This window comes from Pseudarthrobacter phenanthrenivorans (assembly GCF_036455295.1).
Taxonomy (GTDB): Bacteria; Actinomycetota; Actinomycetes; order Actinomycetales; family Micrococcaceae; genus Arthrobacter; species Arthrobacter phenanthrenivorans_C.
This window is the reverse complement of sequence record NZ_JAYXNX010000004.1, coordinates 346,030-395,561: the sequence shown is the minus strand read 5'-3', so window position 1 is coordinate 395,561 and position 49,532 is coordinate 346,030. Positions and strand designations below refer to the sequence as shown.

Sequence of the window (49,532 nt, the reverse complement as noted above, 5' to 3'; positions counted from 1 at the left end):
ACGTTAAATCCGGCAAGTTCGGTCCTCTCGACTGGCAACACGATGTCATCATTCTGCGCCGTCCAAGCAAAAACAGTTCAAGGCCTATCTGCTCATCGCCGCTCAGCGGCAGCCGGCCATGCGGTCATGGCGGATGTGGAATCGGAAGGGTGGACGGAAGCAGGCGAAGACTGGTGGGCTGCGAGCAGTGCTAGACCCTTCTGGCACTTGCCGCTGGAGGACAACAAGGAAGAGCAGACGTCCCCGGGCACATGCCGGGAGGCATATGTTGAGGGTCAGCAAACGCTTCGGTCACTTAAGTTGTCGCCATGGCCAATTCCCCGAGTGGAGAGTCCGTCGTGGCCCGGCTCGCACGCCTTATCGCAGCCTTCGACCCTGATCATGAATCGTTGACCCTTAAGTCCCTGGCGCAGCGGGCCGGGCTTCCGATATCGACAACCCAGCGTCTCGTCGTCGATCTCCTCCAACACGGGTACATGGAAAAGACCGCCGATGGGTTCCTCCGGAACGGAACTCTTGTCCGGCCGCCGGCGGCAGCCATCCCAAACTTGGTTTTACGCTTGTTCTAGCTGCAGGTGTTGATGCGCTGCGCGGAGGTGATTGTTAGCGGTTTTTGTATTCCTCTGCGGCCGCGCGGAGCCGGCGGTGGGTACCTCCATAGGCCTGGGCGGACGTAAGGGACCACTTCGGAAGTTTCGCCACCATGGTGTAGTTGGGGTCGCAGACGTTCGCGGCCGGCGCGAGTCCGAGTTGACTGACGAGTTGGTAGGCGTCGAGGGTGTCCATCCCGGTCAGGTCGGATGCCCAGGAGACGAGGTCTGCCTGGCTGATGCGAAATGCATCTTCGAGCGGGCGTACGGATCCGGTGCTCATGATGTATTCGTCATTTTCCAGACGTGGCCAGGCTGGTGCTGCGCCTTTGACCAGGTCGACCACGATGGTGCTGTTCATTGCCGATTCCAGGCCGGTCCCGCAGATCTCGCCTTCGCCTTGCCGGGCGTGGCCATCACCAAGGGAGAGCAGCGCGCCGGAAACATTGACGGGCAGGTAGAGGGTTGTCCCGGCGCGCACTTCGGGTGTGTCCATGTTCCCGCCGTGGGTTGATGGTGTTACCGCCAGGCGCACTTCACCGCTGGCCGGGGCAACACCGACGGTTCCGTGCATGGGGTCCAGCGGCAACAATAGTTGGTAGTCCGACTGTTTGGCACGAAATGTGGCTGTCCATGCTTCGAGGTCGATGTCGTAGAACCAGACCCGTTCTTCGAGCTCGGGTGCGAGCATCGCTGTTTCGCGGGTCGGGGTTAGCGCGCCGAAGTGGGGAAAGGTGCTGGAGATGGCATGCGGGCGGGCGGGGACGATAGAGATGAAGTGGACGGCGAGGACGTCGCCTACTTCTGCTCCTTCCACATGAATTGGTCCGGAGACCGGGTTGAGCTCCGAGAAGGGTACGACCCGGCTGGGCAGATCTTTGTCGCTGGCGACCCTTCCGCCATAACAGTCTTCGGTGCTGACCTGGATTACATCGCCGGGTTTCACGCTTAGCAGTGGCTCGACGCCACCGAAGAAGTAGGAATATTGGTCAGGGCGTGGTTTCAGGGTGTGGACGGCCATGTCAGTTGACTCCTTTCAACTCGGGCGTGGAGGAAGCTGCTGTTGGGTCTGTCATGCGTCCTGTTTTCCGCAGGAAGAGTGCGACGGCGACACCGACCACAAGCCAGACCACGCCGAGGATTTGGGCGCTGATGTTGGCGTTGATGATTACAGCGACAAGGATCGCGAAGCCAAGCAGCGGCAGGATCAGGTGGAGGAACCAGTGCTTCGATTTCTGCCGGACAATGAACCACCAGACGACTGCCAGGTTCAGCAAGGAGAAGGCCGTCAGCGCACCAAAATTGACCAGGGTGGAGATTTCGGTAAGACCGTTGGGCTGAGCGACGAGGTAGAGGCCAAGTACCAGCGAAATGGATGCTACGACGAAGGTGGCGTTGACCGGGACGCCTCGGGTGGGGTGCACGCGGCTGAGGAACGCCGGCAGCTGGCGGTCGCGAGCCATGGCGAAGAGCAAGCGTGACGTTGCTGCCTGCGCTACCAGTGCGTTGGCGAAGCCCCATGCCACTGCGGTGGCCGCGGCGGTGAGGACGAACAGGAAAGGTCCGCCAGCGTTTTGCGCGGCGTCGTAGAACGCCGTTCCGTTCGGGTCCCCGTCGGACAGGAGGCTGGCCGGATCCCGGACCAGCATGGAGCCGACCCAAGTCTGAACGACGAACAGCACGCCGACCAGCAGCAGCGCGGCGATCATGGACCGGCCCAGCGATTTGGTGGTTCCGGCGTTCTCTTCGGCGAGGGTGGAAATTCCGTCGAAGCCGAGGAATGACAGCACCGCGATGGACACGGCGCCGAAGATCAGGGACCAGTCGAACGTGTGCGGATTGAAGAACGCATCAAAGCTGAATGTTCCCTGGCCGTTGGCGACCGCGGTGAATCCGATGACCAAAAAGACGGCCAGGACCAGGAGTTCCAGGACCAGCATGATCTTGTTGACCTTGGCGGTGAATTCGATGCCGAGGTAGTTGATGATTGTGTTCAAGACTACGAAGGCGACCAGCCACATCCACAGAGGGACTGCCGGGATCATCCCGTTCATCGCGATTGAAGCGGCTAAGTACAGAAGCGCGGGGATCAACACGTAGTCGAGGAGAATCATCCACCCCGCCACAAAACCAAGGATCTTCGTGATGCCGCGGCCGACGTAGGTGTAGACAGACCCCGACATCGGGAAGGCCTGGACCATCTGCGCGTACGAGTTGGCCGTGCACATCATGGCGAGCATACCGACGATGTAAGCCATGGCCACCATCCCGCCGGAGGCCTGGAAGACGCTGCCGAAAATCGCGAAGGGTGCGATCGGCACCATGAAAATCAGCCCGTAAACGAGAAGATCGGAAAACTTGAGTGTGCGTTTGAGCTCCTGGCGGTAGCCGAAGTCTTCAATTCCATCGGCCCGGCTCTCCCCCGCCGTGGGGTTTGCGGTGATCTCGTGCGATCCGCGCGGTTCGATACTCATCGTTGATAGAAATCCAATGCTTGGCCACGAACGGTACCGTCCGCAGAAAAGGAATTATTTCCAAGTGGAAACGATTGGATCATACGCAGGTGTGATCTAGATGACAAGCAAGTCGTTCTCATTCGCGATGGCAAGGCCGGAGGCTGCTTGAAGGCCCGCAAGCACGGCCCCTAGCTGCGCGGTCGACGCATGAGGGCGCTCCTCGGTGGAACCGGCAGTGGGTCCGAGAAGGCCGCTCAGCCACAACTCGCTGAGCAGCACGACGCCGTCGTAGCATCCCTCCGCGTAGGAAGCCGGAAGGGGAGCCGCAGGCCCAAACCGCTTCATGTAGACGGCCAACAGGTTTTGGTGCCTCTCATCTTCCTGCTGGATGAACGACGGCATGGCCGCGTAGAGCAGCCCGGAGGAGTCCCCGCCGGCGGAAAGAAGAGAATTTTCATCAAGCGCCGTGGAAAGGCGTATGAAGCGTTGGTCGGCCCCGGTCTCTGCAGCCACGCGCTGAAATGTGATGCCGTCCCGGCCTACAAGTGACAGCAGGATCGCTTCGGCCCGGCCTGCCCGTGCTTCATCAAGCAACCGCTCTGCGTCAACGGAACCCAACGCCACCAGCCGATCCATGACGACGTTCTGTCCAAGCCCGCGAAGAAGTTGTCGTGCTGTGCGGTGAACCTGCCGAGGCCAGATGTAATCGTTCCCTATCAAAGCCCATCGCTGCACCCGGTGGCGCCCAACGATCCATTCCAAAGGCCGCTGCAGCTGCAGCCGCGGCCCTGAACCAGTGAAAATGGTTCCTGGTCGTCCGGCTTCTCGTTCATGGGGCGGGGTGAAAATGTAGGGCAGCCGGCCCGCGACGACGTCAGAAACCGCTGCCCGGACATCGGAGGTATGCGCCCCGACCAAGCCCCGCACCAGCCCGGCGTTGACCAGTTGGCGCGTGACCAGGGCCGCTTCGGCCGCCCCGCGGCCCGCATCGATAACGACCAGATCGACGGGGACACCAGTCCGCTCAGCCGTCTGCTCGGCCGCGAGCAAGGCGCAGTTCAAAATCGAAGGGCCCGAGATCCCCATCACCCCCGACAAGGGGGCCAGCAGGCCGATGCTGAAATGGTCGGATGTTGGGCCCTGCAGCAAAAGGTCGCCTGGAAGTATTAGGCTGACTGCAGAGGTCACCAGATGATCTTGCCGCATCCGCGCCCAACGGGCGATCAGGGAGGAACCATGACCGCCATCCGAGACGATGACGGAAACGACGCGTCGCTGTCCCGGGTCGTAACGGCACTGGCTGTCTTGGACAAAAACCTCCTGGACGGTTTGTCGCTTGCTCTCAGCGAAGCGGACATCAGCGTCGAGCAATGGCGCATCCTGGACCTGGTATCCCAACTGGGGGCACCGACCATGGGTGAGCTCGCCGTCTCCTCCGGCTTGCCCAACGCGTCCCTCAGCAGGACAGTGAACGCCCTCGAAGATGCAGCCTCGGTATTCCGGCTTCCCAGCCCGGAGGACCGCCGCCGCATAACAGTCCGGGTCTCCGACCACGGCGCCGAACGCCTCGACCGGATGACAAACATCGTAAAAAACTGGGAGACAACAACGGCCGTTCAGCTGGGCCAGGATGCCATCAACGCCCTGACGTCCGCCGTCCAGCTCCTTGGTCAACGCCTCAACCAAGAAGGAAAACGACCTGCACAACCAGCGAGATAGGCCGATGGGCCGGCGGTACGTATGCGGTAGCAATCTCTGCCCATCGACTCTAGCGCGGTCAAGCCTCAGCATCCCAGGGCGCCTCATCGAACGGCGGTAACGCAGCGCGCCGTATCGCGACGTTGATTGTTTAGCTCGGGGCGGCGGGCCCTGGCACTTCAACTTTCAGCTCGATGACCCGCGCCGCGAGCCCGAGGTGCTGCCCTGCCCATGGTTGAAACTAGGATGTTCCAGTGAATTCTTTGGCGCAGGGCGTGCGGGCTACCGACTTGAAGCGCACAAATGAACGGGTCGTTCTCGACGACGTTCGCCTTTACGGACCCACGACCGCGCCGGAAATCGCGAAGAGGACCAGCCTGTCTAAACCAACCGTTGGATCTGCACTTCGAACGCTCCAGGGAGCCGGTTTTGTACGGGAACAGGGCTTCAAGGCGGGTCGGTCCGGTCAGGCTCCCTTGCTGTGGTCCATCGACGAGCATGCAGGGTTTATCCTGTCCATCGACGTCGGGACACAGTGGGTGCGGCTTGGGCTTCGCAGCCTGAACGGAGAACCCAGAGGTACGTTCCGCGCAAGGTCGGATTCGGGCTCCGCCGATGACGTGCTTCTTGCGTTGACGGATGCCCTGACCGGACTACTGGTGCAGGAGTCTCTGTCGAGGGACGCCATCGTGTACGCCGTCATGGGCAGCCCGGGTGTCGTTGACCCGGCTTCGGGCCGCCTCCAGCATGCCTCCAACCTTCCCGGCTGGGACGACAAGGCGACCCTGGCCGCACTGAACGACGTGTTCGGGCCGAACTTCCTCATCATGAAGGACGTGTATCTGGCAGCGCTGGGTGAAGCGGAAGCGAGGCAGACTGATGGGGCCAGGGATTTCGTCCTGCTGTCGGTAGGTCGAGGGGTTGGAGCCGCAGTTGTCCGCGATGGCCAGCCGTTGTCCGGCGCGAATGGGCTGGCGGGTGAGATCGCCTTTCTGCCACTGGGCGTCGACCCGCTCAACCCCGATGCCCCTTCCCTTCGCGGTTCCCTTGAAGAGGCAGCGTCCGCCGATGCCATGCTCTCCTACGGCGAATTTGATGCTGTAGCCGAACTGGTCCGCGCTGCACGCGAGGGGCATCCGAGGGCAGCCGAGGCACTGGCCAGGGAGTCGCGCCTGGTCGCTTACGCGCTCAGTCCGCTCATCCTTATCGTCGATCCCCCGCTGATCGTCCTTACCGGCAGTGTCGGCCTCCATGGCGGTCCGGAATTTGCCGAGTCGGTGCACCATGACCTCGGAGAGCTGCTCCCGGTCCGGGTCCCTCCGGTGGAAGTCAGTGCAGCAGGTGAACTCGCAACGCTTCGTGGAGCTGCGACCAAAGGTCTTGAACTGGCCTGGGACATGCTGATGACAGGTCTATGAGACGACTCTCTCCAGCGTCATGGAATTGATCTTGACCCTGATCGGAAAAGTGTTTTACGATTACGTTCTCTGCACGGCTCCCGCATGCTTTTGCATCTGATGTCGGGATCAGCCCTCTTCCAAAGGATTCACAATGGCGTCCATTCCTGCCCGCGCACCCCAGTTGCGCCGCCGCATCGGCTCGTTTCAGGCCACAGCACTCAACATGTCCCAGATGGTCGGCATCGGCCCATTCATCACCATCCCCGCCATGATCGTTGCCTTCGGCGGCCCACAGGCCGTGGTCGGCTGGATCGCCGGCGCGGTGCTCGCCCTGGCCGATGGCCTCATCTGGGCCGAACTCGGCGCCGCCATGCCCGACTCAGGAGGCACTTACGTTTACCTTCGCGAAGCCTTCAAATACCGGACGGGACGACTCATGCCATTCCTGTTCGTCTGGTCCGCCGTGCTCTTCATCCCCCTGGTCATGTCAACGGGTGTGATCGGATTCGTCCAGTACCTTGGCTACCTGGTTCCGGGAATGGACGACCTGACTGGAACCTTCGTCGGCCTTGGCCTGATTCTGATCATCACCGCCGTCCTGTGGCGCCGCATCGAATCGCTTGGCAAGCTGACCGTCGTATTGTGGGCCATCATGGTCCTCACCGTCCTGACGGTAATCGTCGCGTGCTTCACCCACTTCAACCCCGCGCAGGTGATTGACTACCCCGCCGGCGCCTTCGACATCACCTCGGGCGGCTTCTGGATCGCCTTCGTCGCCGGCCTGACGATTGGCATCTACGACTACCTTGGCTACAACACCTCCTCGTACATGGGCGCCGAAGTCAAGAATGCCGGGAAGACCATCCCCCGCTCCGTCGTGTTCTCAGTAGTGGGCATCATGGCGATCTACCTCTTCATGCAGATCGGTGTCCTGGGCGTGGTCAAGTGGCAGGAAATGCTTGACACGGACTCGATGGCGTACCAGTCGCTCGCCTCCCTCGTCCTCCAGCGCACGTGGGGCCCGGACGTCGCCAACGTCGTTACCGTCCTCATCCTGATCACGGCATTCGCCTCCCTGATGGTGGGTCTCCTGGCCGGCTCGCGGGTCCCCTACGACGCCGCGCGCGACGGAGTGTTCTTCAAGTCCTTCGCCAAGCTGCACCCCACGAAAGAGTTCCCCGTCGCCGGACTGATCGCTATGGGTGTCATGACCGCCGCGGGGTTCCTCATCGGCCGGGCCACCAACATCAGCGCACTCATCCAGCTCCTGACGGCCGTCATGGTCCTCGTGCAGTCCCTCGGACAGGTAGCAGCAGTGGTCGTTCTCCGCCGCCGCAAAGACATGATCCACCCATACAAGATGTGGCTGTACCCCGCGCCGCTGATCATCGCCGGACTTGGCTGGCTGGTCATCTACTTCTACTCCGACGTCAATGCCCCGGACTTGCACCCCATCGAGCTCTCTCTGGCCTGGGTAGCTGCAGGCGCCATCAGCTTCTTCATCTGGGCCAAGCGCGAAAAGACCCGGCCGTTCGGCCCGCTGCCTGTCGACAAGAACGAAGTCGATGAGGAAATCAGCGTTCACGAGGTCAACGCGTGAGCGGTTCAAGACCAGCCCAACTGGCTGTCGGCATCGACGTCGGTGGAACCAAGCTCAAAGTCTGCGCGGCAACGCTGGACGGGCGCATCCTGGCTATTTCCGAAGCACGCGGACCCGCTGGCCGCCACACCACCCAGGTACTTAAGGACGTCCAGGCATGCTTCAAGGATGTGCTGGACACAGCGGCCGCCCTCATCGGCAGTGACGTGATCGCCGGCGCGGTCGGGCTCGTCACGCCCGGCGTCATCGGGGAGGACGGCATTGCCCTCACCCCGAACAACCCCGGTATGGAAACGTCCCTGCCGGCTGACACCATCGCCGCCATGCTCGGTGTCGGGAACGTTGCCTGGGCCAACGACGTCAAGGCCGCCGCCATGGCGGACTACCAGTGGGGCGAACTCCAGGGCGCCCGCTGCGGCCTGTATATCAACCTCGGCACCGGCCTCTCGGCCGGGGCCGTCATCGACGGCAAACCACTGATGGGCGCCAACGGCGCGGCCCTCGAGATCGGTTACCTGCTCCCCGTGTCGGCCTCCCACACTCGCGGACACCGCAGTGGCCGCGCGCCCCTGGAGGACGCCATATCAGGACGGGCCCTGGGTGACCGGGCACTTGCATCCACAGGAGAGCCGGCGACCGCCTCGGAGATCCTCGGCGCCTGGGCCACGAACCCAGACTCCGGGACGGCGTTGTCGGAGCTGGGCGCCGAATTCGTCAATGAGCTCATCCACATGGCCTCCAACCTGGCCATCACCCTGGACCCGGACAGCATCTCGATCGGAGGCGGCGTCACCGCTGCCGCCGAGGTCTTCATGCCGCGGCTCCGGGATGCCCTGGACGAATTCGTACCGTATCCCCCGGCTGTCACGGTTTCCCCCATGGCAGGCGACTTGTCCATGCTCGGGGCCCTGCTCATCGCCTACCAAAGCCTTGAGGCCCCCGTGCCGTCCCTTTGTCTGCCGCTGCCTGCGGCAGTCCCCGAACCGGACGAAACCCTCCGCATGCCCGAACCATCCCACGCAGGAGCATAACCACCGTGGACATCATCGTCACCGAAACGCTGGACGAACTCGGGGCCGCCGCCGCTGACCTGGTTCTCGCGCAAGTGCGGGCCAACCCCGCGACGGTCCTGGGTGTCGCCACAGGGTCTTCGCCGCTGCCCGTCTACGAACACCTTGCCCGCGCAGACGCCGACTTCAGCGCTGTAACATGCTTTGCCCTGGACGAGTACGTGGGCCTTCCCGCAGAGCACGAACAGAGCTACGCCCACTTCGTCCGACACAGGATTTCCGAACCCCTGGGAATCAGGCCCGAAAACACACACGTCCCGCTGGCGAGCCAGGCCGGCGGGCTCGTCGGGCTCCATGGCGGCGACTACGAGGAACTCATCCGGCTCGCAGGCGGGATCGACCTTCAGGTCCTGGGCATCGGGCGGAACGGCCACCTCGCGTTCAACGAGCCGGGCTCATCGTTCGAATCACGAACCCGGGTCGTCCCGCTCACCCTAGACAGCCGAAAGGCGAACGCCCGGTTCTTCTCCTCGCTCGACGATGTCCCAACCCATGCAATAACCCAGGGCCTGGGAACCATTATGGAAGCGCGCCACCTCCTAGTGGTCGTGAGCGGCGGGGCAAAAGCGGCTGCCGTTCGCAGCGCGGTCGACTGCCCGGTCACCGAAGACCTCCCCGCGTCCATCCTCCAAAGGCACCCCAACGTGACGATGATTCTCGACGAAGCTGCGGCAAGCTTGCTCAGCAGGACCCACGCACTGTAGTACGGGACCAGGAGTGTCCGGCGACGCAAGGCCACCTGCCCACCGGGCAATGCGATGCAACCAGGCCAGAAAAGGCACTCCCTGTCTTGCTTTGGAGTAAAAGCTCTCAGGCCGCGCACTTAGGGCAAGCGCAGTTCTGTCGATGCCGCTGTTTGATACCCCAGTTAGCGCACACCCAAACCTGGCGGCAAGGCTGTCTGGCGTGGGAGGACTTGGGTGGTGGGCGGAGTTTTCAGGCGTTCTCCGAACGCATTGCCGGCGGTATCGGTGCCTTTGTAGCCATCGTGAACAAGCGACCCTCATCAAGTGCAGGTTCTGGCAATATTCTGACTCTTGTCAGCTTCTTGGGACCGGTCTCGGTCGCCCTCTGACTGCAAAGATGGGATCTGAGAACGTTATTAGTCCGCCGTCAGGGAAACGGAATTTCGCGCTACTCTGACGTTAGCGACCGCAGGGGCAGCTGCCCCTGCCCTGGGCGGCGCGTCCATGCCGAACCCAACGCCAAATAGTTGATGGACGGAAGCCACTATCGGCCCTCAATCCGCGGTCGTAGATGTATGAAGATCTGGACACCGTCGCGGTGAAGGAACAGGGCGCGGCCGCGGCCCTCATTTTTGATGAGCCATAGGATGCTCCCATCAACGGCTATCGCGTCGACGTGGCCTGAGGCGACGAATCCACCGTTTTGACGGATGGTTACTTCCTCACCGCGGCACAGTTTTGTCCAGTTCGGGACTGGCACCGGTCGTCCGGTGATTTTGTTGGCGGGCTTCTGGTCGGTCGTTACGGTGCGCTCTCTGTGGCTGGTGCATGTACATGTCCAGGCGGACGAGGTTGGCAATCCTGCCCTGATGTTGGTTCAGAGGTAAGGGGACCATCCGCGCAGGATGGTCCCCTACTATTTGTTGCTTTTACCGCTATCTGGTGCTCAGCTCTGCTGGCATTTCCAGGCTTTCCAGGGCAGGTTTTGTGACGTTCTGTAAGCGTTGACGGCGGCCCAACCAGGTGGCGAGCAGTCCGAGAGCGACGTTGACCAGCATGAATCCGATGGCGGCCACTATCTGGGCCTGAAGCAGGGATCGGCTGTAGTAGGTGCCGATGACGGTGGCACTTCGCAGCAGCTCGATGTAGCCGCCGAGCACGTAGGCCAGTGCTGTGCCTTTAAAAAGGATCACCATTTGGCTGACGAGCGCCGGGCTCATGGAACGCAGGGCCTGGGGCATGAGTACCAGCTGCATTGTCCGGAACCCTGAGAAGCCCAGGGCTTCCGCTGCTTCGGTCTGGCCGTAGGGGATGGCCTTGATTCCTGACCTGAGGAGGTCTGCGATGACGGCGCTGCTGAAGAGGGTGAGGGCGATGACGAGGAACCAGAAGTCGGGGAGCTTCAGCCCGTAGGTGGGCAGGACCAGGGAGGTGAAATACAGAAGCAGAAGCAGCGGAACGCTGGCGAACACGTCTGTGAAGATTCTGCACGCGACCCGGAGCGGGGCGCGGCGTGACAATAAGCCAAAGGCGAGTAAGGAGCCGAAGAGCATGGAAAGGGCCATGCCGACTGCTGCTGCCTGAAGGTTGTTCAGCAGGCCTTGTCCGAGAAGGACCCACAGCCCTGGTTGGGTGAAGGGTTTCCACGCCGCTTGGCTGAATTCGCCGTGCACCTCCAGCGTTTTGTATGCCTCATACAGTCCGACGGCGATCACGGCGATGCTGAGGACTTCAAATAACCTGTGGCGTTGCCGGGCCTTCGGCCCGGGTGCGTCAAAGAGTTGTTTTGTGCTCATCGGCTGAAGGCCGCCTTTCGGTCAAGAATGCCCACGAGTCGGCCGACGATGAGGCCGATCAGCAGGTAGCTGATGGCGGCTCCGCTGAAGATCAGGAAGGGCTGGGCCTGGTCAACGGCTGCTTTGTTGGTGGTAAATGTGAGGTCCGCGACGCCCACGAGTGCGGCGACTGAGGTGTTTTTGATCATGGTGATCAGGACGTTGCCCAGCGGTTGGATGACGGTCCCGAAAGCTTGGGGCAGGATGATGTGCTGCATTGCCGGCCGTGGACCGAATCCGAGGGCTCGCAGGGCTTCGAGTTCGCCGGTGGATACCGTGTTGAGTCCTGACCGGAGAGTTTCACTGACGAAGGGTGCGGTGTAGATGACCAGGACGATGGCGGCCGACGCGAACAGCGGGTACTGGATGCCCAGAAGGGGCAGGCCGAAGACGAACAGGACCATCTGGACCGGCAACGGAATGTTCCGGAAGACCGTCACATAGGCAGTTGCTGCGGCGTTGAGGGTGCGGATCGGACTGACCCGCATGGCCGTCAGGACTGTTCCCAGGAGCAGGGCTCCTGCCCAGCCCAGGACGGTGAGCTCAAGGGTGATCAGGACTCCACTGCTGAAGTCTGCGATGTAACCGGAGAAGAACGACATGTCAGGCCTCAGAGGGTGATGTGGGGCGGGGTGACATCAGAAGGCTTGACGGCGCCGATGGTGTTGTCGTAAGCCTTCTTCCACTCACCGTTGTCTTCTATCTTCTTAAGGAAGCTGTCGAGGTAGTCGTGCCAGGCCGTGTCGTCCTTGGCGGATCCAATCGCGTATTCCTCGCTTGCCATGTAGTCACCGACGAGTTTGAAGTCGCCCTTGTTCTGGTCCATCAGGCCCAGGAGGAGTGATTCGTTGGTGACGACGGCGTCAACACGCTTTTGCTTCAGGGCCTGGGCGCATTCGCTGTAGGTGCCGAACAGGGTGAGTTTGGCCTGAGGTGCCAGGGTGGGCAGAAGCTGCGCGGCGCGGGCGCCAGTGGTGGTGCAGACCGGTTTTCCGTTGAGGTCGTCCTTATTGGCAATGGACGAGTCATCGTTGCGGACCATTGTGGAGACACCGCTTTCGAGGTACGGGCCTTCGAAGGCTACGGCCTTTTTCCGTTCATCGGTGACAGCGTAGGAGGCAAGGATTGCGTCGACCTTGCCCTGCTGAAGGAACGCTTCGCGGTTCGCGGTGACGGCCTCGACGTATTCGACGTTGTCTTCGCTGCCGGTGAGGTCCTTGGCCAGGAGCTTGGCCAGTTCGATGTCGAGGCCTTCCATGTTCCCCGTCACCGGGTTCTTGACGCCGAACATGGGCTGGTCGAATTTCACGCCAATGGTGATTTTCCCGCGCTGTTGGATTTTGGCCATGGTGGTGCCGGCGGGAAAACTCTCGACCGGGCTGCTGGCGGTGGGAGTTGTTGCACTTCCGCAGCCTGTGGTGCTCAGGGCGAGGGTGGCTGCGATGGCGAGGGGGGCGATGATCTGGAGCTTTTTCATGATTGTCCTTTTGGTTTGGGCGCGGGCGTCTATGCCGTCGCTTGTTAGTGGGTGGGTTAGTGAACCGAGGAGAGGAAACTGCGCGCGCGTTCGCTGCTTGGTGCGGAGAAGAATGTTTCCGGGTCAGCTGACTCGATGATTGCCCCGTCGGCCATGAAGATGATCCGGTCCGCGCAGGACTTGGCGAAGGACATTTCGTGGGTGACGACGACCATGGTGGTGCCGCGTTCGGCCAGTTGACGCATGGTGGTCAGCACGTCCTGGGTGGATTCGGGGTCCAGGGCCGACGTTGGTTCGTCAAACAGGATCACCTTTGGGTCCATGGCCAGTGCCCTGGCGATGGCGGCGCGCTGTGACTGGCCGCCGGAGAGCTGGGCCGGGTAGGAGCTGGCCTTGGAGCCGATGCCCACCATGTCCAGCAGTTCGTGTGCCCGGCGTTCGGCGTCGGCCTTGTTTTGGCCGAGGATTTTTCTTGGTGCGAGCGTGACGTTGTCCAGGATGGTGCGGTTGGCGAACAGGTTGAATGACTGGAAGACCATTCCGACCTCGGTGCGGAACTTGAACAGTTCCTTGCCTTCGGCCGGCTGGGGTGCTCCGTCGACGAGGATCTCTCCGCTGTCGATGGTTTCAAGGCGGTTGATGGTGCGGCACATTGTCGATTTACCGGAGCCCGAGGGGCCGAGGACGACGACGACCTCTCCCCGTTTGACTTGCAGGTTGATGTTCCGCAGGGCGTGAAGAGGGCCGAAGTGCTTGTCCACGGCGCGGAGTTCAACAACGATGTCGCTGTCCGCGTGCTGGGTTGAGATGTTTTCGGGCATGGGGTATTTCCTGTCGTGGTTGTGGTGCGTGTCCTGAGCGGTGAACCGCTCGATGAAGGGGCCCGTGCTTCAGTGGTTAGTGAAGATTGAGCTCGGTGAGGGTGCTGGCGACCGTGCTTTCCTGTTGTTTGAGGAAAGCCTCGAAGTCGGTCCCTGTGGTGAAGGAATCTTCCCAGCCGTTGTCCGCGAGGGCTTGCTTCCAGGCGGGTGATTCGTGCAGTCGGGTGAGCGCTTCGGTGAGCCTTGTCCGGTCCGAATCGGACAGTCCTGGCGGGGCCATGAGTCCACGCCAGTTCGTGAATGCCAGGTCGATTCCGGATTCGCGCAGAGTTGGTGCGCTGATGCCGGGCTGCCGGTCCTGGCTTGATACGGCAAGGACCCGCAGCTGGCCGGAGGCAATTTGTTCCTCGTACTCGGCGATGCCGGACGTTCCAAAAGCGATCTTGCTGCCCAGCAGGGCCGGCAGCAGCTCGCCCCCTCCGGAATAGGGCTGATAGGTCACGTCGGTGATCCTGATGCCTGCCGCACGGGCGAGTTCCATCGGAAACAGGTGGTCGGGACCACCGATGGCAGACCCTCCCCCCACCGTGACGGATTGTGGGGAGGCCTTCCATGCAGCCACAAGGTCCCCCACTGTCTGGTAAGGAGAGTCTCCCCGGACGAGGATCCCTTCAGGTTCCTCAAGGAGTTTGGCCACGGGGGTCGCATCGGAGACTTTGATCCTGGAACCGTTGGCGTAGCTTGACCCGACCACCCCCAGGCCCATCATCATTACAAGGCCGCGGTTTCCGGTTTCATTCATCAGCCGGGCCAGAGCAACACTGCCGCCTTCACCCGGGACGTTGAAGATTTCCATGTGCCCGGAAATCCCTGCGTCCTCCATGACGTGTGCGGCGACCCGGGCGGTGATGTCATAACCGCCGCCGGGGCTGTTGGGGACCATCATCCGCGTGGGGTTCACCAGTGTCGCTGCCGGAGCTGAGGTTCCACACGCACCAAGCGTCAGGAGCACGGTGAGGGCAATGACGCGGACAGCTTTGTGCAGTGTCATCATGGTCCTCACCTCCTTGTGGTGTGTGCGCTGTTCCTGTGTGACGTGGCTACTATCAAAGCGTGACTCATGCCACCTGGGGCTGTCACTGTTAGCGAATCAATGAAGGTTGTGGTCTTTGTGGTCACGTTCACGCCGGGACGCCGCCTAAGCCTGTCCCGGCAGTTCATGCTGCTGCAGCTTGGGGTGATCACCATCGTCCTGCTGGCCGTCACGATGGTTTCGGTGGCCCAATCGCGGGCGGACTTCGTCGACGTCCACGGCCAAAGGATGCTTGCCATCGCCGAAAACCTGGCCTCCACTCCGGTGGTCCGCGATGACATCTCGGCAGCGCAGGCATCGGTCATCCTCGCCCCTGACGTGGACAAGGCCCGTGCCCTTTCCGGCGCCTCGATCGTCGCAGTCACAGATCCAAAGGGCGTTGTCCTTGCCTCCTCCGAGCCGGAAACTGTCGGGGATGCGGTGGATGTAGCGGCATCACAGGCCGCGCTGGGGCGCTCATGGACCGGTGACCTCACTTTCGGCGGCCGGCAGACCATCGCGGCACGTGTCCCCGTATTGAAAGCTGACGGTACGGTCACCGGGCTGGCCTTGGTAGCGGAAGACTACCCCGCCTTCGGAAGCGCGCTGGCAGCTGCGGCGCCGGACCTGATGTTCTTCCTTGGCATGGGTGCCGCGCTTGGCGTTGCCGGCTCGTGGCTGCTGTCCCGCCTTATCCGGCGGCGCACGAGGGGCTTGGAACCGGAGGAGATTGCCGAACTCGCCGACAACCGTGAGGCGTTGCTCTACAGCATTCGCGAAGGGGTCATTGGCGTCGGGCCTGATGGAAGGATCACCCTTTTGAACCAGCCAGCCACCGAGTTGCTGGGCTTGCAGGGCGATTCGGTTGGCAAACGCGCCCAAGAGCTGCCACTTGAGGACAACATCCGGGAATTGCTGCTTGGAACGACTGACGCAGAGGAAACAATGGCCGTGAGCGGGTCGAGGCTGCTGGTACTGAACCGCAGGACTGTCGGCAGCCGGGGCAGGCCAATCGGAACGGTCACCACCCTGCGTGACCGAACAGAGTTGGCCGAACTGCAAAGCCAACTGGCGGCCAACCAGAGCATCACCGAAACCCTCCGGGCCCAAACGCACGAGTTCTACAACCAACTGCACACCGTTTCAGGCATGCTGCAGCTGGGTGACTTCACAGAAGTGAAAACGTTCATTCGGGCACTGACCAGGCGCCGCGCCGAAATTAACGGTCAGATAGCCCGCCATGTCAGGGACTCCTCTGTTGCCGCGCTGCTCGTGGCAAAGATAAGCCTCGCCGAAGAATCCGGCATCGAACTCCGGCTCGACAACGAATCGCACCTCGAGCCTCTGGAACCATCACTGGCCGCCGACGCCATCACCGTACTGGGGAACTTCATCGACAACGCAGTCGACGCTATCGCGGGCCTGGAGGACGCCACCGTGTTTGTACACATCAGCGACAGGGATTCCATGATCACCATTAGAGTCAGCGACCCTGGGCCTGGAGTCCCGGAAGACCTCGAACAACGGATTTTCACCCGCGGCTTCAGCACCAAACCCGCACCCGCTGCCGGGCGTGGAGTCGGGCTCGCCCTGGTCCGTCTCGTCTGCGCCAAACGAAAAGGAGCAGTGACGGTCCGCAACGAGGCCGGGGCAGTCTTTGAAGCAACCCTCCCCTATTCGGCGGTCCTCCCATGATCAATGTCCTCGTCGTCGAAGACGATTTCAGAGTTGCCGGTATCCACTCCCGGTTTGTCAATCAGACTCCCGGTTTTCAGGTAGTGGGAACGGCGCATAATGGTAAATCCGCAAGAGAAGCAGTGCAAGAACTCAACCCTGACCTGATTCTCCTGGACGTCCACTTGCCAGATGCCAACGGTCTGGACCTCCTCCGGGAATGGCGTGCCTCGCGCATCCCTGTCGGCGTAATCGTCATCACCGCAGCGACAGAAGCGAACAGCGTCCGAGATGCACTGGAAGGAGGAGCCGTCCACTACATCATCAAGCCCTTCGAATACGAAGATCTGACCGCACAGCTCCAACGCTTCAGAAACCAGGCAGAAACACTTAACCAAGCCGCCGCTGCCGGGCAAGAGGACATCAACAAAATCTTTGGGTACTCCGCAGCGCCACTCTCAGACGCTGTCCATAGACTGCCCAAGGGGCTCAGTGCTGAGACTGCAGCACTCGTCGCCGAACTACTCGGGTCCGGCAGCGAGATGTCCGCTTCAGACTGCGCAGACACTCTCGGGATATCCAGAGTCAGCGTCAGGCGCTACCTTGAATACTTCGTCGAGAACGGGCGCGCGAACGTGCGACTGGAGTACGGTAGGGCCGGAAGGCCAGAACGCAAATACCGCCGCCGATGAAGTCCACCCACATAAGGACCAGATCGGCCTCCTTGGCTCCTTGAAGTACACCCCAACCTAACGTCAGTCTGGCGGTCCGAGAGCGTCAGGTTGGAGTCCGATTCCGGCTTCTTGGGCAGCCACTCTTAGAAGCTTAAGATCTCAAGCTGACACTCCGACGCGATCCGGTGCAGGCATGATGCTGACGTCAACACCGTCGTGGCCGCATCGCCAAAGAGGCCCACATCTCAATGTTCCGAATCAGCGACTAACGCGTCCAGCCTCTCGACGGTGTCCTAGTGTGCGTCAACCACAGCCGCCGTTACGGCTGTTGCTGCCTCGGAAAGAGCGGCACACCCCCGAGGCCAACCTCTTTCATCAAGACGGCCCTGCGCTAAGTCGCCGCAAGCAGCCATGCGAGCACCCGACTCTCGGCTGGGCCGGGCACAGAATTGAATCACACGTAAGTGTGGACAGTGTCCACACGCTCTTTGGCCGGACAAAAGCAGGAATGCACGGTCCTTTACGTCACTGAAACCTCGCACTGAAGGTGCCGCATATCAAACGCCCAGCGGTCATGTAGTCCACCGCTCCCCCGGCACATGAATAGGTGCAGGCCACCCGGGCCTACCCGACAAAACCGGAAGCGAGGAACCGCATAATCCCACCACAGCAGGCGGAAGGCCCACCTGCCAGGGACTTGGACCCGCCACCACCCACACACCTGAATAGGCTCCGCGGCAGCCAGGCCACAGCCGGCGACCGAACCCGTCAGACGACGCGACCGCAAGCTTTGTCAACACATCAAAGCAAAATCGCCTCTGACGAGGCGATCTGTTGTGCCCGAGGTGGGACTCGAACTACATTCCAAGCCTTACAAACACTGGAAAGCCACAAAAACATACGGAATCCGGACCGGTCCGACCGATCTAAGACAGACTCCGGAGCTAAAGGTGTTGACACCGTCAACACCTCGTTCGCAGTCGAATAACGGGCTCAAATAGCTCTCGTCGTTCCTTGAACCGTCGTAGCGAGGTCGAGAGCTAATGTACAGGCGACGGCCCCACGGCGGTCTTTACCAGAATGTGCATGGGAAGAAAGTCAGGCACCGGTAATACGGAGCAGTTGCTCAAGGTCTTCGCCAATGGAATCACTTACCAGCACTCCCACTCCAAGCTTCCGAAGCATGTTTATCCACGACTCATCAGGTCTCAGTTCAAGTGCAATCACCGGAAGGTAAGTGTGTCGATCTGTGCAGAGTTGGTGCGCGTAGCGAAGGACCTGACCTAGACCAACCCTGAGCTGAAACTCAATGTTTTCTTCAGTAGCAGACTTCACCTCGACCACGAACTGCCGGCCGTCCTTGTGGGAAAGTGCTATGTCGAACTGCGGCCCTCCCAACGCTGGACTCCAGACTTGCATCCCCCCTGCCTTCGCAGCTTCAGCCACAGCATTTTGGATCGATGCATGACTTCTCACTGCACGCTCTAGTGCCAAGTAGCCCCCGTCCACCAGTTCGTTGCTGAGTTCGATTTGAACTCCTTCGTCTGCGGCGTAGTAGGTGACGAGGACGTCGGAGACATGCGACTCGGGGTCAGTCGCCAGCGACGACTTAGGGACAGCGATACTTTCATCTTCTTGCTCAAGTGAGAGGCCATGGACGATCTGCCAACACCTCACAAGCAGCTCATTCCAGTTGCCCGTCAGTTTTCTAACAGTCGCTGGACTGGGATGGCCCTTATGTGCCTGTTGCCACCGATCGTAGCTCCCGACCGTAGGCGGCTTGCCGACGTCTCGCCAGGACCTCACCACTGCAGCGACCGCGTCGTCGGCGTTAAATGCCTTTTTTGGTCCGGAATGAGCATTTGCGGGTAGTCCTGCCGCCTCCAGCCCTGCCCGCCAGGAGCCGAAGCGAAGCAGCATGACTTGCATGCCCGGGCGAGGCCTTCCGTCCGGCAATATTCCGTGGTTGCGGGTAAACTCTACGTACGCGTCCGCTGTGAGGTTCCCAGATAAAGTCGTCGCGGCATGACGTAGGCTCGCCAAGAGGTCTTCTTCCGAATATTTCTTTGTTACGCGCCTGGGTACGGCACTTAATACGCGAAAGTCAGGTATCTGAGCACCAACGAAGCGCTCTACCCATGCAGCCGGCAACCCAATAACTGTCGCAGTCTCTTCAATGCTGCGCGTCTTCAGGAACTCTTGCCGTATCTGGACTGCCTTGAGCGAAATCTGTCGCTGTTCCCGTAAACGACTGGTGTCGCTCTGAGTCCGGGGCTCGATACCAAGACTTTTGAGCCGTTGCCTAACGCCCTCCCTAGTAATCCCTTCGGCTTCCGCAATTTCTTCAAGCGTGCAGTATTCCTGTAGATATCGACGTAGCCACATAGGTTTTTCGTGCCTCAATTCACTCAAACCCTAGGTCTCCTCTTTCACACATGGGGAAGGCAGTACTGCCTCGTTTGTGAAAGCTACAATGTAGCTCTCGATTGCTGCACTTTACAAAGGCACATCTTTTCGCAGACAGCCAAGCCACGCAAACTCTTGACTGCTTTCGCCAATGCACCTAGTACGACTGTTGGGGCATCCTTCGGCTCCAGCTCCCGGACAGTGACCATACCAGGAATTTGGGCAGGAACTCCTGCAAGGTTGCACGTACCCGTCGGACGCATCGGCATTGATTCGAACGAGACACGACTCAGATAGGAGGCGGCCTTTCCAATCGACTTTATGCCAGATCATAACGGGCCGGTGAAGAATATATCGTGCAACTGGGAAATTAGCGTTGTCGCGATCATTATCCGAGAATTTAGCAACGTTCCCCCCGCTCTCCTGGCCTCGAGGGAAGAAGGCTTGGCTGCGCTGGTCGAGGACGACTGGAGTTCGGTTCGCAAGTCTTACCGACCGATTTAGAGATTTTCATAAATGTTCTCTCAGTTTTTGATCAAGACAATTGCGCGCCCTATGCGCAAGACCTCAATTGGTCCGTTCCAAGACATGTCGGCCGACCTAATTAGGCTGGCTGTATGACCTCTCAACCCCGAGTACTCGATACTGCCTCGCAGTGGCTTCAGTCAGCCCTTTCGGATCCCGACGGCGATGTGGTCCTCACGAGCCCTTACCTCTCCTATATGGTTTGCAGGAGCATCGCTGACGGGGCGATGAAATCGTCCCGCGCATGGGTCTTCTACACGGTGCTTGATCCGCTCGCAGTGGCGAGCGAATTCCTCTCTGTCCAGGGAGTGGTGCTCATGCTCGACGCGGGAGTCGAAATTCGCCACGTGGAACGCCTTCACGCTAAGTGCTTCATCTTGGGGAGCCGAGGGATGCTCGGCTCTGCCAACCTGACAGGTACTGGTCTGGGCAGCTCGTTGAATGCAAACCGTGAGCTTGGTGTCGAGCTGGATCCGGATCAGCTTGAGTCGGCACGGACGATGATTCATGCCTGGCCTTTCCGATCAGTATCAAAAAGCGATCTTGACGACTTGGCAGTGCAAGCCGCGAGTCTCCCGAAGCCCACTCCGGGAATGCCGGACCTAGACCAAGACTCAGCTCTTTTCGACGTCGAGCGTCTCCTTGCCGACGCTCGACGATCCGGACCGATCTCTTTGGGTAAAGGTCGAGGGGCGCTCCGGTGCTGGACCAGTGGCGGCAAAAGTGGAGATTTGCCAGCCCCGGTTCAAAACAGGGCGACAATTGGACCAGAAAACCCACTATCAAGACCGGCGATCTCGTCTTCATCTGCGCGACAGGGACGAAGGACTGTTATGTCGTAGTCGAAGTAGCAGCAGATCCGGAGCTTCTGCCCAAGGACTACGTCGAATGGGCTGCCCACCGGGAGGGCGAGGACTCGGAGCGATGGCCCTGGGTCAACCGCACTAAGCCCCGCCTCGTTCCTTCAAGTCTCATCGATTTCAAGTACGAAGACCTCCGGGGAGGAAAGAAGCTACCTCGTGGAAGCCATTTCCGGCTGAACCCTGAGGAGTTTGCCGCAGGTGTCCGGTACTCGCCCAATTGTCCACGGATTGAGCCAACTCGGCGTGCTCCGTCCCGCCAAGGGCCGCATTGACGTGTCAGGTTCCGACGCTTCCCGTGTCCCGAATAGATCCGCCGGACTACGTCTGAGCATTGCAGAATAGGGTCATGAGTCACGATGCACAACTGCCTAAAGAGTCTGGGACCCCTGGCGGACGTCGGGCTGATCTAGTTCCTACGGATAGCTTGCTTCCCGATCGGTTTGAGGATTTCACGGAGGATCTTCTTGTGGCCACCATGTCCGTAGTTGAGCCTGGTCGGCGTGTGCAGCGTGTCCAAAGATGGGGTCGTCGGGGCGACCCACAACACGGTATCGATTTCGAGGGCACGTGGGCCGACGGTGCCACAGTTGCGTGGCAGTGCAAACGCCTCGACGATCTGACAGCCGCCAATGTTCGCAAGTTCGTGACGGACTGCACGTACGTCGCCGATGAGTACTACATCGTCTACTCCGGTGAAGCGTCATCAGCAGCGCGGCGAGAAGTGAAAAAGCACCAAGGCTGGGACATCATCGACCAACGCGGTCTGACTCAGATGCTAAGAAACCTCCCTCTTTACAGGCAACGTCAGATCCTCGACGCGTTCTGGGGCCAGACGTTCCGCCGCCTTTTCGTCCAGATACCAGGGGTGGACTCCTTCCTCGGTATCGAGGAAGTCTCGAAGCGCAGGCAGACGGATGAAGATCTCCTGAACGACCTGGGACCGAGCGTCGGCCGTGTCCCGGAAATGGCAAAGCTATCCGCAGCGCTCGATCGGGCCGGCGACCGGCCTCCCGTTGTCATCGTCAAGGGGATTGGCGGTGTCGGCAAGACCCGGCTCATGGTCGACTGCCTTACTGCCTTTCAAGACGCCAATCCCGCAGTCCAGGTACTCTGGCTCTCCCCCGGTCATGTCCTGAACAAAGATGCGATCAGTCTGCTGCCTCTGACACCGGCCGTCATCGTTGTAGACGATGCTCACCGTAGTCCAGCCCATCTCGCGATTCTTCTCAACTACGCGGTGGCGAACGCTGGGACGCAGCTCGTACTCAGTGTCAGGGGTCTGGAAGCACAGGCCATTCGCAACGAAGTGATCAGAATGGGTATCCGCCAAGACCAGCTCTGTGAAATCACTGTCGGAAGACTCAGCTTGCCTGAAAGTCGCGAGCTGGTGGCTTCTCTTGCCGATGGGCTCGCCCTCAATCGTTCCCTCTTGGAAGCACTTGCTCGACAAGCACGCGATACACCGTTCATGGCTGTCCTGACGCTGAACATGATCAGACGCGGGCAGCTGACTGGGCACTTGGCCCTCTCCAACGATCTTCGGGAACAGGTCATGGCCCGCTATGGGCACATTTTGACCGAAGGCGTTGATGCTGTCGGGCCCGAACCCCTCCAACGAGTGCTCGCGACATTGTCAGCGCTTGGAACGATCAACCCTGACGACCAAGAGGTACGGTCCCGGATCCTGAGCCTGACGAACACCTCATTGCCGGATTACCTTCGCCTCCGCCAACAGCTTCGCAACCGCGGCATCGTCATCGAACAGAACGGCAGGGTGCGCGTCATGCCCGAGCTGTTCTCTGATCAGGTTCTGGAGCAAGTTTCCTCGATCTACGGAACCGACACGGGTTTCGTTCAAGAGCTCTGGAACGGGCTCGGGGACGTGGCCAGCGAGGACCTATTCACGTCGATTGGAAGCCTCCAATGGCGCCTTACCCATCGCGGCGGCCCACAGGTTATGCATCCCGTGTGGGCGAGCATCAAGGGAACTATTGGTCATGGAGGCTACGGAGACCTCTATGCACTGGCTGGGCACCTTGGATCGCTCCCGGTCACCCAACCGGCGAAGACGTTAGAGCTCCTCGGCATGATGCTCCACCGGTTGGATGAACTCGACGGCCTTGAACCAGGTCAACGACCTGCCAAGGTCACCGGCGACGCTGCGATTGCGGCCTTGTTCGGAACAGGTGAAATCGATCGGACGGCAGTGGAACGAAGGCTGGCCATCCCCTACGGCGTCTGTGCAGCCAGCGATCCTGAAGGACTCGAAACAGCGCTGGACGCTCTCTGGAAACTCGGCCGCCGAGACTCGCGCCCCGTCGATTCCTCGCTGGACCACCCCGTGAGAATCATCGTGGATCAGCTCTGCCAGGTGAACCGGCTTCCTGATCCGTCCTACGCCGAACGCATCATCGCGAAAGCCGGGAAGTGGCTGGCGACCCTGGAACCCCGTGACGCCATTACACCACTGGCGGTACTCGGACCGTTCGTTGCCAAAGAAGGAACGACCACCGAGATGCAGAACCCTCATGCCATTTCGCTTGGCCAATTCCAAGTCAACCCATCATGGGCCCGACCGCACCGAGACGCTGTACGGGCCCTGTGCGTGAAACATGCCAACGACGAGAACCTGCCACTTACCGCGGAAATCATCAACCTCCTCGAAGGTGCCCTCCGGCCACCCCAAGGTTATTTCGGAGAAAACGTTCCCGATGAACAGCGCAATGCCTGGGCAGGTGACGATCTCCAGACCATCGCAGCCCTGCGAACCATCGCCGAAACCACCACGAAGTCCTCCATTCGGAGAACAGTGAGCCGCGCCGTCGAATACCCAGCCGGCCACTCCGCCTCGCCGGAAGTGATGCACGCCGCCCTCTCACTCCTCCACCAGCTCGACCAGCGGGAAGACGACGACCTCAGCGATCACCTGCTAGGCGGCGGACGCTTGCTCAACATTGACCCTCAGCGCGAGAAAGACGCGCCGACGCTTGCCTGGTGTGTTGAGAAAGTTGCTGCCCACTCGAATGAATCGGTAGAGGGTGAAGCCGAGTTCAGGGACAGAATGGAAGCAAACGAGCACCGCTCCCGCCAGAGGCTGAGCCAACTTGCCGAGTTGCTCTGGGGTCCCGATACCACTGTGCAAGCAAGCGTAGACCGTCTTGATGCGGAACTACGGGAAGCCCTGCAAACGGCAAAAAGCACACCCGATTACCAGCTCATCATCCTCCTACAGCTCACCGTCCAAGAGCACCCTGAACGCGTGCCAAGCATCGTTGCGGCCATCATCGGTCTCTCCGACGTCCCACTCGATGCCGGCCTGCCAATCCTCCTGGAATCCCTCCAGTCCTTGAACAATGCCCAGGTGGACCAGATCGTGGCCGGGACCGCGACCCAACGTGAAGGCGTCCGATGGGCAATAGGACGGTCCGCCGGGCGCTTTGCCTGGGCGAATCTCGGGGCCCCTTACGCTGAGGCGGTCACCTATGGAGTAGAGGACCCGTCGAAGCGTGTTCGCCAAGCATTCATGACAGCATTGCCCTTCGCCCAGGATCCAATCACCGTTGTCAAAACCCTGGTCGCCGGGAAGGCCACAGACAACACCATCTTTGAAACCCTCCGAATGCCCATGTACGAGGGCAAGGACTGGTACCGGAACCTCAACCATGCCCAGGCGGCTGCGGTACTCGACCTTCTCGCGACCGTTCAGGTCGGAACTTGGGAAGCCGAGCAACCGATCACGGACATCGCAAGAGCACATCCGCGGCTGGTTCTCGACCGATTGACCGGGATTCGATCCCTCCGCCGCCTTCTCCAGTACTACGGGCATGACAGCCTACGTGCCGCTTATGCTGAGCAGTCCAAAGAGGTAGCGGCCTGGATATTAGACGGATGTGAAAGCGACGACCCCGGACAAGTCGCGGCGGTGCTAACCCTACTAGCAGCAGAAAGGCTGGCTCAAGACGTCACAGATGAGCTGTGCGCCTCCGTGGGCAACCTTGGCGAGCAACAACTCAAAAACCTCCTCGGAATTTTGGCTTCTCTGAACGCATGGGCTGCCCATCACATCGAGCTCGCGCGTCAGCTCGTCCAGCATGCCCGCACTCTGGGAGAAGACCTACGGAAGGACACCATGGACCGGATCTCACAGCATCTCGCTCCGCATTTCTGGAGGGGAAACGACGCGGGGTCGCCCGAGCTCCAATCGGCACTAGCTGCTCTCGAACGCGCCTTGGACTCCGAAACGAACGACGAGCTCCGCCGCGCCGAGGAAGAAGCCCGGCAGGTTCTTCTAGAGAGAATCAACGAGCCGGTACCCTACTACTGGGACGAGTCCTGATCTCCGGAACTGAGCTTTCGTTGACGGCAAGACTCGTCGCGTGGTCCCGGCAGTGAAGAGTTTCTGAATCACCCGTTGATGGGATGAACGCGAGAGGGCCGCACTCGTTCAGCACGGCACGACAACAGACGACGCCACGGGGTTCCGAGCCTTTATCTATCTTTAGGGCTTCAGATTCGAGGATAGAACTTTGCGCGCTAGCAAGATTCGTTTTGCCAATCGCAAGCAGTTCTATGCGCCTTCTTGCACAGGCTGGACGTGTACGTACATTAGATTTCTTTTCATGAATGCTGAGTTCTGGGTTGCCCTTTCGGCGGTCGTCATATCGATAGTCGCCTTAATCCGCGGCGAAATTCTCCAGCGCCGTAGAGCGTCTGAAGACACCCGTCGACGAGCGGTAGACAGCGTCGTGGAGGCGCTAGGTACCGTGGTGGCCGTCATCGAGCATGCTGATGTCAAGATGCCTCGAAGCTCTGAAATTAGCACTGTAATGGAGAACTTCGAGCGTGAGTGTTTACGTTGGGAGTCCATGCTCCCCACCGGTGCAAGGCACGTCCGAGTTAGCGTGCGGCAAGCGATGGCTCATTGTTTCGGCCCTCCTGCGTGCGGAGCCATCGACCCTGCAGCTGCAGAAAAGCCCGCTCACAGTTTTGACAGATATTGGTGGGACGTCGGCACCTCCTATCTTGACCATGCAAGGAATTGCCTGGGCAGTTGGCTCGTAGATGACCGGCGCAACCGCCAGATGCGACTTCTTCCGTACTATCTCTGGCGGCGCGATGAAGATGACGCTACTAGCGTCGGATACTCCGAAAAACCTCCAAAGGGCATCTGAAGACGGAGACGATCGCACCAGTGCTTGGGCGACCGGGTCTCCTCCACCGGCTACCCGCCGCCGGTCCCGTGTGCCAGCAGACCTGCTCGGGGCAGACCTGGACTGTGAACCGATGGTTCTACGCCATCAGTGGACGCATGACTCGTCGCTAGAGCGGCGCGTTACGATGCTGAGAAAGGCACGAGGTCCGTAGTAGCTACCTGACGTGCCGATGACATTCTGCATCAAAAAGTCCTGAGGACCGTGATAGCGAGAGATACTTCCATCACACACTGAGAGCCGTAGGTCTATCAGGGGACAATAGCGGTCTTCCAAAAATGGACAGGCAATTGGTGTAAGGACATAGGGTTGTATCTTCGGTCGGATTAGCGATATACCTTGAACCCGAACCTGACCACGTTTTTCATGCATCCTCCGACCCATAGCCTATGCTTAGAAGTCATTGTGCGGCTTGAAGTGGTGGTTCAGCCTTATGCCCTACCCGATTCCACTCGAGACGAGTAGCCCCGCCGGTTCGATCCACCTCGACGGTGATCAAAGATTGGTGCTTCATAGCTGGCGCAAGCTCCAAGCTGAGATAGTCGAAAAGTTCACGCTGGTGAACCGCCACGACGATCTGCCGGTTATGGCGGTATGCCAATTCGCGGACAACCGTTGCGAAATTGGCAATATGAATGTCATCCATGGACTGTACCGGGTCATCAAAGATCAACCAGGGGACCTTTGTCGGCGCGGAAAGATGTAGAGCGGTAAACAGCGAAATTGCGGCAGTGTTGCTGTTGCCGAAGCTCAACATTTCTCCCGGCGCGCCGCCCACCTCCCCGCTATCAAGAGCAGTTTCCAGGCGAACATCCACATAGCGCGAAGAGCTCTCCTCCTTTCGGAACCGCGGAATAAACGGCTCGGAGGGGGCAAATCGTTTGAAAAGATCTCCCCAGAGTCCGTTCAGCCTCTCGTCGAACACTCGACTAATGACGTCGGAACGAAGTCGTTCTGCCTTCTTCTTGAGCTCGTTAGCAGCAACTTTACGCGCCGAAGCCTCCTTCAACTTTGTTTCTGTTTTGCTAATCTCTTGATCGATGTCACCAATTCGGCGCTCAACCTCGCGCAACCGTTGATTCTCATCGATTACCTGCTGCGCCAGCGCGTGACTTCGAGCCCGGCGTGTATTCCGAAAATGCGCCGCTTGAACTCTTTCATCGAGGACAAAAGTGAGATGCTGGATCTGCTCGTTGATTGAGCTGCCAACTACTTTCTCACCGAGTTGCTCACAAATGCTGGCCATTGCGCGTGCCGCTGCTTGTTCAGACGCGCGGAGCGCTGCCACATCCGCAAGTTTAGCCTGAGACGATTGAACCAAGCGAAGGAGTGCCCGACCTGATTCGACGGTCTCTTCCAGGTCGTTGAGTCGCCGAAGCTGGAGCGCGTAATCGGTCTCCGAACCGCTTTCCGGTTCTTCTGAATCGGCCAGAGCAAGTTCGAGGCCAGCTAACTCATTACGCAATTCACGTTCCTGACCTTCAGCAACGAAAAGCGCGGTGGCCGCTGAAGACAGCTGCGCCACTTTCGCCGAGATATGTGCGCTGAGCGCAGTAGCACCTCCAGCGAATGCTTGATCGCAAACCGGACAAGAGTCGTGAAGTGCGAGCGGCAACACTGCCGTGAGTGCGTCAATGGCAATCCTCACATCCGACGGAACGTCGAAGGAGGCGGATCGATCTGCTGCGGCCTGGAGCTGCCGGGAGATCTCCGAAATGCGCTTTTGTAGCACGCCGCGGCGATTCTTTCGCTTCGCCCGCGCTGTTTCCGACACCTGCTGTTGGGACCGCGCCTCAACGACACGGTCCCGAACGTCGTCAAACGACTCAAAAATCCGGGCGACGGTCACAGCAGGGAGCGCAAAGAGTTCCAGCCGAATTTCGTTTACAACGGTCAAAACTCTTCTTGCAGTGCCATTTTCCCAAGCGGAATAATCATTCAGGGCCTGAGAAGCCAGTGCGTCGACTGTATGACTACCATCATCAAACTTCTCGCTATTGGCCAACCGGCTGTCGATCACTCCTGCCAAGCGCACGCGGGCGGACTCCAGAGCCGAGAGCTCATCGGCTGTTTCGTCGAGTGCCTCTACTCGAAGCGCATGAGCTGCAAGCTCTAAAATGTCACCAGGTGTACGGAGGTCGAGCAACTCTCGTAGCTGGGACTCGGCAACCGCGAGCTTCTGCTGTATCTCAGCAAGTTGAGTGCGAAGATTATCCCGCTCAGCAGTGTCAATGGCGAATAGTCTCTCCGCCATTCCCCAACCTTCAGTGGCATTTCTGGTTCGATTCACGTGACCGGCTGAACGCAGTCCCTCAATCAACCAATCCAGTTCCTCCAGCCCCACAAGTGACTTCACGAACCTAACGAGAGCGGAGTCGCCCTGCTTACTCGAGGCAGTGTATGTCTCGATAAAGCGACCCAGTTGCGTCTGGGCCAGAAAGGAACGCTCGGAGAAATATGATCGTTCATTGTCATCCAGTGCTGGAGCGCCGCGAAGAGAGTTCCGATCAAACTCAAAGCTCCCGATGCGCAAACTTCCGCCGGGATCTGCAACGCGAAGTTCCACTGCGCCCAGAGGATAGCTGCGGTTAATTATCAGGCTTTGATCGAGATGGGCGCCTTTGCTCAAGAAGCGCACGTTACCGGTCGCCCCCAATTCGAGGGCACTAAGTAGGCTGGTTTTGCCCGCTCCGTTGGCCCCGTGAACGAGAACGACATCGGCGTCGAGCGGTACCTCCCATGTACCTGCCAGACTGCGGAAGTTTTCGACACGGAGCGAGTGAAGCTGTGGGACGCGCATCAGCGGGTTTCTCCCTTCAGAGCAAATGCCTGTTCAATCCATGAAAAATAGCGAGCTTCTACTGATTGAGGTCCATCCTTTGCCGCAGCGAGGAGAGCGCGGAGCTCGGGTGCCCGATGGCCGCCCGAGATCGCCTCGTGCAAGAGTTCGACCCCGTCAAAGATGCGCTCCTCTATCGACGGGAGGACCAGCCGGCGAAGTGGGGCAAGCGATCTCACAACCGGCAGGTGACCGTCAACATATAGAACGCGTGCGAGCGATTGAAGGTCCGACTCCCATCTGCGCAACTCGGGGCCGAACGGCTCTGAGGGGCCTACCAGGATCGTCGTGATGGTTCGCAGTGATCCCGCGGCATCCAGAGCACGAACTAAGCGCTGAACTTCCCAGTAGATTTTCGATTCATCAGCCCGAGAGCTTGGCCGCGGGTACACAACAGCTAAGTCAAGCGTGCCCTCAGGTCCCGTCCAAACTTCGTCAATTTCAAGGTCGATTTCACCGATAGTCAATCCACCAATTAGCCGTGAGTACCCGTTGGTTTCAAGAACGCTCCGGACATTCGACAAAATAACCCGGCTCCGGCTGCTCATAGCCCCACCACACTCTTAAAACGGTTCGCCACATCTTCGGCCGTCGCAGTCTGGGTGACAAGGTCACTCCAAGAGATTTCTGTACGGCCCTGGGGGCGGCGTCGGCTGCCGATCCGGCTCGAGCTTGACCGTCGTAGCTCTCTTGGCCTGTCTCGCATGTAAAGCAAGGCCCGGCCCTCTTCAGCATGTACCCAGTCGGTCGACTTCAGCACTTCGTCTGCTTCTACGGCACCGCGAACGATTCGCACACCGACCGATGCCTCGCCGCCCCCTGATAGCGTGATCCTCCCCTCACCGGAGGGCCGGTCCACCTGGAGCTCCCAGTGGTTTACCGCCTGGCCCCAGCCGACAAAGCCGATAGCACAAGCCAGGAGATCAGTGGCGAGAAGGAGGGCTGTGGGATCTGTCGCTACTTGGGAAAGGTGCCCACGGACGGCAACCGCGTAAGTGCCAGGAAAGCCACGATTGCCGTAATAGTCGCGCACTAGGCGAGAGTAGGGGCCCGTCAGGAATTTGAGCAGTCGTTCCTCGCTGTAGCCAAACCTCCGAGGTATCTCCTCCGCGAGGTGTTCGATCCCGTTACGGAGCTGCTCAGCAAAAGCGGCTGAGGAGATCTCCGCGCGCTCCAACATCGACTGCATCTTGAGGTTCATCGCACGCCAAGTGAGGGCGGCAATCAGCGGTCGCGCGTAGTGACCGAACGCAGACCGGTCAACAATTTCTTCGCGGCACTGTTCAAAGCTGCCGTTATAGCAGTTCTCGAGCACATCTAGTTGATCTGCGCCGAGGGCTGGTTGAGCAAACACGTAGGCGGGACGTTCAGGATCCCAAGTCCAAGGATGCGCCTCGGCCGCCTTCGTGAAGACGTCGAGAAGGTCCTGATCCTGTACCGACAGGCCAAGAATGAGGGATCGCTCTCGCTCAGTCCGTTCAGCTAGCCATGCCCGCATGTGTCTGAACTCTTCACGGCTGCTGAATCGGCTGATTTGCGCTCGAGTAGCGACGATCTTGGCTTCATACTCATCGGGGCGTTCCCTGGCAAGCACCGCACAGCCGTGAAACTTGGCTAGTTGAGCAAACCCATTCTCCTCGCGTCTATCGTCGGCGGCCACATAGACGTCCAGCCAGTCGGGTGTCGCGGTTAATTCACGAACGGCCGCTTCCACCAACCCGTCCCAGTTGCCGGACGCAAGATGCTTCACCATACCCTCCGCGATGAGGATGGCGAGGTAGTAATGAATCGGACCTGGACGCAGATCCGGATTCCCGTACGTCCGCACGAGTTGGGCCACTTCGAGCAGCAAATACGCTCCTGGTTTCTGGCCAACTCGAGTACCTACGACATCGCTGTACGATCGCCGGAGAGTCTCCGTTGATAGCGGCTCCCACTCATCAGGGTTGGCGACATAACGGGCAACTTCACCGGGCATATGCTCGCGCAAGATCTTCATGAGCGCCTCGCGGTGCTCTTCGCCGTCTGCCGTCAATTTGGCACGATCGCGGAGCTCCAACAGCATGTCACGCATGATCTGAGCAAGGTCCGGAACCTGGTCTCGAGAAATTCCGGAACCGAGCCAAACGAAACGCCTACCGGTTACGACGTCATGAACAAGCCTCTCATCGACGGTCGTAAGCCGCTCCAGCGCACCCTTCAGCATCCAAACCCAACGTCCCGCACACGCATTCAGCGCCTCCCCCAAGAATGACAGTCGTTCCAAAAGAGTAGCAATCTTCGACATTCATCTTCATCAGGTAAGAGCTAGGGAACGCACGACCGGCTGGTACGTAGGAACGGCGCTGGGAAATCCACCAACCCTGGCCCGTCCACTTATGCCCGAGCGGGTGGCGACCGGTGTGGCTGATCCTGGACAGCATTCGGCTACGAAAGTCAAGCTTTGTCAACAGTAGATAGTCAAAATCGCCTCTGACGAGGGAAAACGTAGTGCCCGAGGTGGGACTCGAACTGTCTTCCTGCCCTGGCAAACGCTGGGAAGCCGCGGAATCATGCGGAATTCGAAGCAGTCCGAGGGCGGTACGAGGCACTCCGATACGAGAAGTGTGGACATTGTCCACACTTCCTTTTGGTTCATTTCAATGGCGCTCGAACGGTAGCGGCCAGTTTGCAGGCAACGCCCATGCCATGGTGGTTATCGGGAGGGGGACCGGGCACGCGGCCTCGGTCAGGCTGGCGCAGGTGATCCGTCTTGAACCGAAGTCGTGCTTGATTCAGCCGCATGGTCTCTAGCAAGCGCCTTCCGGCGGCGGTAGACCTGGATGCCGATCGCCACTGGGATGGTTGTGACGGCGACTGCCCGCATCCACGGCTTGTCCAGGATGTGCCCGGTCACGGCATCCAACGAGACCCTCCCGGGGCCACCGATAGCGAAGGACGTAGCCGCGAGCCCGAGGACTGCCGGGTATTCCAGGCCGCCGTCCATGGCGAAGAAGCCGTTCGGTGCGTGCACACTGGCTGCAACTCCCATGGTGGTGGCTGCCGCCGCGCCGGCTGCAGGTGTGGCAAAGCCCAGGGCAAGAGCCAGTCCGGCGCCTGCTTCGCCGAGGCCAGCCAGCATGGCGCTGGTCTTCGCTGGCCGGAAACCCATGGCATCCATGCCTTTGCTGGTTTCCTCGATGCCACCGCCGCCGAACCACCCGAAGAGTTTCTGCGATCCGTGCGCGACGAGTACACCGCCAAGTGCGGCGCGGAACAGCGTGCGGGCCGCGGTGGTGGCAGCCGGCGTTGCGTTGTCATGGCTCATGGTGATGATCCTTCCGGTCGAGTATGCGCTGTCGGGCTTTGGCGCCATTCTAGGACGCTGGGGGATAAGGAATGCCTGGGCCTGGACAGAGAAGGGGTTAAGCGGTTTCGTCCACTCGTTGTCAAAAGCTGCTTCCCGTAGTGTCACTTGTGAAAGCCCGTCGGTCCCCCACCGGCGGGCTTTCCTCGCCGCCACCCCGCCACAGGCTCACCACCTCGGCAGTGCCGGCACCGGGCCCTCCGCCTCGATCTGCGCCGCATCGCCGCGCGCCAGCCACTGGAGCAGGCCCTCGCGATCGGACTCAACGCGCAGTGCGCCGTTACCGATAATCCACTGGTCGCGTTCCTCAGTGACCAGGGTCATGCCCGGCACGTTCTTGGCGCCGAGCGAACGCACGACGGCCTCGAGGGCGTCCAGCAGGGAGTCCGGGTCGGCTTCCTCGATGGTCCAGGCGGTGTCCAGGTCCTGATGGTGCACCACCACCTCCGCGATCCGGAGCGCCACGATCGACGTTGCCTGAAGTGGCCTGCCGTTAACCTGGACTTCCGGAGCAATGAGTGTGCCGGCCAGCCGCTCCGCCTGCTCGGCGAAGTGTTTGGCCGAGGCCCGCAACTCCCCCAACAACTCCTCCCGGGGCATCGCTGCCAGCGCGGAGATGGCATTGGCGCGGGCTTCAGCCGAATCGTACAGCCGGCGTTCCTCTCCGTCGGCGGCCCAGTCGATGAGCTGGACCAGCGCCCGTCCGCTGGCGGCGACGTGGGCGATCACGTGCGCCCTCGACCATCCTTCACACTGCGACGGGGCCACCATTTCATCGTCCGAAAGGGACGCGGCGGTGGCAAGGAACATCTCCGTTTCCCTGCCCAGGCGGGACAGGTCCGAATGCAGGCGTGCGGGATTGATCATTCCGCCAGCGTAACTGCGGGACCGCCCCGGGAACCACTGTTCCGGCGCTGTTCTTCCATACCGGGATTGTCTCGATTGATAAAGGGGAAATACGGCCCGCCCGCGCAAAGTCGCCCAGCCAGTGCCATTCATAGCTATTGATCCCGGTAAGAAGCCCCACTCGTAACGGACAGATGATCAATAACCCCCGAGCGGAACCCTCGGCATTTCCCTCATATGTCCCGCGTCACACAACTGTCAGGCTGAAAAGAACCCGGAAACGGCTGCTGGCCCAGAGTTGCGCCAGCGCACGCAATCACCCTGAGAGGAGCCGGACATGACACAACCGCACGCGGTTATCGCTGAAAATCCACAAAAGGAGGCCCGCACCGCCAACTGGGTGGCCTTCATCATTTGCACGGCCCTGCTGTTTGACGGCTACGACCTCGTCATCTACGGCACTGTCCTGCCGGGACTCCTGGCCGACCCTGGCCAGATCGGACAGTTCGATGTGGCCACCGCCGGACTCCTGGGCTCCTGGGCCCTTATCGGCGTGCTGGTGGGATCACTGGCCTGCGGCGCAGTGGGCGACTTCTTCGGACGCCGCCGGCTGATGCTCCTGGGCATCACCTGGTTCTCAGTGGGCATGTTCGTCACCGCACTGACCACCACCGTCCCGGCCTTCGGTGCCATGCGGTTCGTGACGGGCCTTGGCCTGGGCATAGTCATCGCCAGCGCCGGCGCCACCATGGCCGAATTTGCCCCCGCCGGACGCCGGCAGTTCTACAACGCCGTCGTTTACTCCGGCGTCCCGGCAGGCGGCGTGGTTGCCTCCATCATGGGAATCCTGTTCTACGACAGCCTCGGCTGGCGGGGCCTTTTCGTCATCGGGGCCCTGCCCTTGGTCATCCTGCTCCCCATCGCCATGCGCAAACTCCCCGAATCCCCCCGGTGGCTGCTGTCCCGCGGCCGGGAAGCGGAGGCACTGGCCACCGCGAAGCTTACTGGTGTGCCGCTGCTTGAAGAGCGCGTCATCCTCGACACCGGAGCAGCCCCGCAGAAGTCCGGGTTCGCCGCGGTCTTCTCCAGGCAGTTCGCGCTGGCTTCGGTCCTGCTGGGGCTCATGTCTTTCTGCGGCCTCCTCCTCACCTACGGCCTCAACACGTGGCTCCCCAAGATCATGGAGGGCTACGGCTACGGCCGGACCTACTCCCTGTTTTTCCCGCTGGCGCTGAACCTCGGTGCGGTGGCGGGCGGGTTGGTCGCCTCCCGGATGGCGGACAAGAGCGGCCCGCAGCGGGTCATCGCCACAACCTTCGTGCTTGCTACCGTCTCGTTGATCCTCATGACCTTTAATTTCCCTCTGCCGATGCTTTTCACGTTCATTGCCGTGGCCGGCGTTGGAACGCTGGGCACCCAAGTGCTGATTTATGGGTTCCAATCCAACTACTTCACCACCAACGCCCGCGCGGCCGGCGTAGCTTGGTGCGCCAGCGTGGGCCGGCTGGGCGGCGTCCTCGGCCCCATCATCGGCGGCTGGCTCGCGGCGGCCGGTATCGGAGGGTCCACCGCCTTCTACCTTTACGGCGGCGTTGCCCTCCTTGGCGCACTGGTCACGGTCCTGGTCCCACGCCAGGGCAAGCTGGAGCGGGCCGAGCACAAGGTCGAGGCGATCGCTGGCCAACGCGCCGAATCCGGCCTGGCCGCAGAGCACCTCCAGTAGCGAACGGCCAGCCCGCCGTGGGCATCATTGAGTCAAAAGAATGCATTAGTAGGCTCTTTTAGGGCTATCCTGTGACTCAATGATGTCGAGCCTGCCCAGTGGCATGGCATATGGGAGGGCAACACAGTGGACATCCGGCAGCTGAACTACTTCATCGCTGTTGCGGAAGAGCGGCACTTTGGCCGGGCGGCCAAGCGCCTCCATATGGCGCAGCCGCCCCTTTCCCAGCAGATCCGCCAGCTTGAAGAGCAGCTTGGGGTGCAACTGCTCAACCGCACCACCCGCCGGGTGGACCTCACGGCCGCCGGGCAGCTCCTGCTTGACCGGGGACGGCAGATCGTCAACGACATAGGGACGCTGGAGGCGGACGTGTACCAAGTGGGCAAAGGCGCCACCGGTGTCCTTCGGGTGGGATTTTCCGGGTCTGCAACCTACGGCGTCATGCCCCAGATCGCGCGCCTTGCCAAGCAGCTCCTTCCCGGCCTGTCCTTGGCATTGAACGGCGAGATGCTCACCCCGTCCATGGAAGCCGGCCTCCGGGACGGAACTTTGGACGCAGCACTGCTGCGTCCCCCGGTCTCATCCCAGGAAATCGACTACCGGGTCGTCGCCCAGGAGCCGCTCGTCGTTGCGGTTCCATCATTCAGCGCGCTGGCGGAGGACCAGTCCGTGGCGACGCATGAACTTCAGGATCAGGACTTCATTGCATATGCGCCCGAGTCCGTGCTCTATCGCATCACCTCCGACCTGTGTCGACAGGCCGGCTTTCAGCCGCGCATCACCCAAGTTGTTGGCGAGACGTCCACGATGCTGGCATTCGTTGCCGCCGGCGGCGGCGTGGCGGTCATGCCGTCCCGGGTCCGGGCCTTCCAACTTGACGGCGTTGCTTACCGGGACATCGAAAATAGCCCTTCCGTGGAGCTCGCTGTCGCCTGGCTGCGCGGAAACCACTCCACCCTGCTGCAGAACTTCCTGGACGTCGTCGCAGCCGCTACAGGCGCACAACCACTGCCCGCCCCCGCTTCCCACTGATGAAAGGCTTCCCAGTCATGAAAATCGCGGCCATTGAGGCGATTCCCTACTCGATTCCTTACCGCCACCCCCTGCATTTCGCCTCCGGATCCGTCCACGAGGCGGACCACGTACTGGTTCGCCTTCGCACCGACGACGGCGTGGTGGGCCTCGCGGACACTCCGCCGCGCCCGTACACCTATGGCGAGACGCAAAAGTCCATCGTCGCGGTGGTGCAGGACGTATTCGCGCCCCAGCTGATCGGCGTCGACATTTTCGACCGGGAGAAGGTCCAGGAGATCCTCTACCGCACCATCCACAACCAGACCGCCAAAGGCGCCGTGGATATCGCCCTGTGGGACGTCATCGGCAAGACGCTGGGGCAGCCGGTGACCAAGCTGCTGGGCGGCTACACCGACTCGCTGAGGGTCTCACACATGCTCGGATTCAAGCCCGCACAGGAACTGCTCGACCTGGCGCTGGAGTTCCGCGACACCTACGGCATCAACACGTTCAAGCTCAAGACCGGCCGGCGCCCCCTGAGCCTGGACATCGAGGCGGCCCGCGTGCTGCGCGAGGGACTCGGCGGGGATGCCGAACTGTACATGGACGCCAACCGGGGCTGGTCCGCCAATGAGGCCGCCGAGGTGCTGCGCCGCACCGCGGACCTGGGCCTGCAGTTCCTCGAGGAACCGGACGACGCCCGCGAAGTCCTGGGCCGCCGTCGGCTCGTTGCCACCTCCCCCATCCCGATCGCTGCCGATGAATCCGCCCCCAACCTCGGGGAAGCAGCCCGGGAAATCCTTAACGGCGGAGCGAACCTGCTGGCGGTCAAGACGGCCCGCTCCGGCTTTACGGAGGCGGCCAAGATCGTGGGGATGGCCGAGGGTATGGGCATCGACGTGTACATCGGCAACCAGATCGACACCCAGGTGGGCACGGTGGCTTCGGTGGTGTTCGGCGCCGCGTTCGCCCACACGGCCAAGCGCGCCGCCGAACTGTCCAACTACCTGGACATGGCGGACGACCTGCTGGCCGAACCCCTGCAGATTATCGAAGGGCGCATTCGCGTCCCCGAGGGCCCCGGCGTGGGCACGGGGGTCAACGAGGAAAAGCTCGAACGCTACCGCAGCGACCGCTAAGCCACCCTTCCACGAAAGGAACATCAGTGAAATACCTCGTACACATGGACGTCAACCTGCCCGCCGACCTACCCGCAGCCGAGGCAGCTGCGATCAAGGCCAAGGAGAAGGCCTATTCACAGGAGCTGCAGCGCTCGGGGAAATGGCCGGAAATCTGGCGCGTGGTGGGTGAATACGCCAACTACTCGATCTTCGACGTGGATTCCAACGACGAGCTCCATGACATCCTGCAGAACCTTCCACTGTTTCCGTACATGGAAATCTCCGTGGTGCCGCTGGCCAAGCACCCCTCCGACGTTAAATAGGAACCAACCGCCGCGTTCGGGTCAGTCACTGGCCCGGAACGCGGCGGCGAGTTCGCTTCGGGACCGGATGCCCATCTTCCGATAGAGGCGCGTGAGGTGGTACTGCACCGTCTTCTCGGCGAGGAACAGAGCGCGGGCCGCCTCCTTGTTGGTCGAACCTCCGGCCACGAGTTCGGCCACCGCCTGCTCCTGCGGCGTGAGCTGGACGTGGTGCTCCCGGGCGGCGGTGAGTACCGAATCGGCCGGGTCAGGAAAATTCCCGACGTCGAGACCGGTCGCCTTGAGTTCCCTGTCGCAGCGCTCCACATAGGTGGCCGCGCCCAGGGAGTCGTAGAGGTCCCGCGCCGCGCGGAGCACCGAGGACGCCAGCCGCCGCTTGCCGGCCCGGCGCATGCTCTGCCCGAAGGCAAAACTGATGCGGGCCCGCAGGTACGGCCGGTTAAGCCCCCGGAGGTGGCCCAGGGCGGTCTCGAAATGTTCCCTGCCGGCGTCGGGATCCCCCTGGGCCGTCAACAGCCGGCCCCGCGCCCAGGCCATCCGTGCCATGTCGGAGGGGACTTCGCGTTCACGCCGCAACCCCTCGAAGGACGTCAGGAAAGCATCCGCGGCGTCGAGCTGATCGGTCATCACCAGCGCGTTGACATACGTGTCCTGCCAAGGCCAAAAGGACACCCGGTCCTCGGTCCACGGATCCAGCTCGGTCAGCGGCTGCAGCACGGCGAGGGCGCTTTCATAGTCAGCCCGTGCCTCATGGAACCTTGCCCTCGCCAGGCTGGCAGGCACCTGCATCGCCCGGTAGGTTCCCGGCTGGACTGCGGCCTGGGATACGTAATAGCGGGCGCGGTCCCAGTCGCCGCGCATGGACCACAGCTCCGCGGCGGTCCAATACAGCAAGGGCCTGATCAGGGGCATCCGGGAGGTTTCCAGGCGGACACTTGCCCGGGCGATGGTGGCCGCCGCGGCATCCCAGTTCCCCAGCACCAGATGGGTGCGGGCCAGCCACGCCTCGGCCCACAACGAGATCCGCAGGGACCCGCCGCGGTACTCCGTGGGGACTGCGGACTCGAAGTTGACCAGGGCCGCTTCCACGTTGTCCATCCGCAGCGCCAGCCAGCCGGCTCCCATCTGGACCCGCTGCTTTTGCGCGTTTTCGGCGGCATGGCCAAACGCCCGCTGGTAGGAGGCCTCCGCCTCCCCCAGAAGGCCCCGGGCGTAAAGGCCCAGGCCGTAGATGGCCTCCGATTCGACGTGCGCCGGCGTTCCGGATTCCGTCAGGGCCATGGCCCGCTCCGCCCAGCCGGTGATCGTCGGCCCGTCCCAGGATGCAACCCCGTGCAGGACGAAACGCTGCGCCACCTGTGCAGCGGCCTGAGGATCACGCTCCAGGTTGCTGGTGCGCCACGCCATATCCAACTGGTTTTGGGCGCTGTCGTTCTGGCCGGACACCGTGGACAGGTAACCCAGCACGGAGGAGCGCAGGGGCGAGGGCGGCAGGGCGTCAACAGCCGCTGACCACGTCTGCGCCTCGGCTACATTCCCGGCTCCCACCAGTGCGTCCACGGCCCGCAGGAGCCTGTCGTTGCGGGTCCGGATATCCAGCGAAAGCCGCGAAGCGGAGAACAGCGCCGTCGCCACGTCCTGCCACGCCCCCACGGAGGCCTGGCGGCTGGCGAAATCCTCGAGCTCTTGGGCCAGCGACTGGTCCGCGGCCGGAGTTGCAGAAACCCGGTGGGCCAGTTTCCCGCCTTCCGGTTCCACGGCTCCGGCGGCCAAACGGTGCAGCTCGATGCGGCGGCTGGGAACAATTTGCTCGTAGATCGCCTCGGCGGTGCCCGCTTCAACGAACACGACGGCGGAGCGCGCCTGGTCAACGGACAGCGCCAAGAGACCGGCGCGGTGGCCTTCGTCCAGGGCCTGAAGGACGTCCGCGACCCCGCTCACTGCAGCCACTTCTGTCAGTCCGGCGCCGCCCCGCAGCACGGATGTGGCCTCCGCGACGGCAACGAGTCCGGGCGACGCGGCGTCCAGGACGCTGCGCACCCTTGCCCGCACCCTGGACGTGGGTGGCAGCGACGGGAACCACGTCAGCCAAGTCTCCGCGGGCAGCTCGCGCAGCAGCTCGACGACGGGCCGCGGCAAGCCGCCTGTATGCCGGACCAGCCCGTGGGCCGCCGTGACGCTGAGGTCAATGCCATGGAAACGCCGGGCTACGTCCTGGACTTGCTCTGCGGTGAGCGGTTCCATGGGGATCCGAACCACCTGGTGACCAGTCAGGAAGTCCAGGACCCCGGCGGGGATGCGCGGCGCATCGGCGGGATTGAGCGTCAGCAGGAAGAGAATCCGCTTGCCCTGCAGCCGACGCACCACGAACGTGAGGATACGCAGGCTTTCCACGTCCAGTTTGTGGACGTCGTCGACGGCGACCACAACGGTTCCGTGCGACTGCAACCCTTCAAGGTGCGTACTGAGCGTGGATGCGTAATTGACCACTTGGTCAGCGCCCAGGGCGGCAACGGGCGTGGCCGGAGGCGGCGGACCGCCGTCGTATGCCTTGGCCGAACGCAGCGGCGAGGTGAGCATGAGCTGGGAGTAGCCGGCGAGCGCAAACTGCGCTTCCCACTCATCGCCCATGGCCGAAAGTATGCGGACGCCGCGGGCGCCCGTCCGGCAATGCTCCAGGAAGGACTCCAGCACAGCGGTCTTTCCAGACCCCGGAGGGCCCGTAAGGACCACGGTGGCAACGTTGCCTTTGCGGACCGTGCGGAGGGTTTCCAGGAGCCCCTCGAACACCGCGTCCCGGCCCACCAGCGGCGAATCCGCACCAATATCGCCCAGGATGGACCCCGCAGTCATGGCCGCAAGTCTACCGGAGCGGGCCGTCTGCCCCTTCCGGCGCGGGTCCAAGGGTTACCCCAGGTCCCCGCCGGCCACCGGGAGGATGCTGCCGGTCAGGTAGGACGCTTCGTCGGAGGCCAGGAAGACGATGGGCGCTGCCTGCTCGTCCAGGGTTCCGTAGCGTTTCATGAAGGACGACTCGACGGTCTGGTCCACGATCACCTGGTACCAGGCCTTCTCGGTTGCGGATTCTGCTTCCGGCCCTCGCCTGACCTTCCGCGGTGGCGCTTCGGTGCCGCCCGGCGCGGTGGCGACCACGCGGATGCCGCGGCCTGCCACCTCCATGGCCAGGGCCTGGGTCAGGGCGTTTACGCCGCCCTTTGCGGCGGCGTACGGGACGCGGTGCATGCCGCGGGTGGCCACCGAGGAAACGTTGACGATGGTCCCCGATTCCTGCTCCAGCATCGCCGGCAATACCGCGCGGCAGCTCCAGAGGGTGGGGAAGAGCGAGCGGCGGATTTCCTTCTCGATCTTGTCCTCGTCGTACTCCTCATAGGGGCGTGCCCAGATGGTGCCGCCCACGTTGTTGACCAGCACGTCCACGCGTCCGTGGGCGGCGAGCGCCGCCTTGACTGCGTGGGTGGCGCCGGCAAAGGTCTCGAGGTCCGCGGTGACTGACGTGGCGGACCCGCCGGAGCCCGAGGCCTTGGCGGCCTCTTCGATGTCGCGGGCAACGTCGTGAACCAGCTCTGCCCGGTCCACCAGAACCACGGCGCCGCCTTCGGCAGCGATGCGTTCAGCCACCTTTCGGCCGATTCCCTGTGCGGCTCCGGTGACGACGGCGGCCTTGCCGCCGAACCTGCCGGGTGTGACGAATTGGCCCGCATACGGTGCCGCCATCAGAGGGCAGCCTTGGCGTCGATGGCGCTGGCCATGGTGTCCTTGGCGTCGTGTGCGTGCGAGGTGATGACGGCACGGAGGCTGTCCTTATCGCCGCGTTCGAAGGCGTCCACGATGGCCAGGTGGTCCTGTGTTACGCGCTCGAAGATCGGCGTTCCGGTTTCAAATGCCGCGGCCATCTGGGCGTGCACGTCCAAGCGGCGGTATGACTCCAGGAGCATGGGGTTGTCGCAGATCATGAACAGGTACTCGTGGAATTCCTCGTTGGTGCGCGCGAACTCTTCGGGGTCGGTGATTTTCCCGTCCTGCACGGACCCGGTGGTTGCCTCGGCGAGCCGGCGGAACTGTCGCAGCTGCTCGTCGCTGAGGCGGCCCAACAGCAGCCCGCTGACGGCGAGTTCCAGGCCCATGCGGGCATCGAGCTGGGCGTAGCTGTCCTCCTTGCGGAAGTCCAGCCTGCCTGTCTCCAGCGAGGACACTGCTTCGGCGCGGCTCATTGTGTCGCCGTCGGCCTGGATCTTCTCGGCTGCCGCCGGGGCGCCCGTTTCGGCGTCGCCTCCGGTGGTCTCCTTCGGCGCGAACCGTTCGAAGTAGAAGTTGGCGGGCTGGATGCCTTCGGTGTCCAGCCACTTGGAGACGGCGTTGACCATAGGGGGCGGCCCGCAGAGGTAGATGTCCACGTCGCCTTCGTTGAGGTGCGCGGGTTCGATGATCTGGGTGACGTAGCCGGTGTGTGGGGCGGAGGTGCCGGGCTCGGAGGCAATGTAGTCCCAGGTGAAGCCGGGCAGTTTCGCTTCGTAGGCGCGCAGCCAGTCAAGGCCCACGATGTCCGCCTCGCGGGTGAGCCCGTAGATCAGGTGGACCGGTGTGGACGGCGGGTTTTCGGAGAGCTTTTCAAGGATTGACAGGAGCGGGGCGAGGCCGGTGCCGCCGGCCAGGAGCAGCAGGGGCCGCTTTGGTTCGCGGAGGAAGAACGATCCATACGGGCCGGTGAATTCGATGGCGTCCCCTACGGCGGCGCGGTCGCGCAGGTACTCGGACATGGCACCCTGCGGAGTTACGCGCACCATGAAGGAGGCGTCCGGGACCTCGGGGCCGCTACTGAAGGAGTAGGAGCGCTCGGCGTCGGTTCCGGGAACCTTGAGGTTTACATATTGGCCCGGGAGGAAGGCCAGCGCGTCCCGGTTGTCCACCTCGAGGGTGAAGGACACCGTGGTGTCGGTATGCCGGTTGAGCTCTTTGATAGTGGAGGTGAAAGTGGCCGCGGCCGTCTTCGCTGACTCAGACGTGGCCGGGATCTGGATGGCCAGGTCGGATTCCGGGACGGCCTGGCAGGTCAGCAGGTAGCCCTTTTCGAGCTCCTCTTCGGTCATGGCGTCGTCGATGTAGTCTCCCGGATCGAAGGAGCCGGAGTCGCAGAATGCCTTGCAGGTGCCGCAGGCACCGTCCCGGCAGTCAGACGGGATGTTGATACGTGCCTTGTAGGCGGCATCCATGACGGTCTCGTAGTCGCCGACCTTGATGACCTTGGTGACGCCGTCTTCGAAGCTGAGGGCTACTTTGTGGCCCATGGGGTCCTCCTGGTTGGGTGGGCGCGTCGTCGCGGCCCGTATTGGTCGTGTCGTGCCCGCCGGCACGGGGGTGGAACCTGCCGTGCGGCGCCCGGGAACTCCCGGGCACCGGTTCGGCAGATCAGATCATGTAGACGTCCACCACGTGGTGGATGTAGTCGTTCTTCAGGACGACTTTCTTCTTCAGGATCACCGGCTCGGGGCTGGAAAGGTCGATCGTGTAGAAGCTTGTGCCGAAGTATGTGTCCGTCGTGTTGTAGCGGAAGTACAGGGTGAACCAGTTGAAGCGCACGTCCACCTTGCCGCCGTCGTTCGCCAGCACCTCGATGTCCGTGATGTTGTGGCCCGTGCGCGGCTCCGGGAGGGAGGTGGCCGACGACCGGTCGGTCTTGATCCGGAACACCCGGTCCTCGATGCCGCCGCGGTTGTCGTAGTAGATCAGGGAGATCTCGTTCTGGGGGTCCTGCGTCAGCTGGTCGTCGACGTCCCAGGCGGGCATCCAGAATTCGGAGTCCGGGTGGTAGCACTCAAGCCACTCGTCGAACTGGCGGTCGTCCAGCAGACGGGCCTCCCGGTAGAGGAACGCCCGGACGGTTTCGAGGGTTGCGATCTCCTCAGCGGTCTTCAGGACCGGGGCGGTGTGGGTCAGGTTGGTCATGGGTTCTGCGCTCTCTGTGGTTTGGGCGGGCTCTGTCAGGCGGAGGCGGGGATGGATTCCAGAGCGGATCGCTCCTCTTCCTCCGACAGTGCGCGGTCCATGACTTCCTTCCAGTACCCGTGCTGGATGGGGTAAAGCCCTTCGTCTTCGGTGCGGACGCCGGAAGCGATCACCCTGGTCATGCCCAGGGCCTGCGCCTGCTCGTCCGGCCCGGCGATCTCGTGGGTGGAACCCCGCGTCATGTCGTTCCAGGGGGCGCTGGTGGCCCAGTAGGTCTTGTTGCAGGAGCGGAATTCTTCCAGGTCGTCCGGCGTTGCCATGCCGGTGGCGTTGAAGAAGTCCTCGTACTGGCGGATGCGCTTGGAGCGGTTCTCCTGGGACTCGCCCTTCGGTGCGATGCAGTAGATGGTTACCTCGGTCTGATCCGCGGAAATCGGCCGGAAGTGGCGGATCTGCGAAGAGAATTGGTCCATGATGTAGACGTTCGGGTACAGGCAAAGGTTGCGCGAGATGTTGATCATGAAATTCGCCATCTCCTCGCCGTACTTCTGCACCAGTTCATCGCGCCGGTCCCAGAGCGGACGGTCCTCGGGATTGGTCCATTCCTGCCACAGGAGCAGGTGTCCGTGGTCGTAGGAGTAGAAGCCGCCCTTGACCTTGCCCCACTTGCCGGCGTCCATGGCCTTGGTTTTGTTGGCGGAGTCACCTGCGCTGCGGCGGGCGGTGGTGGCTGCGTAGTTCCAGTGCACGGCAGTGACGTGGTAGCCGTCCGCGCCGTTCTCCGCCTGGACCTTCCAGTTGCCGTCATACGTGTAGGTCGAGGAGCCGCGCAGCACCTCCAGGCCTTCGGGCGACTGGTCGACGATCGAGTCGATCACCTTGGTGGCGTCGCCCAGGTGCTCCTCGAGCGGGAGCACGTCCGCCTTCAGCGAGCCGAACAGGAAGCCGCGGTACGACTCGAACCGGGCCACCTTGGTGAGGTCGTGCGAGCCTTCCTTATTGAAGTTCTCGGGGTAGCCGGCGTTCCGGGAATCCTTGACTTTCAGCAGCTCGCCGGAGTTTTTGAACGTCCAGCCGTGGAACGGGCAGGTGAAAGTGGTGCGGTTGTCCGTTTTGCGGCGGCACAGCATGGCGCCGCGGTGCGAACAGGCGTTGACGATGCAGTTCAGCTTCTCGTCTTTGTCCCTGGTGATCATCACCGGCGTGCGGCCGATGTATGTGGTGAAGTAGTCACCCACGTTGGGGATCTGCGACTCGTGGGCGAGGTACACCCAGTTGCCTTCGAAGATGTGCTTCATCTCGAGTTCGAAGATCTCCTGGTCCGTGAAGATCTCCCGCTTGGCCCTGATGATGCCGTTCTCACGGTCATCGATCACGGCGTCGGCAAGGACCTCGCGGGCATGGGTCAGATTCTCGGTCAAGGCGTGCTCCTTCATTGGAGGGTGCTGGACGGCTGGGCGGGAGGTCCGGGCCGGCATCAATGCCAGGGATGGACTCTGAAGCCAATTCTTCCCACCCGTGACAGGACTCACATCAGGCAAACACCTAGGGTCGACCAAGGGTGTATTTATGTATCGATAATGACCAAAACCGTGCATTATCGATATTTGTAGCGTCCTTATTCCCGTGCCTACGATGAGACCGACATCACGCAACGCCGCGTGGCAGCGGGTTACCTGCGCTGCAAGGCAACGCGGTGGATGCAGGAGAAGCTTCCTGCCCCTATTCAAAGACGAAGGTGGAGACCGCCATGACTGAGATCCAAACGGATACCCGGAACGAAAACGAGGGCACCGCCGTGGAGGCCGGCTCAAAGGCCACCGAACGCTTCGCAGCCTCGGGGAAACTCGCACAGCTGGAAGTACCCAAGGAAAGGGTTAGCCTGCTGGCAGGAGCCCTCATCAAAGCGGCCAACGACCTCGTTGTTGAGCACCAGGTCACCTACCAGGAATACAACGCGCTGAAAGCGTGGCTGATCAAGGTCGGCACCGACGGCGAGTGGCCACTGTTCCTCGACGTCTGGCTTGAACACACCGTTGAGGACGTGAACTCCCAGGACCGTCCCGGCACCGTGGGCACTATTGAAGGACCGTACTACGTACCCGGCTCCCCCGAGCTCCAGACACCGGCCACAGTGGAGATGCGCGACGACGAGCAGGGCACCCCGCTGCGGTTCACCGGCCGCTTCACTGACACGGAGGGCAACGCCATCCAAAATGCCCAGGTGGAGATCTGGCATGCGGACAGCGCCGGCTTCTACTCGCAGTACGCCCCGGGCCTGCCGGAATGGCTCTTCCGCGCCACGGTGAAAGCAGATGACGACGGACGTTTCGAGATCAATACAATGCGGCCTGCCCCCTACCAGATACCCACCGACGGGGCCTGCGGGCAACTCATCAGCGCTGCTGGCTGGCACGCATGGCGCCCCGCGCATATCCACATCAAGGTTTCTGCACCGGGATACCAGCCCGTAACCCAGCAGCTTTACTTCCCTGGCGATCCCCACAACGCAGACGACATCGCATCGGCAGTCAAGCCCGAACTGATGCTCGATCCGCGGCCGCGCACGGACGGCGCAACCGGTGAAGAAGTAGTTTATGACTACGTCCTTGCCAAGCAGGGCCAGACGAAGTAAAAGATCCCGGTTCAGCACCCGCACCTGTCCATGGACCAGGTACATCTGAGGCGCTCCAGGGCCATCGGCTCCGGAGCGCCTTCGGTCTTGCCGGACATCCATCCCGCTTTCCAGGAGCCTGAATGTCGCAATCCCGCCACGACCCATCCTCCGTATCCCGGTCCGGGGGCATGCTCGACGCCAAGCCCGAACCCCTCCTGGAACGCCCGGGGGTCCGCCCCGCGGGAGTCCACAGTTTCTTCCATGACGTCGGACCTACCTACGTAGCCAACGGCGTCATAGGCCTTATTTTCGCTGCCTCCGGGCCTATTGCTGTCACGCTTGCTGTCGGAACGGCCGGAGGGCTGGGTGAAGCCCAACTGGCATCCTGGGTGTTCGGCATTCTATTTTCCGGCGGGGCAGCAACCCTGGTCATGTCGCTGCTGTATCGTCAGCCCCTCGGCTTCGCCTGGTCCATTCCCGGCACGGTCCTGCTGGGTCCTTCCCTTCAACACCTGTCCTTTCCGGAAGTCGTGGGAGCTTTCTTCACCTCGGGTCTGCTGATCCTGGCACTGGGCATCAGCGGCGTGGTCCGCCGGATCATGGCCCGGGTGCCAATGCAGATCGTCATGGCGATGGTGGCCGCGGTGTTCCTGAAGTTCGGCACCGACATTGTTGCCTCAACGCAATCCAATCTGGCCATAGCCGGCCCGATGGTGGCGGTGTTCCTGCTGCTCACTGCCGTACCGGCCCTGGGACGCTTCCTTCCTCCGGTACTCGGTACCCTCGTGGCAGGTTGTGTGGCTGTGGCCGTGAGCGGCCAGTTCGTCCTCGGCAAGGCAGGACCCTTGCTGGCTGCACCGGTGTTCACCGTTCCAGACTTCACGTGGGCAGCCCAACTCGAACTGGTCCTTCCGCTGGCACTTACAGTCTTGTTCGTCCAGAACGGGCAAGGTATCGCCGTCCTCCGCGCCGCCGGACACCGCCCACCCGTCAACGTCTTCGCAGTTGCTTCCGGAGCCTTTTCGGTGCTCAACGCTGCCTTCGGCGCAGTCTCAGCGTGCGTCACCGGACCTACAAATGCCCTGTTGACCTCCTCCGGAACCAAAAAGCGCCAGTACTCGGCCGCCGTCGTGTACGGCATGCTGGCCCTTGCCTTCGCCGTACTGGCACCCCTGCTCACCAGGCTGATGCTCGCCACCCCTAAGGAATTCGTCCTGGTCCTTGGCGGAATCGCGATGCTGCGGGCACTCCAGCAGGCGTTCGTGACCGCCTTTTCCACTACCTTCACCCTGGGCGCGCTGGTCACCTTCGTGGTGACGATCTCAGGTTTGAACCTTTTCAACATCCACGCGGCCTTCTGGGGCCTGGTCATCGGCTACGCGGTGTCCAGGCTGCTTGAGCACAGGGACCACCTCGATCTCTAGCGTTCGGTCAGCCCGCAGCGTCCTGCCCACAGCCCCCCACACACACGGGCAACGTCACGGCCGCCGCGGGTTGCAGGCTGCCTGCAGCAGCCTTTCCAGCCCTGAAGCGTCCACTGGGCGGGGGTTCGACGGCGGCAGGTGCGGCATGATCAGAGACACGGCTTCGGGTATCTGGTCCTCGGAAAATCCGAGACTGGCGAGGCTCCGTGGCGCGTCAATCGCCTCGTACAGGCGGTCCAGGCCATCGAGGGCCCCTGGCTGCCCAGGGCGGCTGCAATGCGGGTTTCGGCCCCGGATGCTGCCGCCAGATTGAATGCTGTGACATGGGGAAGAATTACGGCGTGCGTTTGCGCGTGTGGGAGGTTGAAACGGCCACCCAGTACGTGACAGATCTTGTGATGCATCCCGGCGCCCGCAGACGCGAAGGCCGCTGCCGCCAAATAAGCACCACTCAACATCTGTTCCCGGCCCCCTACGCCGGAGGGGTCATCCTTCACCATCGGCAACCCCCCGGCAAGCAGCCGGATGGCTTCCGTAGCCAATGCCGCGTTGACCGGGTGGGCGCGGGGCGCCCACAGTGAGTCGATGCAGTGCGCGAGGGCATTCAATCCTGAGGCCACGGACAGTGCCGCCGGCAGCGAAAGGGTGAGGTCGACGTCGTAGATCACCGACTCCGGCAGGACACGGTCGTCTACGCCTGTCACCTTTTGTGTCTTGCCCGCGGGGCCCTCCGTGACGCCCCAGACATTGGTGGCTTCCGAGCCGGCATAGCCCGTTGGCACCGCGACAATGGGAAGTCCCGTGGTCAGCGCGATGGACTTTGCCAGGCCGATGGCCGAACCCCCACCAATGGCCACGAGAAGGTCCGCCTTATGCGATGCCGCGGCCTGGCGCGCTGCCTCGGCCGCCGCGGCCGGGACGTGTTCGATGACCTCGTGGTAGCGCGAGGCAACTTGCACGCCCTCAATAATGGCTTCCGTGGTGGCACTCTGCCGGCGGCTGGAGATCACCATCGCCCTGCGGGATTGGAGCCTGCCTGCTTCGGCAGAAACGTCCGCAGCCGCGTTGCCACTCCCGAAGAACACGCGCTGCCGGGGAGCCGCGTACTCGAATCTTAGGGTCATTGTCCCTCCAGGGAGCGTTGTAGCGGGGTGGATCGGATGTTTCACAGGTTAGCGCGCAGGATTGATCACGAAGTCGGCGGCGGAAACGAAGGTCCCCGCCGATGCAGCCAAATCCCTGCATCGGCGGGGCAAGCGGCATTAGAGACGCCTGACTCCGATCGTGTGGTCGGTGGTGAATTCGGCAATTGCCCAGTCGCCGTTGAACCGCCCGAGCCCGGAGTTGCCCTCCCCGCCGAACGGCACGTGCGATTCGTCATGGACCGGCATCTCGTTGATGTGAGTCATACCAGCCTTGACGCCACGGGCGAAACGCACGCCGCGTTCAATGTCCTGGGTGAAGACGGAACTTGAAAGCCCGAATTCCGTGGCGTTCGCGAGTTCCAGGGCGTGGGCTTCATCGTCGGCCTTGATGATTCCCACTAACGGTCCAAATATCTCCTCGCGGGCAATCTCCATGTCGGGCAAGACGTCGGCGAACACGTGGGGCGGCACCACTCTGCCTGTGATTTCGCCGTCGAGGACGGTGCGTGCACCCTCAGCCTTGGCTGTCGCGATCTTTGTCTTCAGTCCTTCAAGTTGGTTGTCGTTGACCACGGGACCTACCAGCGTCTGCGCGGAAGTCGGGTCGCCGAAGGGGACGCTTGAGGCCGCGGCGGTGAAACGCGTTACGAATTCGTCGTAGAGCGGGGCCTCAACAATAATGCGGTTGACGGCCATGCAGATCTGGCCCTGATGCAGGAATTTGCCCAGCACGGCAGCCTCAACCGCAGCGTCCAGGTTTGCGTCTGCCAGGACCACGAGCGGCGCGTTACCGCCGAGTTCCAGGGCTACGTGCTTAAGGTGTTTTCCACCGGCGGCAAGCTTGCCGACGTTCTGTCCGATCGGCGTCGACCCCGTGAACGAAATCAGCCCGGGTGCAGGATGCGTGACGAAGTCATCGCCGATCTCCGATCCGGCCCCCACCACCACGTTGAGCACTCCAGGCGGCAGGTCGGCTTCCTCGAATACCCGTGCGAGGATCAACCCTCCTGTGATGGGTGTGTCACTGGCCGGTTTGATGACGACGGCGTTCCCCAGGGCAAGTGCCGGAGCCACCGAACGCTCGGACAGGTGGAGCGGGAAATTCCACGGGCT

At 61.7% G+C, this 49,532-nt stretch carries 36 protein-coding genes and 1 pseudogene (1 of these 37 running past the window's edge); 17 read left to right on the top strand and 20 right to left on the bottom strand.

Features of this window, described 5'->3' with window-relative positions:
* Nucleotides 1–308: 308 nt before the first annotated feature.
* Nucleotides 309–569 (top strand): helix-turn-helix domain-containing protein, encoded by a 261-nt coding sequence (locus VXJ37_RS21145; RefSeq protein WP_369605605.1) that lies wholly within the window; start codon nt 309–311, stop codon nt 567–569.
* 34 nt (nt 570–603) lie between these two features.
* Here the strand turns inward: VXJ37_RS21145 and VXJ37_RS07800 are convergent, their stop codons facing one another.
* From VXJ37_RS07800 to VXJ37_RS07790, 3 genes are all read right to left on the bottom strand, one after another.
* Nucleotides 604–1,611: an acetamidase/formamidase family protein gene (locus tag VXJ37_RS07800; protein ID WP_331322480.1), complete on the bottom strand. Its 1,008-nt coding sequence runs from the start codon at nt 1,609–1,611 to the stop codon at nt 604–606.
* Nucleotide 1,612: 1 nt separating this feature from the next.
* Nucleotides 1,613–3,064, bottom strand: coding sequence for an APC family permease (locus tag VXJ37_RS07795; RefSeq protein ID WP_331322479.1), 1,452 nt, complete (start codon nt 3,062–3,064; stop codon nt 1,613–1,615).
* 96 nt (nt 3,065–3,160) lie between these two features.
* Nucleotides 3,161–4,417 carry an ABC transporter substrate-binding protein gene (locus VXJ37_RS07790; protein WP_331322478.1) on the bottom strand — a complete coding sequence of 419 codons (1,257 nt, stop codon included), beginning with the start codon at nt 4,415–4,417 and terminating at the stop codon, nt 3,161–3,163.
* Here VXJ37_RS07790 and VXJ37_RS07785 point away from each other — a divergent pair.
* From VXJ37_RS07785 to VXJ37_RS07765, 6 genes and pseudogenes are all read left to right on the top strand, one after another.
* On the top strand, nt 4,376–4,765 hold the full coding sequence (locus tag VXJ37_RS07785; protein ID WP_331322477.1) for a MarR family transcriptional regulator: 390 nt from the start codon (nt 4,376–4,378) through the stop codon (nt 4,763–4,765). The two genes, VXJ37_RS07790 and VXJ37_RS07785, sit on opposite strands and share 42 nt — an antisense overlap.
* 233 nt (nt 4,766–4,998) lie before the next feature.
* Nucleotides 4,999–5,175 (top strand): annotated as a pseudogene (locus VXJ37_RS21140) (hypothetical protein); the annotation flags it as partial.
* Nucleotides 5,176–5,220: 45 nt separating this feature from the next.
* Entirely contained in the window at nt 5,221–6,162 is a 942-nt protein-coding gene (locus tag VXJ37_RS07780) for an ROK family protein (protein WP_331322476.1), read from the top strand.
* 133 nt (nt 6,163–6,295) lie between these two features.
* The gene (locus VXJ37_RS07775) at nt 6,296–7,744 is read left to right on the top strand and encodes an APC family permease (RefSeq protein ID WP_331322475.1); all 1,449 of its coding nucleotides are present in this window, start codon (nt 6,296–6,298) and stop codon (nt 7,742–7,744) included.
* Nucleotides 7,741–8,775, top strand: coding sequence for an ROK family protein (locus VXJ37_RS07770; RefSeq protein ID WP_331322474.1), 1,035 nt, complete (start codon nt 7,741–7,743; stop codon nt 8,773–8,775). Before VXJ37_RS07775 ends, VXJ37_RS07770 begins: the two co-directional genes overlap by 4 nt.
* 5 nt (nt 8,776–8,780) lie before the next feature.
* Nucleotides 8,781–9,518: a glucosamine-6-phosphate deaminase gene (locus VXJ37_RS07765; protein WP_331322473.1), complete on the top strand. Its 738-nt coding sequence runs from the start codon at nt 8,781–8,783 to the stop codon at nt 9,516–9,518.
* Between the two features lie 917 nt (nt 9,519–10,435).
* Here VXJ37_RS07765 and VXJ37_RS07760 read toward each other — a convergent pair.
* The 5 genes from VXJ37_RS07760 to VXJ37_RS07740 form a co-directional block, all read right to left on the bottom strand.
* Nucleotides 10,436–11,296, bottom strand: a complete 861-nt coding sequence (locus VXJ37_RS07760) for an amino acid ABC transporter permease (RefSeq protein WP_331322472.1) — start codon at nt 11,294–11,296, stop codon at nt 10,436–10,438.
* Nucleotides 11,293–11,937, bottom strand: a complete 645-nt coding sequence (locus VXJ37_RS07755) for an amino acid ABC transporter permease (RefSeq protein WP_331322471.1) — start codon at nt 11,935–11,937, stop codon at nt 11,293–11,295. The genes VXJ37_RS07760 and VXJ37_RS07755 overlap by 4 nt, the downstream gene beginning before the upstream one ends.
* Nucleotides 11,938–11,945: 8 nt before the next feature.
* Complete coding sequence (locus tag VXJ37_RS07750; RefSeq protein ID WP_331322470.1) at nt 11,946–12,812, bottom strand: glutamate ABC transporter substrate-binding protein; 867 nt, start codon at nt 12,810–12,812, stop codon at nt 11,946–11,948.
* A 56-nt stretch (nt 12,813–12,868) separates the two neighbouring features.
* Entirely contained in the window at nt 12,869–13,633 is a 765-nt protein-coding gene (locus VXJ37_RS07745) for an amino acid ABC transporter ATP-binding protein (protein ID WP_331322469.1), read from the bottom strand.
* A 76-nt stretch (nt 13,634–13,709) separates the two neighbouring features.
* Nucleotides 13,710–14,684 carry a Bug family tripartite tricarboxylate transporter substrate binding protein gene (locus VXJ37_RS07740; protein ID WP_440589782.1) on the bottom strand — a complete coding sequence of 325 codons (975 nt, stop codon included), beginning with the start codon at nt 14,682–14,684 and terminating at the stop codon, nt 13,710–13,712.
* Between the two features lie 69 nt (nt 14,685–14,753).
* Between VXJ37_RS07740 and VXJ37_RS07735 the strand changes: the two genes are divergently transcribed.
* Entirely contained in the window at nt 14,754–16,400 is a 1,647-nt protein-coding gene (locus tag VXJ37_RS07735; protein ID WP_331322467.1) for a sensor histidine kinase, read from the top strand.
* On the top strand, nt 16,397–17,071 hold the full coding sequence (locus VXJ37_RS07730) for a response regulator (RefSeq protein WP_331322466.1): 675 nt from the start codon (nt 16,397–16,399) through the stop codon (nt 17,069–17,071). The genes VXJ37_RS07735 and VXJ37_RS07730 overlap by 4 nt, the downstream gene beginning before the upstream one ends.
* Nucleotides 17,072–18,151: 1,080 nt before the next feature.
* On the opposite strand, the gene VXJ37_RS07725 is transcribed toward VXJ37_RS07730, so the two are convergent.
* Nucleotides 18,152–19,465: a hypothetical protein gene (locus tag VXJ37_RS07725; protein WP_331322465.1), complete on the bottom strand. Its 1,314-nt coding sequence runs from the start codon at nt 19,463–19,465 to the stop codon at nt 18,152–18,154.
* A 1,848-nt stretch (nt 19,466–21,313) separates the two neighbouring features.
* Between VXJ37_RS07725 and VXJ37_RS07720 the strand changes: the two genes are divergently transcribed.
* Both VXJ37_RS07720 and VXJ37_RS07715 read left to right on the top strand, forming a co-directional pair.
* Nucleotides 21,314–25,183 (top strand): hypothetical protein, encoded by a 3,870-nt coding sequence (locus VXJ37_RS07720; protein WP_331322464.1) that lies wholly within the window; start codon nt 21,314–21,316, stop codon nt 25,181–25,183.
* Nucleotides 25,184–25,466: 283 nt separating this feature from the next.
* On the top strand, nt 25,467–26,018 hold the full coding sequence (locus VXJ37_RS07715; protein WP_331322463.1) for a hypothetical protein: 552 nt from the start codon (nt 25,467–25,469) through the stop codon (nt 26,016–26,018).
* Between the two features lie 439 nt (nt 26,019–26,457).
* Here the strand turns inward: VXJ37_RS07715 and VXJ37_RS07710 are convergent, their stop codons facing one another.
* The 4 genes from VXJ37_RS07710 to VXJ37_RS07695 all read right to left on the bottom strand — a co-directional run bounded on the left by VXJ37_RS07710 (nt 26,458) and on the right by VXJ37_RS07695 (nt 33,109).
* On the bottom strand, nt 26,458–28,857 hold the full coding sequence (locus tag VXJ37_RS07710) for an AAA family ATPase (protein ID WP_331322462.1): 2,400 nt from the start codon (nt 28,855–28,857) through the stop codon (nt 26,458–26,460).
* Nucleotides 28,858–29,440: 583 nt separating this feature from the next.
* Nucleotides 29,441–31,183 carry an SIR2 family protein gene (locus VXJ37_RS07705; protein WP_331322461.1) on the bottom strand — a complete coding sequence of 581 codons (1,743 nt, stop codon included), beginning with the start codon at nt 31,181–31,183 and terminating at the stop codon, nt 29,441–29,443.
* Between the two features lie 441 nt (nt 31,184–31,624).
* Nucleotides 31,625–32,203 (bottom strand): DoxX family protein, encoded by a 579-nt coding sequence (locus VXJ37_RS07700; RefSeq protein ID WP_331322460.1) that lies wholly within the window; start codon nt 32,201–32,203, stop codon nt 31,625–31,627.
* Nucleotides 32,204–32,410: 207 nt separating this feature from the next.
* On the bottom strand, nt 32,411–33,109 hold the full coding sequence (locus VXJ37_RS07695; RefSeq protein ID WP_331322459.1) for a maleylpyruvate isomerase family mycothiol-dependent enzyme: 699 nt from the start codon (nt 33,107–33,109) through the stop codon (nt 32,411–32,413).
* Nucleotides 33,110–33,425: 316 nt separating this feature from the next.
* Here VXJ37_RS07695 and VXJ37_RS07690 point away from each other — a divergent pair, with 316 nt between their 5' ends.
* The 4 genes from VXJ37_RS07690 to catC all read left to right on the top strand — a co-directional run bounded on the left by VXJ37_RS07690 (nt 33,426) and on the right by catC (nt 37,269).
* On the top strand, nt 33,426–34,811 hold the full coding sequence (locus tag VXJ37_RS07690) for an MFS transporter (protein WP_331322458.1): 1,386 nt from the start codon (nt 33,426–33,428) through the stop codon (nt 34,809–34,811).
* Nucleotides 34,812–34,937: 126 nt separating this feature from the next.
* Nucleotides 34,938–35,843, top strand: a complete 906-nt coding sequence (locus VXJ37_RS07685) for a LysR substrate-binding domain-containing protein (RefSeq protein WP_331322457.1) — start codon at nt 34,938–34,940, stop codon at nt 35,841–35,843.
* A 17-nt stretch (nt 35,844–35,860) separates the two neighbouring features.
* On the top strand, nt 35,861–36,964 hold the full coding sequence (locus tag VXJ37_RS07680) for a mandelate racemase/muconate lactonizing enzyme family protein (protein ID WP_331322456.1): 1,104 nt from the start codon (nt 35,861–35,863) through the stop codon (nt 36,962–36,964).
* A 26-nt stretch (nt 36,965–36,990) separates the two neighbouring features.
* Nucleotides 36,991–37,269, top strand: a complete 279-nt coding sequence (catC, locus tag VXJ37_RS07675) for a muconolactone Delta-isomerase (protein WP_331322455.1) — start codon at nt 36,991–36,993, stop codon at nt 37,267–37,269.
* 21 nt (nt 37,270–37,290) lie between these two features.
* Here the strand turns inward: catC and VXJ37_RS07670 are convergent, their stop codons facing one another.
* The 5 genes from VXJ37_RS07670 to benA all read right to left on the bottom strand — a co-directional run bounded on the left by VXJ37_RS07670 (nt 37,291) and on the right by benA (nt 44,654).
* Nucleotides 37,291–40,122, bottom strand: coding sequence for an AAA family ATPase (locus VXJ37_RS07670; protein WP_331322454.1), 2,832 nt, complete (start codon nt 40,120–40,122; stop codon nt 37,291–37,293).
* 54 nt (nt 40,123–40,176) lie between these two features.
* Complete coding sequence (locus tag VXJ37_RS07665; protein WP_331322453.1) at nt 40,177–41,004, bottom strand: 1,6-dihydroxycyclohexa-2,4-diene-1-carboxylate dehydrogenase; 828 nt, start codon at nt 41,002–41,004, stop codon at nt 40,177–40,179.
* A complete protein-coding gene (benC, locus tag VXJ37_RS07660) occupies nt 41,004–42,575 on the bottom strand; it encodes a benzoate 1,2-dioxygenase electron transfer component BenC (protein WP_331322452.1) in 1,572 nt (523 codons plus the stop codon). Before benC ends, VXJ37_RS07665 begins: the two co-directional genes overlap by 1 nt.
* A gap of 121 nt (nt 42,576–42,696) precedes the next feature.
* The gene (benB, locus tag VXJ37_RS07655) at nt 42,697–43,233 is read right to left on the bottom strand and encodes a benzoate 1,2-dioxygenase small subunit (RefSeq protein WP_331322451.1); all 537 of its coding nucleotides are present in this window, start codon (nt 43,231–43,233) and stop codon (nt 42,697–42,699) included.
* Nucleotides 43,234–43,268: 35 nt separating this feature from the next.
* Nucleotides 43,269–44,654, bottom strand: coding sequence for a benzoate 1,2-dioxygenase large subunit (benA, locus tag VXJ37_RS07650; RefSeq protein WP_331322450.1), 1,386 nt, complete (start codon nt 44,652–44,654; stop codon nt 43,269–43,271).
* Nucleotides 44,655–44,983: 329 nt separating this feature from the next.
* Between benA and catA the strand changes: the two genes are divergently transcribed.
* Both catA and VXJ37_RS07640 read left to right on the top strand, forming a co-directional pair.
* The gene (gene catA, locus VXJ37_RS07645; RefSeq protein ID WP_331322449.1) at nt 44,984–45,868 is read left to right on the top strand and encodes a catechol 1,2-dioxygenase; all 885 of its coding nucleotides are present in this window, start codon (nt 44,984–44,986) and stop codon (nt 45,866–45,868) included.
* 122 nt (nt 45,869–45,990) lie between these two features.
* Entirely contained in the window at nt 45,991–47,274 is a 1,284-nt protein-coding gene (locus tag VXJ37_RS07640) for a benzoate/H(+) symporter BenE family transporter (protein ID WP_331322448.1), read from the top strand.
* 149 nt (nt 47,275–47,423) lie between these two features.
* On the opposite strand, the gene VXJ37_RS07635 is transcribed toward VXJ37_RS07640, so the two are convergent.
* Nucleotides 47,424–48,398: an iron-containing alcohol dehydrogenase gene (locus VXJ37_RS07635; protein WP_331322447.1), complete on the bottom strand. Its 975-nt coding sequence runs from the start codon at nt 48,396–48,398 to the stop codon at nt 47,424–47,426.
* A gap of 138 nt (nt 48,399–48,536) precedes the next feature.
* Nucleotides 48,537–49,532: the 3' portion of an aldehyde dehydrogenase family protein gene (locus VXJ37_RS07630; RefSeq protein ID WP_331322446.1), read on the bottom strand. It continues 480 nt past the right edge of the window; the window shows 996 of its 1,476 coding nt (coding positions 481–1,476); its start codon lies beyond the right edge, outside the window — the gene reads right to left on this strand; the stop codon is at nt 48,537–48,539.

Coding starts and splice junctions, on each gene's coding strand:
- VXJ37_RS07800 (WP_331322480.1), bottom strand. CDS start 1,611: ATGGCCGTCCACACCCTGAAACCACGCCCTGACCAATATTCCTACTTC.
- VXJ37_RS07760 (WP_331322472.1), bottom strand. CDS start 11,296: ATGAGCACAAAACAACTCTTTGACGCACCCGGGCCGAAGGCCCGGCAA.
- VXJ37_RS07715 (WP_331322463.1), top strand. CDS start 25,467: ATGAATGCTGAGTTCTGGGTTGCCCTTTCGGCGGTCGTCATATCGATA.
- VXJ37_RS07730 (WP_331322466.1), top strand. CDS start 16,397: ATGATCAATGTCCTCGTCGTCGAAGACGATTTCAGAGTTGCCGGTATC.
- benC (WP_331322452.1), bottom strand. CDS start 42,575: ATGGGCCACAAAGTAGCCCTCAGCTTCGAAGACGGCGTCACCAAGGTC.
- VXJ37_RS07640 (WP_331322448.1), top strand. CDS start 45,991: ATGTCGCAATCCCGCCACGACCCATCCTCCGTATCCCGGTCCGGGGGC.
- VXJ37_RS07795 (WP_331322479.1), bottom strand. CDS start 3,064: ATGAGTATCGAACCGCGCGGATCGCACGAGATCACCGCAAACCCCACG.
- VXJ37_RS07680 (WP_331322456.1), top strand. CDS start 35,861: ATGAAAATCGCGGCCATTGAGGCGATTCCCTACTCGATTCCTTACCGC.
- VXJ37_RS07745 (WP_331322469.1), bottom strand. CDS start 13,633: ATGCCCGAAAACATCTCAACCCAGCACGCGGACAGCGACATCGTTGTT.
- VXJ37_RS07700 (WP_331322460.1), bottom strand. CDS start 32,203: ATGAGCCATGACAACGCAACGCCGGCTGCCACCACCGCGGCCCGCACG.
- VXJ37_RS07740 (WP_440589782.1), bottom strand. CDS start 14,684: ATGACACTGCACAAAGCTGTCCGCGTCATTGCCCTCACCGTGCTCCTG.
- VXJ37_RS21145 (WP_369605605.1), top strand. CDS start 309: ATGGCCAATTCCCCGAGTGGAGAGTCCGTCGTGGCCCGGCTCGCACGC.
- VXJ37_RS07635 (WP_331322447.1), bottom strand. CDS start 48,398: ATGACCCTAAGATTCGAGTACGCGGCTCCCCGGCAGCGCGTGTTCTTC.
- VXJ37_RS07690 (WP_331322458.1), top strand. CDS start 33,426: ATGACACAACCGCACGCGGTTATCGCTGAAAATCCACAAAAGGAGGCC.
- VXJ37_RS07750 (WP_331322470.1), bottom strand. CDS start 12,812: ATGAAAAAGCTCCAGATCATCGCCCCCCTCGCCATCGCAGCCACCCTC.
- benB (WP_331322451.1), bottom strand. CDS start 43,233: ATGACCAACCTGACCCACACCGCCCCGGTCCTGAAGACCGCTGAGGAG.
- VXJ37_RS07755 (WP_331322471.1), bottom strand. CDS start 11,937: ATGTCGTTCTTCTCCGGTTACATCGCAGACTTCAGCAGTGGAGTCCTG.
- VXJ37_RS07710 (WP_331322462.1), bottom strand. CDS start 28,857: ATGCGCGTCCCACAGCTTCACTCGCTCCGTGTCGAAAACTTCCGCAGT.
- VXJ37_RS07735 (WP_331322467.1), top strand. CDS start 14,754: ATGCCACCTGGGGCTGTCACTGTTAGCGAATCAATGAAGGTTGTGGTC.
- VXJ37_RS07705 (WP_331322461.1), bottom strand. CDS start 31,183: ATGTCGAAGATTGCTACTCTTTTGGAACGACTGTCATTCTTGGGGGAG.
- VXJ37_RS07775 (WP_331322475.1), top strand. CDS start 6,296: ATGGCGTCCATTCCTGCCCGCGCACCCCAGTTGCGCCGCCGCATCGGC.
- VXJ37_RS07665 (WP_331322453.1), bottom strand. CDS start 41,004: ATGGCGGCACCGTATGCGGGCCAATTCGTCACACCCGGCAGGTTCGGC.
- VXJ37_RS07695 (WP_331322459.1), bottom strand. CDS start 33,109: ATGATCAATCCCGCACGCCTGCATTCGGACCTGTCCCGCCTGGGCAGG.
- catA (WP_331322449.1), top strand. CDS start 44,984: ATGACTGAGATCCAAACGGATACCCGGAACGAAAACGAGGGCACCGCC.
- VXJ37_RS07670 (WP_331322454.1), bottom strand. CDS start 40,122: ATGACTGCGGGGTCCATCCTGGGCGATATTGGTGCGGATTCGCCGCTG.